This window comes from Nocardia sp. 852002-20019_SCH5090214 (assembly GCF_001665865.1).
GTDB lineage: Bacteria > Actinomycetota > Actinomycetes > Mycobacteriales > Mycobacteriaceae > Nocardia > Nocardia nova.
This window is the reverse complement of sequence record NZ_LZMK01000299.1, coordinates 1-56826: the sequence shown is the minus strand read 5'-3', so window position 1 is coordinate 56826 and position 56826 is coordinate 1. Positions and strand designations below refer to the sequence as shown.

56 protein-coding genes and 3 pseudogenes (1 of these 59 only partly in view) are annotated in these 56826 nt (G+C 66.6%); 21 read left to right on the top strand and 38 right to left on the bottom strand.

Annotated features, from left to right (window positions below; genetic code table 11):
- From A5780_RS23775 to A5780_RS23755, 5 genes are all read right to left on the bottom strand, one after another.
- A protein-coding gene (locus A5780_RS23775) for a hypothetical protein (RefSeq protein WP_064902877.1) crosses the window boundary here: on the bottom strand, positions 1-1020 show its 5' portion. Its footprint begins 69 nt before the window's first position; 1020 of the gene's 1089 nt are visible here — the first part of the coding sequence; its start codon is at positions 1018-1020; its stop codon lies beyond the left edge, outside the window.
- Between the two features lie 4 nt (positions 1021-1024).
- Positions 1025-1903 carry an ABC transporter permease gene (locus tag A5780_RS23770; RefSeq protein ID WP_082976682.1) on the bottom strand — a complete coding sequence of 293 codons (879 nt, stop codon included), beginning with the start codon at positions 1901-1903 and terminating at the stop codon, positions 1025-1027.
- Positions 1900-2811, bottom strand: coding sequence for an MlaE family ABC transporter permease (locus A5780_RS23765; protein WP_369829546.1), 912 nt, complete (start codon positions 2809-2811; stop codon positions 1900-1902). Before A5780_RS23765 ends, A5780_RS23770 begins: the two co-directional genes overlap by 4 nt.
- A gap of 102 nt (positions 2812-2913) precedes the next feature.
- Positions 2914-3111 carry a hypothetical protein gene (locus A5780_RS23760; protein ID WP_064909646.1) on the bottom strand — a complete coding sequence of 66 codons (198 nt, stop codon included), beginning with the start codon at positions 3109-3111 and terminating at the stop codon, positions 2914-2916.
- Positions 3112-3346: 235 nt separating this feature from the next.
- Entirely contained in the window at positions 3347-4354 is a 1008-nt protein-coding gene (locus A5780_RS23755) for an ABC transporter ATP-binding protein (protein WP_064909645.1), read from the bottom strand.
- A 687-nt stretch (positions 4355-5041) separates the two neighbouring features.
- On the opposite strand from A5780_RS23755, the gene A5780_RS42100 reads away from it, so the two are divergent.
- Positions 5042-5692, top strand: coding sequence for a lytic transglycosylase domain-containing protein (locus tag A5780_RS42100; protein ID WP_231983066.1), 651 nt, complete (start codon positions 5042-5044; stop codon positions 5690-5692).
- 26 nt (positions 5693-5718) lie between these two features.
- On the opposite strand, the gene A5780_RS23745 is transcribed toward A5780_RS42100, so the two are convergent.
- On the bottom strand, positions 5719-6714 hold the full coding sequence (locus A5780_RS23745) for a GNAT family N-acetyltransferase (protein ID WP_064909643.1): 996 nt from the start codon (positions 6712-6714) through the stop codon (positions 5719-5721).
- Between the two features lie 143 nt (positions 6715-6857).
- Between A5780_RS23745 and A5780_RS23740 the strand changes: the two genes are divergently transcribed.
- On the top strand, positions 6858-8027 hold the full coding sequence (locus A5780_RS23740; protein ID WP_064909642.1) for an aromatic ring-hydroxylating dioxygenase subunit alpha: 1170 nt from the start codon (positions 6858-6860) through the stop codon (positions 8025-8027).
- 42 nt (positions 8028-8069) lie between these two features.
- Positions 8070-9221, top strand: coding sequence for an acyl-CoA dehydrogenase family protein (locus A5780_RS23735; protein ID WP_064909641.1), 1152 nt, complete (start codon positions 8070-8072; stop codon positions 9219-9221).
- A 47-nt stretch (positions 9222-9268) separates the two neighbouring features.
- On the opposite strand, the gene A5780_RS23730 is transcribed toward A5780_RS23735, so the two are convergent.
- Positions 9269-10897, bottom strand: a complete 1629-nt coding sequence (locus tag A5780_RS23730; protein ID WP_064909640.1) for an FAD-dependent oxidoreductase — start codon at positions 10895-10897, stop codon at positions 9269-9271.
- Positions 10898-11043: 146 nt separating this feature from the next.
- Between A5780_RS23730 and A5780_RS23725 the strand changes: the two genes are divergently transcribed.
- Positions 11044-12213 (top strand): thiolase family protein, encoded by a 1170-nt coding sequence (locus A5780_RS23725; RefSeq protein ID WP_064909639.1) that lies wholly within the window; start codon positions 11044-11046, stop codon positions 12211-12213.
- A gap of 68 nt (positions 12214-12281) precedes the next feature.
- On the opposite strand, the gene A5780_RS23720 is transcribed toward A5780_RS23725, so the two are convergent.
- Complete coding sequence (locus A5780_RS23720; protein WP_146098578.1) at positions 12282-12584, bottom strand: hypothetical protein; 303 nt, start codon at positions 12582-12584, stop codon at positions 12282-12284.
- Positions 12585-12670: 86 nt separating this feature from the next.
- Positions 12671-14194 (bottom strand): aldehyde dehydrogenase family protein, encoded by a 1524-nt coding sequence (locus A5780_RS23715; protein WP_082976681.1) that lies wholly within the window; start codon positions 14192-14194, stop codon positions 12671-12673.
- A gap of 354 nt (positions 14195-14548) precedes the next feature.
- On the opposite strand from A5780_RS23715, the gene A5780_RS23710 reads away from it, so the two are divergent.
- From A5780_RS23710 to A5780_RS39365, 5 genes and pseudogenes are all read left to right on the top strand, one after another.
- Positions 14549-15415: an SDR family NAD(P)-dependent oxidoreductase gene (locus tag A5780_RS23710; protein WP_064902839.1), complete on the top strand. Its 867-nt coding sequence runs from the start codon at positions 14549-14551 to the stop codon at positions 15413-15415.
- Position 15416: 1 nt separating this feature from the next.
- Positions 15417-15653 (top strand): ferredoxin, encoded by a 237-nt coding sequence (locus tag A5780_RS23705; RefSeq protein ID WP_064902840.1) that lies wholly within the window; start codon positions 15417-15419, stop codon positions 15651-15653.
- Entirely contained in the window at positions 15650-16885 is a 1236-nt protein-coding gene (locus A5780_RS23700; RefSeq protein ID WP_064909637.1) for a cytochrome P450, read from the top strand. Before A5780_RS23705 ends, A5780_RS23700 begins: the two co-directional genes overlap by 4 nt.
- Positions 16886-17198: 313 nt before the next feature.
- The gene (locus A5780_RS23695) at positions 17199-17813 is read left to right on the top strand and encodes a TetR/AcrR family transcriptional regulator (protein WP_064902842.1); all 615 of its coding nucleotides are present in this window, start codon (positions 17199-17201) and stop codon (positions 17811-17813) included.
- 442 nt (positions 17814-18255) lie between these two features.
- Positions 18256-18861, top strand: a pseudogene (locus tag A5780_RS39365) (spirocyclase AveC family protein).
- 111 nt (positions 18862-18972) lie between these two features.
- On the opposite strand, the gene A5780_RS23685 reads toward A5780_RS39365, so the two are convergent.
- Both A5780_RS23685 and A5780_RS23680 read right to left on the bottom strand, forming a co-directional pair.
- On the bottom strand, positions 18973-20616 hold the full coding sequence (locus A5780_RS23685; RefSeq protein WP_064909636.1) for an acyl-CoA synthetase: 1644 nt from the start codon (positions 20614-20616) through the stop codon (positions 18973-18975).
- A gap of 53 nt (positions 20617-20669) precedes the next feature.
- Positions 20670-21521, bottom strand: coding sequence for an SDR family NAD(P)-dependent oxidoreductase (locus A5780_RS23680; RefSeq protein ID WP_082976680.1), 852 nt, complete (start codon positions 21519-21521; stop codon positions 20670-20672).
- Between the two features lie 112 nt (positions 21522-21633).
- Here A5780_RS23680 and A5780_RS23675 point away from each other — a divergent pair, with 112 nt between their 5' ends.
- Positions 21634-22644, top strand: coding sequence for an AraC family transcriptional regulator (locus A5780_RS23675; protein ID WP_197521843.1), 1011 nt, complete (start codon positions 21634-21636; stop codon positions 22642-22644).
- 69 nt (positions 22645-22713) lie between these two features.
- Here A5780_RS23675 and A5780_RS43200 read toward each other — a convergent pair whose 3' ends face one another.
- Positions 22714-23223 carry an amidohydrolase family protein gene (locus tag A5780_RS43200; RefSeq protein WP_369829547.1) on the bottom strand — a complete coding sequence of 170 codons (510 nt, stop codon included), beginning with the start codon at positions 23221-23223 and terminating at the stop codon, positions 22714-22716.
- A gap of 166 nt (positions 23224-23389) precedes the next feature.
- Between A5780_RS43200 and A5780_RS39355 the strand changes: the two genes are divergently transcribed.
- Together A5780_RS39355 and A5780_RS41240 are read left to right on the top strand one after the other, a co-directional pair.
- A complete protein-coding gene (locus A5780_RS39355; protein ID WP_369829545.1) occupies positions 23390-24235 on the top strand; it encodes a hypothetical protein in 846 nt (281 codons plus the stop codon).
- Positions 24236-24250: 15 nt separating this feature from the next.
- A pseudogene (locus tag A5780_RS41240) lies at positions 24251-24625 on the top strand (enoyl-CoA hydratase/isomerase family protein); the annotation flags it as partial.
- A 39-nt stretch (positions 24626-24664) separates the two neighbouring features.
- Here A5780_RS41240 and A5780_RS23660 read toward each other — a convergent pair.
- The 16 genes and pseudogenes from A5780_RS23660 to A5780_RS23585 all read right to left on the bottom strand — a co-directional run bounded on the left by A5780_RS23660 (position 24665) and on the right by A5780_RS23585 (position 39253).
- Positions 24665-25657 (bottom strand): oxygenase MpaB family protein, encoded by a 993-nt coding sequence (locus A5780_RS23660; RefSeq protein WP_082976676.1) that lies wholly within the window; start codon positions 25655-25657, stop codon positions 24665-24667.
- 128 nt (positions 25658-25785) lie between these two features.
- Positions 25786-26406, bottom strand: a complete 621-nt coding sequence (locus A5780_RS23655) for a TetR/AcrR family transcriptional regulator (protein ID WP_064909633.1) — start codon at positions 26404-26406, stop codon at positions 25786-25788.
- Positions 26407-26480: 74 nt separating this feature from the next.
- Positions 26481-27224 (bottom strand): hypothetical protein, encoded by a 744-nt coding sequence (locus tag A5780_RS23650; RefSeq protein WP_064909632.1) that lies wholly within the window; start codon positions 27222-27224, stop codon positions 26481-26483.
- Positions 27225-27240: 16 nt separating this feature from the next.
- Complete coding sequence (locus tag A5780_RS23645) at positions 27241-28191, bottom strand: MlaD family protein (RefSeq protein ID WP_064909631.1); 951 nt, start codon at positions 28189-28191, stop codon at positions 27241-27243.
- The gene (locus tag A5780_RS23640) at positions 28188-29216 is read right to left on the bottom strand and encodes an MlaD family protein (protein ID WP_064909630.1); all 1029 of its coding nucleotides are present in this window, start codon (positions 29214-29216) and stop codon (positions 28188-28190) included. The genes A5780_RS23645 and A5780_RS23640 overlap by 4 nt, the downstream gene beginning before the upstream one ends.
- Positions 29213-30319: an MlaD family protein gene (locus tag A5780_RS23635; RefSeq protein WP_146101003.1), complete on the bottom strand. Its 1107-nt coding sequence runs from the start codon at positions 30317-30319 to the stop codon at positions 29213-29215. The genes A5780_RS23640 and A5780_RS23635 overlap by 4 nt, the downstream gene beginning before the upstream one ends.
- Positions 30319-31353: an MlaD family protein gene (locus tag A5780_RS23630; protein WP_064909629.1), complete on the bottom strand. Its 1035-nt coding sequence runs from the start codon at positions 31351-31353 to the stop codon at positions 30319-30321. Before A5780_RS23630 ends, A5780_RS23635 begins: the two co-directional genes overlap by 1 nt.
- On the bottom strand, positions 31350-32369 hold the full coding sequence (locus A5780_RS23625) for an MlaD family protein (RefSeq protein ID WP_064909628.1): 1020 nt from the start codon (positions 32367-32369) through the stop codon (positions 31350-31352). Before A5780_RS23625 ends, A5780_RS23630 begins: the two co-directional genes overlap by 4 nt.
- Complete coding sequence (locus tag A5780_RS23620) at positions 32366-33388, bottom strand: MlaD family protein (RefSeq protein WP_064909627.1); 1023 nt, start codon at positions 33386-33388, stop codon at positions 32366-32368. Before A5780_RS23620 ends, A5780_RS23625 begins: the two co-directional genes overlap by 4 nt.
- 7 nt (positions 33389-33395) lie before the next feature.
- Entirely contained in the window at positions 33396-34280 is an 885-nt protein-coding gene (locus A5780_RS23615) for an ABC transporter permease (RefSeq protein WP_064909626.1), read from the bottom strand.
- Positions 34280-35182 (bottom strand): ABC transporter permease, encoded by a 903-nt coding sequence (locus A5780_RS23610; protein WP_082976675.1) that lies wholly within the window; start codon positions 35180-35182, stop codon positions 34280-34282. The genes A5780_RS23615 and A5780_RS23610 overlap by 1 nt, the downstream gene beginning before the upstream one ends.
- A gap of 266 nt (positions 35183-35448) precedes the next feature.
- Positions 35449-36081: a TetR/AcrR family transcriptional regulator gene (locus A5780_RS23605; protein ID WP_064909625.1), complete on the bottom strand. Its 633-nt coding sequence runs from the start codon at positions 36079-36081 to the stop codon at positions 35449-35451.
- A gap of 151 nt (positions 36082-36232) precedes the next feature.
- Positions 36233-36691: a FadR/GntR family transcriptional regulator gene (locus tag A5780_RS23600; protein WP_064909624.1), complete on the bottom strand. Its 459-nt coding sequence runs from the start codon at positions 36689-36691 to the stop codon at positions 36233-36235.
- A 122-nt stretch (positions 36692-36813) separates the two neighbouring features.
- Positions 36814-37256: pseudogene (locus tag A5780_RS23595) on the bottom strand (NAD-dependent epimerase); the annotation flags it as partial.
- Positions 37257-37380: 124 nt separating this feature from the next.
- Positions 37381-38295 (bottom strand): alpha/beta fold hydrolase, encoded by a 915-nt coding sequence (locus A5780_RS23590; protein WP_181068645.1) that lies wholly within the window; start codon positions 38293-38295, stop codon positions 37381-37383.
- A 64-nt stretch (positions 38296-38359) separates the two neighbouring features.
- Positions 38360-39253, bottom strand: a complete 894-nt coding sequence (locus A5780_RS23585) for an oxygenase MpaB family protein (protein WP_064902861.1) — start codon at positions 39251-39253, stop codon at positions 38360-38362.
- 44 nt (positions 39254-39297) lie between these two features.
- Between A5780_RS23585 and A5780_RS23580 the strand changes: the two genes are divergently transcribed.
- Positions 39298-39945: a TetR/AcrR family transcriptional regulator gene (locus tag A5780_RS23580; RefSeq protein ID WP_064902862.1), complete on the top strand. Its 648-nt coding sequence runs from the start codon at positions 39298-39300 to the stop codon at positions 39943-39945.
- 163 nt (positions 39946-40108) lie between these two features.
- Positions 40109-41035, top strand: a complete 927-nt coding sequence (locus tag A5780_RS23575; protein WP_231983065.1) for a triacylglycerol lipase — start codon at positions 40109-40111, stop codon at positions 41033-41035.
- 303 nt (positions 41036-41338) lie between these two features.
- Here the strand turns inward: A5780_RS23575 and A5780_RS40190 are convergent, their stop codons facing one another.
- Entirely contained in the window at positions 41339-42193 is an 855-nt protein-coding gene (locus tag A5780_RS40190; protein WP_156769623.1) for a hypothetical protein, read from the bottom strand.
- A gap of 95 nt (positions 42194-42288) precedes the next feature.
- The gene (locus A5780_RS23565) at positions 42289-42576 is read right to left on the bottom strand and encodes a hypothetical protein (protein ID WP_064902864.1); all 288 of its coding nucleotides are present in this window, start codon (positions 42574-42576) and stop codon (positions 42289-42291) included.
- A gap of 88 nt (positions 42577-42664) precedes the next feature.
- Between A5780_RS23565 and A5780_RS23560 the strand changes: the two genes are divergently transcribed.
- Positions 42665-42970, top strand: coding sequence for a hypothetical protein (locus A5780_RS23560; protein ID WP_064909619.1), 306 nt, complete (start codon positions 42665-42667; stop codon positions 42968-42970).
- Between the two features lie 123 nt (positions 42971-43093).
- On the opposite strand, the gene A5780_RS23555 is transcribed toward A5780_RS23560, so the two are convergent.
- From A5780_RS23555 to A5780_RS23545, 3 genes are all read right to left on the bottom strand, one after another.
- Positions 43094-44638 (bottom strand): AMP-binding protein, encoded by a 1545-nt coding sequence (locus A5780_RS23555; RefSeq protein ID WP_064909618.1) that lies wholly within the window; start codon positions 44636-44638, stop codon positions 43094-43096.
- A gap of 8 nt (positions 44639-44646) precedes the next feature.
- Positions 44647-45774 carry a DUF5938 domain-containing protein gene (locus tag A5780_RS23550; protein ID WP_063013452.1) on the bottom strand — a complete coding sequence of 376 codons (1128 nt, stop codon included), beginning with the start codon at positions 45772-45774 and terminating at the stop codon, positions 44647-44649.
- 63 nt (positions 45775-45837) lie between these two features.
- On the bottom strand, positions 45838-46641 hold the full coding sequence (locus A5780_RS23545) for an SDR family NAD(P)-dependent oxidoreductase (protein ID WP_064909617.1): 804 nt from the start codon (positions 46639-46641) through the stop codon (positions 45838-45840).
- Positions 46642-46868: 227 nt separating this feature from the next.
- Between A5780_RS23545 and A5780_RS23540 the strand changes: the two genes are divergently transcribed.
- Positions 46869-47537: a TetR/AcrR family transcriptional regulator gene (locus A5780_RS23540; protein WP_063013575.1), complete on the top strand. Its 669-nt coding sequence runs from the start codon at positions 46869-46871 to the stop codon at positions 47535-47537.
- Positions 47538-47643: 106 nt separating this feature from the next.
- Here the strand turns inward: A5780_RS23540 and A5780_RS23535 are convergent, their stop codons facing one another.
- Positions 47644-48537, bottom strand: a complete 894-nt coding sequence (locus A5780_RS23535; RefSeq protein ID WP_064909616.1) for an alpha/beta fold hydrolase — start codon at positions 48535-48537, stop codon at positions 47644-47646.
- A 177-nt stretch (positions 48538-48714) separates the two neighbouring features.
- Between A5780_RS23535 and A5780_RS23530 the strand changes: the two genes are divergently transcribed.
- On the top strand, positions 48715-49020 hold the full coding sequence (locus tag A5780_RS23530; protein ID WP_063013448.1) for a hypothetical protein: 306 nt from the start codon (positions 48715-48717) through the stop codon (positions 49018-49020).
- Between the two features lie 79 nt (positions 49021-49099).
- Here A5780_RS23530 and A5780_RS23525 read toward each other — a convergent pair whose 3' ends face one another.
- Positions 49100-49450 (bottom strand): helix-turn-helix domain-containing protein, encoded by a 351-nt coding sequence (locus A5780_RS23525; RefSeq protein ID WP_064909672.1) that lies wholly within the window; start codon positions 49448-49450, stop codon positions 49100-49102.
- Positions 49451-49593: 143 nt separating this feature from the next.
- On the opposite strand from A5780_RS23525, the gene A5780_RS23520 reads away from it, so the two are divergent.
- Positions 49594-50457, top strand: a complete 864-nt coding sequence (locus A5780_RS23520) for an NAD(P)-dependent oxidoreductase (RefSeq protein ID WP_064902870.1) — start codon at positions 49594-49596, stop codon at positions 50455-50457.
- 21 nt (positions 50458-50478) lie between these two features.
- Here A5780_RS23520 and A5780_RS23515 read toward each other — a convergent pair whose 3' ends face one another.
- Together A5780_RS23515 and A5780_RS23510 are read right to left on the bottom strand one after the other, a co-directional pair.
- Positions 50479-50949 (bottom strand): hypothetical protein, encoded by a 471-nt coding sequence (locus A5780_RS23515; protein WP_146102285.1) that lies wholly within the window; start codon positions 50947-50949, stop codon positions 50479-50481.
- A 96-nt stretch (positions 50950-51045) separates the two neighbouring features.
- Positions 51046-51990, bottom strand: coding sequence for a LuxR C-terminal-related transcriptional regulator (locus A5780_RS23510; protein WP_064909615.1), 945 nt, complete (start codon positions 51988-51990; stop codon positions 51046-51048).
- A gap of 128 nt (positions 51991-52118) precedes the next feature.
- On the opposite strand from A5780_RS23510, the gene A5780_RS23505 reads away from it, so the two are divergent.
- Both A5780_RS23505 and A5780_RS23500 read left to right on the top strand, forming a co-directional pair.
- Entirely contained in the window at positions 52119-53558 is a 1440-nt protein-coding gene (locus A5780_RS23505; protein ID WP_064909614.1) for an amidase, read from the top strand.
- 48 nt (positions 53559-53606) lie between these two features.
- Positions 53607-54845 (top strand): triacylglycerol lipase, encoded by a 1239-nt coding sequence (locus A5780_RS23500; protein WP_064909613.1) that lies wholly within the window; start codon positions 53607-53609, stop codon positions 54843-54845.
- 18 nt (positions 54846-54863) lie between these two features.
- On the opposite strand, the gene A5780_RS23495 is transcribed toward A5780_RS23500, so the two are convergent.
- The gene (locus tag A5780_RS23495) at positions 54864-55337 is read right to left on the bottom strand and encodes a hypothetical protein (protein ID WP_064902875.1); all 474 of its coding nucleotides are present in this window, start codon (positions 55335-55337) and stop codon (positions 54864-54866) included.
- A 287-nt stretch (positions 55338-55624) separates the two neighbouring features.
- Between A5780_RS23495 and pstS the strand changes: the two genes are divergently transcribed.
- Complete coding sequence (pstS, locus tag A5780_RS23490; protein WP_030518087.1) at positions 55625-56746, top strand: phosphate ABC transporter substrate-binding protein PstS; 1122 nt, start codon at positions 55625-55627, stop codon at positions 56744-56746.
- Positions 56747-56826 lie beyond the last annotated feature (80 nt).

Sequence of the window (56826 nt, the reverse complement as noted above, 5' to 3'; positions counted from 1 at the left end):
CAGGTCATCGACGATGATTCTCAGGTTGAGCGTCTTCTTGCCGTCGCTACCGGTGAACGCGGCGTTGTAGCGGTCGATGAGCGTCGTCAACTCGCCCGGCACCGCGCCGCCGCCCAGAATGTGCGGAACGACATCGGTCATCGCCTGCACGAGCTGGGTGACCGGCGTCAGTTCCGAACCGTGCGACGCGAGCAGGTGACCTGCCTTGCCGAACAGGCTGTTGGCGGCCAGGCCGAGGCCTTCGTCGGTTTTGTCCATGAAGTCGTCGTCGACACCGACCGAGCCGTCCGGCCGACGATTGTATTTGCTGTCGTAGACGTTGTAGAGCGCGTCGACCGCTTGAGTGCTGAACGCCGGCATCACCGCGAGAATGTCGTCCGCATAACGCATCAGCTCGGTGGGCATCGCCTGCTGGGTGGCCGCCACCCGATCGGCGAACACGATTCCGGATTGAATCAGCGGGGTCAGTCCGTCGGTATAGCGAATCACCTTGTTCAGCGTGGTGACCATCGACTGGGTCAAGGTGCCGTCGATCGCCAGCGAACCCTTCTCCAGCATCGTCGACATGGTGAAGTCACCGGTCGGCGTCTTGTTCAATGTGCTGCCCGCGACCAGCCGGTTGCCCTCCGGATGGGCGATGAGATCCACCGCGGTGATGCCGAAGTAGTTCTGCGGCCGGAAATCGAGCTCGAAGTCATCGGTGAGGCGGGAGGAAATGCCTTCCTGCAGTTGCAAACTCATGCGCACCGTGCCCGGTGTGGTCTTTTCCAGACGCGTGATCTCGCCGATCTCCGCGCCGTGCAAAATCACCTTCGTTCCGGTGCCGACGCCCGGACCGACGTACGGTACGTCGACGTTCAGCGCGAGACCTGCCGGCTTGTGCACGCGCGGATACACCCACAGCACGACGACGAGCACTGCGGCGATCCCGAGGGCGACGCCGACGGCCGCCAATTCGACGAGACGCTTCTGGTGTCGGTCGGTTCCGCGCAGGAAGTCCTGATTGCGAGTCTTGGCCATCACCTTATCCTTTGAATACCAGCAGGGGGCTCAGGCCCCAGATGGCCACTGTCATAGCGAAATTCATAACGACGATCGCGACGAGGCTGGCCCGGATTGCGCGACCGGAAGCGGCGCCCACCCCGGCCGGTCCGCCGGAGGCGAAATAGCCGTAGTAGCAATGGATCAAGGTCACCACCGCGCAGAACGCCACCGCCTTGATCACCGAGGCCGTGAGATCGGGCCAGCTCAGGAATTGAGCGAAATAGTGGTCGTAGGTTCCGGGCGGTTGGTGGTGGAAGACCTTGACGATTATTCCGCCGGTGAAGAAGGCGATCACCAATGCCATCAGGTAGCCGGGCAGCACGACGAGCATCCCGCCGACGAGCCGGGTCCCGACCACGAACGGAATAGCCCGCAGTCCCATGGATTCGGTGGCGTCGATTTCTTCGGAGATGCGCATCGCGCCGATTTCCGCGGTCATTCGGCAGCCGGCCTGCGCGGCGAACCCGATTCCGGTGATGATCGGGGCGATCACGCGGATATTGCCGAACGAGCCGATAATTCCGGTCAGCGCACCGAAGCCCAGCAGATTCAAGGCCATGAAGGCCTCGATCGCGACCACGGCTCCCACCGCGACGCCGAGGAAGAACATCAGGCTGACCACGCCGCCGTCGACGATCAGCGACCCACTTCCCCAGGCCATGTTGTTCATCGTCTTGAGCGTCTGTTTGCGGTAGTGGCGAATCGTCACCGGCAGCAGGTACAGCGTCTTGCCGATGAAGATCGCCACCTGGCCGATCTCGCCGACGAAGTCGCTGATCCCACGCGCCACCGCGCGGATCGATCGGGCCGTGAGGGCGGGCAGGGTATACGAGGATTGCGATGGTGTGCTCATCGTCATGCCAACCGAGCCGGGAAGAACATCATCTGCAATTGACTGATGAGCAGGTTCGTCATGAAGATGCAGAACACGCTCAGCACGACGGATGCGTTGACGGCATTCGCCACCCCCTTGGGGCCGCCTTTCGCTTCGAGACCTCGCAGGCTCGCGATCAGCACGACGATCGCGGCGAAGACGAGCGCTTTGAGCACCGAGAAGGCGAGGTCCGTCGGCGTCGCGAACGCGCCGAACGACTGCCAGAAACTGCCCGGCACAACATGATTGACGTTCGCGGATATGATCAGTCCGGCGAATACGCCCGCGGCGATGATGATGATGCACAACACGGGCGCGATTGCGATCATGGCGAGGAAACGCGGCATCACCAGCCGTTCGACCGGATCGACGCCCATCACCCGCATGGCGTCGATTTCTTCCCGGATCGACCGGGCCCCCAGATCGGAGGCGATCGCCGAGGCTGCCGCGCCACTCATCAACAGGCCGGCCGCCATCGGCGCACCTTGGCCGACCACGCCCAGACCGCTCGCCGCGCCGGCGAGCGAATTGGCACCGACCTGATTCATGATGCCGCCGACCTGCACCGAGACTTCGGCGCCGATCGGGATGGCCATCAACAGCGCCGGCAACGCAGTGACCTTGAGCAGCAACCACATCTGTTCGACGAGCTCGTGCACGGGCATGCGCAACCGGACCGTATCCACCACCGAGTAGCGCACCACGGCGCCGGTCAGGTGTGCCGATCGACCCAGTGTCGCAAGACTGTCCAACGGCGCCTGCCGCAGATGTGCGAACAGTCGTGCGGAGCGAGACGGCGATACTGCCGGTGGGGCGCCGTCCTCGCGGGGCCGGGTCGGTCTGCCCGATGCGGGTAGGCGCGGGGCGATTATCGGTGCCTGCGTAATACTCATCGGGTGGGCACCTCCCTCCGTAGACGTCGACGCATGCGGCGATTGCGTCGCCGAGTGCGATGTGCGGTAAATAGTGTGGTGAGAGTCGCGGGAGCCGGAATTTCACCCTTCGAGAATGCGAAATTCCTTGGCGAACACGCGAAATGAAAGTTCCTGCGCGGTCCCGTGACGGACGAGCGGAATTCCGGCGCGGTGCGTTTCTCGGGACGGATGCCGGTGCGACACACGGCACAGATTCCGGACCGGAAGAACGATCGCAGAATTCCCGATCGGTTCGGCGACATTGCCTTCGAGCGTCATTGTTCGATACTCCGATTCACGAGACCGCGTTCGCCGTTCGACGGGCGAGCAGTAAGCCACGGCAACCTCCGAGATTCCGCTCGATCACGCCGTTGTGATCCAAGACCCCGAGGGTGCAGCACGTGTCGTGGCTCACAGCAAACTTACTTCGTTTTACGCTTTACGTCAATCGTCTTTTGTAAAACAGCTCGGTTTCCGATTCGTCGCTCGCTCCGCAGTCCACGGTGGCGGGGTCTCAGGCTCTCGACGGCACAGAGGACGCCGGCCCCTCCGAGAAACTGGCTTCCACCGCGGCTCGCGCGGCAGGCGGCAACGTCGGAAGAATCTCGCGCACCCGAGCTCGGCGCCTGCCGACCGCACGTCGCTCCGGCATCCCGGGGGTTGCCTGCATCTGCGGGACAATTCCCTCGATCTCCTCCACGCCACCGGAGTGGTGCCCGGCATCGACGAGCGCTTGTTCGCGAGCCTTCTGCGCCTCGTCCTTCTCCTCCGACATCCCGATCGGCCCCATCATCCGACCGTTCAGGAATTGCCGGACGACAGGCTCATCGGAGGTGAGCAGAACCTCGCGGGGACCGAACATGACCAATTCGCGACGGAAGAGCATGCCGATGTTGTCGGGCACCGTTCGGGCCAGATTGATGTTGTGCGTGACGATCAGGAACGTGGCATCGATCTGCGCGTTGATGTCGAGGAACAACTGACTGATGTAGGTGGTCCGCACCGGATCCAGACCCGAATCCGGCTCGTCGACCAGAATGACCTCCGGGTCGAGTACCAGCGCTCGGGCAAGGCCGGCACGTTTGCGCATCCCACCCGAAATCTCGCCGGGCAGTTTGCCTTCCGCGCCGAGCAGGCCGGTCAACTCGAGCTTCTCCATCACGATCCGGCGAATCTCCGACTCCGTCTTCCGGGTGTGCTCGCGCAAGGGGAAGGCGACGTTGTCGAACAAACTCATCGAGCCGAACAGCGCGCCGTCCTGGAACAGCACCCCGAACAGCTTGCGGATTTCGTACAGCTGCGACGTCGAACAGGCGGTGATGTCGGTCCCGTCGACATGGATCGATCCCCGTTCCGGCCGCAACAGGCCGATCAGCGATTTGAGGAACACCGACTTGCCGGTGCCCGAGGGGCCGAGCAGAACACTGACCTCACCGGCCGGCAACGTCAGGCTGACATCACGCCAAATAGTCTGCGCGCCAAATTGTTTGGTTATTCCGGTGGTACTTACCTCGACACCCATCTTGCCTCCTTGCCAGAGCCCGGCGCATCGATCGTGCCGCCGGGGTCGGCCGTCGGTCCCGAATGAACGGACAGCGGACGACCGCAGAGCTGTGATACAAAATACGGACAGCGTACAACGTTAGACGGATCACAGAAGCTGTGCAATGATATTGCCTGATCTCCTTCGGTGGAGGTCTTCCGCACCGAGCGAGGGGGCATCGCCGTTGCGGCGCCGGAGGCGTCGTCGTCAACGGCGGTGGCGTACAGCGAAATCCGCGAGTCCAGGAGCTTCTCCATGCGTCCACATCGGCGTGCGCATTCGACACCCGCGCATCGACACCACTCCAGGCCCACCCCGGCGCTGATTTCCGCGATCGCGGCCACCGGCATCCTGGCCGCTGCATCCTCGGCCACAGCCGGGGAAGCGACTGTTCATGGCACCCATGTCCACGTTGTCGCGGAATACGTAGGGACACAACGACATAGCGTCGCTCGCGCACCGGGTCCCATGCTTGTCCCCGCCGCGATTCCCCTCGTGCGCCCCCATGCGGCTCCGACGGTCCCGACCATCGGCCCCGGCGATCCGCCGCCGCCTGTCTTTGGCGACGCTGCGCCCGGTGCCGCGGCAACCGGTATCCCGGTCCACGTGCTGGCCGCGTACCGAAACGCCGAGTTGATACTCCGGCAGTCGGAACCGGCCTGTGGCGTGACATGGAATCTGCTGGCCGGAATAGGCCGGATCGAGTCGGGACATGCCAGGTCCGGCGACGTCGACGCCGAGGGCAGGACGAGATCCCCCATCCTCGGCCCGGCGCTCGACGGGACGCTGGCGGGAAACGAGATCATCAGAGCCGCCAACGGTTACGTACGCGCCGTCGGGCCGATGCAATTCCTTCCCAGCACCTGGCAGCGATGGGCGAGCGACGGCAACGGTGACGGAATTGCCGACCCCGACAATATCTACGACGCGACCCTGGCGGCCGGACGGTACCTCTGCGCGGGCGGCGCCGATCTCCGCGATCCGCACCAACGCCTGCACGCGGTCCTGCGATACAACCACTCCATGGCCTACGCGTCGAGCGTGCTGAACTGGTCGAGTATCTACGCCGGAGAGGTGACCGGACCGGCCGACATCACACCGGTGGAGTCCACTGCCCCTACCACCGTGCCGGCCGACGACGATCCGACACCGGCACCACCACCGGCCGACCCCTCACCTCCCGACGCCATGTGGGGACCCGGCACGTCGCCCATGCCCCTTCCGGAACCGGCACCCCCGTCACCGGCACCGATGATCCAGATCCCGGGGCTGCCCCCGATTCCGTGCGGAATCTTCTGCCCTCCCCCGGCACACTGACTCGTCCCGCGCCGCCAGGGTGACGATCACCCACCCTGGAAGGCGGGCACATCATCCCATTCACCGAGCTGATAGCAGGCGTGTGCGTCTTCCTGCTCGAACGACAACAGTCGCGACAGTCGGACCGCCGCCCGGTCGTCCGGGTCGATCCGCATGAGTACCAGTTGCGTTCCGGCAGTGGCGAGTTCACTCATCGCAGCGGTGAGCAAGGCCTCCCCCAGCCCTCCGCCACGGATTTCGGGAACCACGATGAGCGCACGCACCCACGCCGCCCGCAATTCCAGATGGCGAGTCGGCCGCGGATCGAACCAGACCACTCCCGCCGGCCGGTCACATCCGGCCGACGCGATCACCACACGACCGGCGCGGTCGGCGAATGCGGTGCGGAACTGCTCGAACCGAGCCTCGGTCAATCCTTGGCGGGCCAGGACCTCGAGCACCTGGGAGGCGACGGCACTGTCGGCCAGGTCCGCCGAGCCGTCGACGGTGACGCCACCCGGGACCGGGGCCGGCGCCAACGGCACCGCGAACGGGCCCGACAGATGCCGAACCATCGTCCACAGCCGCGCAGCCGGCTCGATTGCGAACCGCCGCGTCAGCCGTTCGGACGCGGGATGGCTGCCGTAGGCCCAGCACCGCAGCGAAGTCGCTCCACGCCCGCACCAACCGCCGGACGCGGTCACATCCGTGCCGAGTTCCTCCACCAACAGCGTCGACACGCCACGCGAGCGATAGTCGGGATGAACCGCGTATTTCACGCTGCCCTGCCCCAGCGCATCGATCGACAGGTTCAGATACGCCACCATCACCAGTGGCGCGTCCGCACGAGCGCTCAACCCTCGCCGCGCCTTGATCGGCAGATGCCACACCGACCGCGTCTCGTCCGAAGCCGCCTGCACATCCCACGGGTCGACCACCGAGAATCCGGCCTCTTCGTCGTATCGCGCGGCAGCTTCGACCAAGGCCACCGCCTCGGCCCGGTCCTGTTCGCCGAGCCGTCGACACCAGGTGTAGTCGATCATATTCCAGCCCTCCTCGCTGTGCGCCGGTTTACACCTAAACCTACATGAGTTAGATTTAAGTTGGTATATGAACAGCTCAGGACCATTCGCCAAATGCCCGGAACACCTCTTCGGGCGAAGCTGCCGAACATTGGAGACACGCCATGACCGAGGTCGGGGCACCCCGCGAGGAACGCATCCGCCGCGCTTTGACGCACCTACGCAACGACACCACCGACGAGTTCGGGCACGTCACCTGGTTCGAGCCACACGAGTTCACCGACCCGGCCGTTGCACAGCACGAACGTGATCTGATCTTCGGCCGAGTTCCGTCGATCGTCGCGCACGGTTCCGAAATCCCCCGTGCCGGTGACTTTTTCACCCTCCAGATGCCGCGCAACAACATCATCGTCGTCCGCCAGCGCGACGGCGGCGTAAAGGCACTGGTCAATCTGTGCCGGCACCGCGGAGCCTTGCTGGAGAAGGAGGAGAAGGGCCGATGCCGGCTGTTCTCCTGCCCGTATCACCGCTGGTCCTACGATATGGACGGCAGCCTGCGAACGATTACGCGGGACAACACATTCGGCGAACCGGAGCGTGCCACGCTCGGCCTGATCGAACTGCCCACCGAGGAGCGCCACGGCTTCATCTGGGTGGTGGACGACGCCGACGCCGAGATCGACGTGGCCGCCTGGCTGGGACCGGAGATGGACGCGGTGCTCGCTTCCTACGACCTCGGCTCCAAGGTCTGCGTCCAGGCCGAGGGATTCGACGAGCCGGTCAACTGGAAGATCATGCAGGACGCCTTCCTCGACGGCTATCACATCCAGTACGCGCATCCCAACACCGCGGCCAAGCACATCCATACCAATGTGATGGCCTTCGACGATTTCGGCCGCCACTGCCGATTCATCGCCCCGCGCAAATCCATCGACCGCTGGATCGAAGAGGACCCCGGCGATCGTAGCCTTGCCAACGACGTCACCGAAACGCACTTCCTGCTGCCCAACAGCACCCTGCTGCGCCAGCCCGACCACTTCCAACTGCTGACCTTCCGGCCGCATCCCACCGAACCGCAACGTAGCCGGATGGAAATGCGGCTGATCGTGCCACCGGTCGAACAGACCGAGATGAGCGAGGAGAAGTGGACGCGGCTGTGGGGCAAGAACTGGCAGATCCTGCTCGATGTGCTGCATGCCGAGGACTTCCCCCTGCTGCGGGATTCCCAGCGTGGCATGACCAGCGCGAGTGCGGGACGAATGGTCCTGGGCCGGAACGAGGTCGCCAACCAAGTCTTCCGTCGCGAGACGCAGAAGCTGCTGTCGCAGAGATGACCACGGCGCCGGGCCACACCGGCCCGGCACAGGAGGATTGCAGTGAAAACAGATCTGTTCGAGTCCGATCACGAACTCTTCGGGCAAACCGTGCGCGCCTTCGTGGAACGGCATGTCACCCCGAAGATGGAGAAGTGGGACGCCGACCGCCTCATCGACCGCGACACCTGGCGAGCAGCCGGCGGACAGGGCTTGCTCGGACTGGCGGTTCCCGAGGAATTCGGCGGCGCGGGTGAAACCGACTACCGATTCCGGGTCGTGATCCAGACCGAAATCGCCCGCGTCGGCGCCTCCGCGCTGCAGTCGGGCTTTTCCACCAACGACGACATCGTCTTGAATTATCTACTGCGCCATGCGAACTCCGAGCAGCGCAGCAGGTGGCTGCCCGGTTTCGTCACCGGGGAGACGATCGGCGCCATCGCGATGACCGAGCCCGGCGCGGGCAGTGACCTGCGCTCGGCGCAGACCACGGCGGTCCGCGAGGGCGACGAGTGGGTGATCAACGGATCGAAGACATTCATCACCAGCGGAATGCTGGCCGATCTGGTGATCGTCTTCGCGGTCACCGATCGCGATGCGGGCTCACGCGGTTTCAGCCTGTTCGTCGTCGAGGACGGCACGCCCGGTTTCACTCGCGGCCGCAAGCTCGACAAGGTCGGGCTGCACGCTCAGGACACCGCGGAACTGTTCTTCGACAACGTGCGGGTGCCGGCGGCCAATCTGCTCGGCGATGTCGGTGGCGGTTTCGGCTACCTGATGCAGAGCCTGCCGCTGGAGCGACTCGGAATCGGTATCGCCGCACAGGTTTCCGCGGAGGCCGTGCTCGATTGGACCCTCGATTACGTCAAGCAACGCCGCGCTTTCGGTCAGCGGATCGGCGAATTCCAAGGCCTCGGTTTCACCTTGGCCGAACTACAGACCGCCACGGAAGTGTCGCGGGCCTATATCGATCGCTGTGTGCGCGAGTACAACGACGGCACCCTGAGCGCCGTCGACGCGGCGAAAGCGAAACTCTGGGCCACCGAACTGCAGGGCAAGGTGATCGACGCCGGTGTTCAACTGCACGGCGGATACGGGTACATGATGGAGTACCCCGTTGCCAAGGCCTACATCGATGCGCGGATCCAGCGGATCTACGGCGGAACCAACGAAATCATGAAGGAGATCATTCATCGCGATCTCCTGCGCTCGTGATGGTATGGCCGGCGCGGTCGCCCCGCGCCGGCCGTTCTCCCCGGCCTCTACACTCCGGCGGCCGAGAGCATGTCGGCGATCTCGACGAATTTCACGCGGGGGCGGCCGCCTTCGCGACCCGCACGACGCTCGGCCGCATCGATCGCCTTCCATCCGCCGGCACCGACGCGACTCGGGCGGCGCCCGTCGAGCAACGCCGTGAGGTCCGCGCGCGATCGCCGTGGCGACTCGAGCCGACCGGCGGCGAAATCCTCCACCAGCGCGTGCACCGTGTCCTGCGAGCAATACCGGTTCGTGCCGATCACGCCCGACGGGCCACGCTTGATCCAACCCGCCACATAGGCACCCGGTATCGGATCGCCGCCCTCGCATTCGACGACCCGGCCGCCACGATGGGGAATCGTTCCGTCGGAGTCACGGAAAGGCAAGCCCGGCACCGCGATCCCGCGATAGCCGACGGCTCCGAACACCGCACCGCAAGCGATCAGTTCACGGTTGTCCTCCGCCGGCACCGCATCCCCGGTGCGTACGAATTCCACGGCGTCGACAGCCCGCTCTCCCCGGAAACCGATCGGCGACAGGAAATATCGGAACACGACCCTGCGGTTGTTCGCATCAGCGACGCGTTCCGCCAACTGCCGGGCCACCTGCGCCTTCAGCCGAACCACGGGATCGGCGGCGTCCGGGACGACCGAGCCGGAGTCGTCACAGCGGACGTCCACCGCGCCGACCTGTCCGAGCCCGAGCAGTTCGGGAGTGGTGAAGGCCGCGTGTTCGGGGCCCCGGCGTCCGACGACGACAACTTCACGAATCCGGCTCTGCGCCAAGACTTCCAGCGCGTGATCGGCGATATCGGTGCGCGCCAGCTCGGCAACGTCGGTGACCAGAATGCGGGCCACGTCCAGGGCTACGTTGCCGTTGCCGATGACCACCGCCCGCTCGCCGGACAGATCGAAGTCACGATGCGCGTGATCGGGATGGCCGTTGTACCAACCGACGAACTCGGTGGCGGTGTGCACACCGGCGAGCTGCGCGCCCGGCACATCGAGGGTGCGGCCCTGCGACGCACCGGTCGCGTAGATCACCGCATGGTGGTGCTCCAGCAGTTCCTGCGCGCTGATGTGGGTACCGACCTCGACGTTCAATTCGAGGGTCAGCTGCTTGCGGCTCAACGTCCGAAGAAAGGAACTCGCAACCTGTTTCGTGTGCTGATGGTCGGGGGCAACCCCGTAGCGCACCAGCCCCAGCGGGGTGGGCAACCGTTCGAACATGGTGATCTCGACATCGACATCGCGACGCGACAACAATTCCTCGGCCGCGTAGCACGCCGACGGCCCCGACCCCACGATCGCCACACGCAGCGGACCACGGTCGGTCACCCGGAGCTGGGGCCGCTCTTCCTCGAACGGCACCGGGATTCGAGGTTGGGTGAAGTAGGCGGCGTTGACCTCCCGATACGGTTCCGTCGCCGCGGTCAGATCCCCTTCGGGCACTATCGCGTCCACGGGGCACTCGTCGATGCAGGCACCGCAATCGATGCAGCTGACCGGGTCGATGTGGAGCAACTCCGCGCGCCCGAAGTCGGGCTCGCCGGGGCGCGGGCGGATGCAGTCGACAGGACAGACCGACACGCAACCGGCGTCGTTGCAGCAGGGCTGTGTGATGACGTGCGCCATCTCTCCTCCGGATCCACGGCTACTCGACCCGGCTCCGACGGGTAGGACGCCGTACAGCTGACGTTATTTGTATTTTGTTATACGCTGAGTGACGGGCGCCACGCAATAGCCCGCGCGAGCTCGGCGCTCGAAGAAAGGAATCACCTATGACCACCGCAGTGATCGTGGATGCGATCCGCACCCCCTCCGGCAAGGGAAAACCGGGCGGACAGCTCTCGAATCTGCATCCCACCGAACTGTTGTCGGCCGTACTGCGCGGCCTGATCGATCGCACCGAACTCGACCCGGCACTCGTCGACGACGTCATCGGCGGCTGTGTCGGCCAGGCCGGTGAACAAGCACTCAACATCACGCGCAGCGCCGTACTGGGAGCCGGCTTCCCGGAGGCCGTGCCCGCCACGACGATCGACCGCCAGTGCGGGTCCAGCCAGCAGGCTGCCCACTTCGCCGCCCAAGGCGTCATGGCGGGCGCCTACGACATCGTCATCGCCTGTGGAGTCGAATCGATGAGCCGGGTGCCGATGGGCACGGCGCCGCTGGGCAAGGACGCCTTCGGCCCCGGCGTGGCCGCCCGCTATCCGGATGGGCTTGTGGGCCAGGGTATTTCGGCCGAGCTGATCTCGTCTCGGTGGAAGCTCGACCGCGCCACTCTGGACGAGTTCGCCGCGCGCTCGCACGCGCGCGCCGCGGCCGCCGACTTCACCAGCGAGATTCTGCCGGTCGCCATCGGGCCCGACTCCTGGGCGAGCGCGGACGAAACCGTGCGACCGTCGACCGATGTGGAAGGTCTGGGCCGGCTGAAACCCTCCTTCTACGACGAACGCGTCGCCGAGCGGTTTCCGGAAATCGACTGGCGCATCACGCCCGGGAATTCCTCGCCCCTGACCGACGGCGCGTCGGCCGTGCTGATCATGAGCGAAGACAAGGCTGCAGCCTTGGGTTTGAGGCCTCGCGCGCGTTTCCACAGCTTCGCCGTCACCGGCAGCGACCCGATGTTGATGCTCACCGGCGTGGTGCCGGCCACGCAGAAAGTCCTCGACAAGGCCGGCCTGTCGCTCGAGGATATCGACACCTACGAGGTCAACGAGGCGTTCGCGCCGGTTCCGCTGGTGTGGCAGTACGAATTCGGCGCCGATCCCGAACGTCTGAATCCGCGCGGCGGGGCGATCGCTCTGGGTCACCCGCTCGGCGGTTCGGGAACCCGCCTGCTCACCACGATGCTGAACCACCTCGAACAGACCGGCGGTCGCTACGGACTGCAGACGATGTGTGAAGGCGGCGGAATGGCCAACGCGACCATCATCGAACGCCTGTAAGCCTTCTTTCGGAGGCGAATACATCAGCGCCCGAACCGATTCCCATCGGTTCGGGCGCTGATGCGGGACTACGGCAACCACAACCGAGCGCACGGCAGCGGCGGCAGATCCGGATGCACCCGGTCGTCGATGACGACCGTGGAGTCGGGGTGCGTGCGCATCCGGGCGGCGAACGTCTCCGCTATCTCGCGCGTGCACTGGTACTCCGCGGCGACTCCCGACCGCGCGAACTGCACACGGACCCGGCACCGGCGCGAATCGAGCACATATCGGCCCAGCGCCACGAGATACCGCAGGGCGGCGGCCCGCCGGATGCACGGCGTACCCGACCAGTGCGCGTGCCGCTGCATGATCCGATGTGCTGTCTCCACCGTCAACTGCGCCGGCACAGTTGCGCAATCAGTCTGTCCGGCAGTGCGTTTCGGGAACCACGGCCGCTGCGGGACCGCTGCCGCCGTCATCGCCGTCTCGGCGTACGGCCGAGCCTGCGCCGCCAGTCGTGCGCGCCGAGGAACCGCACGACCTTGGCCATCTGCCTGGCCCGGTCCGCCCGGACAGGAAACCAGTTCGGCTCCGATTTCAGCGCGATTCGTTCCTCGACGACCGATTGCTGACGGCAGTACTTCAACATTCCGTTCGGACCACCGAAGCGCGAGCCCACGCCCGACTGCTTCCAGCCGCCCATCGGCACGGGCAACTGGAAGGTGGCGACAATCGCGTTGTTGATCGAGACGGAGCCCGCCTCGATTCGCCGGGAAAGCCGCTCGGCGCGGTGACGGTCGCGGGTCCACAGACTCGAGCTCAGCCCGAAATCGGAATCGTTCGCCAGGGCGATCGCCTCGTCCTCGTCACGAACCTTCATGATCGGCAAGGTCGGACCGAAGGTTTCCTCGCGCATACATGCCATGGAATGGTCGACATCGACCAGGACGGTGGGCTCGACGAAATGGCTCCCCTCCTCTTTTCGTTTGCCGCCCAGAAGAATTCGCGCGCCTTTGGCGACGGCATCCGCAATATGCCGCTCCACGATATCCACCTGCGCGGCGGTCACCATGGCGCCGATCTCGCAGCTATAGGCGCCCGGCTCGTCCATCCCAGTCCGCAAGGGCCGTACCTTCGCCGCCACCTTCTCGACGAATTCGTCGTACACGGCGGCCTCGACATACACCCGCTCCACGGAGACGCACGCTTGGCCGGCGTTCATCATCGAGCCCCATACCGCGGCACCGGCGGCGCGCTCGAGATCGGCGTCGGCCAGCACGATCATGGCGTCTTTGCCGCCCAACTCCAGACTGCAGGGAATCAGCCGCTCGCCGGCGCGGGCCGCGATGGCACGTCCCGTGCGCACCGATCCGGTGAACATCACCATATCGACCGCGTCGACCACCGCGGCACCGGTCGCACCGCCACCGTTGACCGCCGCCAGCACCTCGGGGGCGCCGATCTCTTCCCGCCACCCTCGCACCGCCTCGGTCCAGGCGAGCGGCGTGACCTCGGACGGCTTGGACAACACCGCCGCACCGGCCATCAACGCGCCCACCGCATCCATCATCGGACCGGCCAGCGGCCCGTTCCACGGCGTGATCAGGCCGACCAGCTGGTGTGGCCGGGCGCGAACGCGCAGCCTCCGCGCAGCGTTGGCCACCCCGGCCGGACGAACTTTGCGGTCGGCCAGAAACCGTTCGCCGTTGTCGACGAAGTAGTTGATGACATCGAGGACGACGGCAAGTTCCACCGCCGCGTCGGACCAGGATTTTCCCGCCTCCAATTGCACGAGCCGCAACAGCCGCTGCTCGTTGTCGAGGATCCAATCCAGCCAGCGCAGTAGGTGGCGGCCACGAGCTCGCGGCCCGATCGCCTCCCACGCCGGTTGCGCGGCACGCAGCGCGTCCGCCACCGCGGCGACCTCATCCGGTCCGGCCGCTGTGACCGCACCGACCGTCCGACCGTCGGCCGGGCAGCGAATCTCGATTCGCTTCACCGAATCAGCCTGCGGCCCAGGGGATCCGGGTTGCTGCACAGTGGTGTTCACAGATCATCGCCTCCACGGAGGTCCGGCGGCTGCCTCGCAGCCGGCTTCGGGCACCATCGCTCGACGCCGACTTCAGGCTAGTTACAAAATACAGATAACGTCAATCGTAGTTCAGTCGATTCGCTGACAAATTACGATTGACGTCAGTCGTCAAATGACGTAGCTTCGAGTGTGAGGCACAGCACTCTGCATCGCATCGGACGGGCAGATCACACGGAGTCGCAAGTCACCGGATCCGCTGCGCCTTCGTCCGCACCGGTGCCCTCCCACCGGCCGCATTCTTCTGGAAATCGGAGTCCCACCATGAAGCTCGAAGGCAAAGTCGCCGTCATCACCGGAGCCGGATCCGGCTTCGGCCGCCAGTGTTCCCAGTTGTTCGCGTCCGAGGGCGCCGGTATCGCAGTGGTCGACATCGACCCCGAGCGCGCTGCCGGAACGGTCGAGCTCGTCGAGCAACAGGGCGGCAAGGCCGTCGCCATCACCGCCGATGTCAGCGTCGAAGAGCAGGTGAAATCCGCAGTCGCGGCGGCGGTGGACCACTTCGGCAAGCTGGACATCATGTTCGCCAACGCGGGCGTCGTATCCCGCGGCGGCGTGCCGTCGGTGGCCGGTGGTGAGGAGGTCGAATTCCAGGACCTGACCGACGCCGACTGGCAGCACGTGCTGGGAGTCAACTTGAGCGGAGTCGTCTACTCCGCCAAGGCCGCCGTGCCGTACCTGCGTGACAACGGCGGCGGCACGATTCTCGCGACCTCGTCGGCGGCATCGCTGGTCGCCTACCACAACATCGCGATGTATTCGGCCACCAAGGCCGGTGTCAACGGCCTGGTGCGTGGACTCAGCCTCGACCTCGGCAAGTACGGCATTCGAGTGAATGCCATCTGCCCCACGCACGGTATGTCACCGAACTTCCTCATGCCGCCCGGATCTCCCGTGGTCGGTCAGTCCTACGAACAGGTCGCTGGGCCGTGGGATCCGACGATCTCGCCGATCCCGCTCAAGCTCAACCGGCCGCCGTCGTTGCTCGACAACGCGAAGGTCGCACTGTTCCTCGCCTCCGACGATTCGCAGTACCTCTCCGGACTCGTTCTGCCGTCGACCGACGGCGGCACCCTCGCCCGCGTCGGCATGTGGTTCGCCGAAGACAAAGGCTCGCCCGGAGATCTGTGAGATGACCGATTCGCCCGTTCACCTGGTCGTCGATCGCGCGGCCTGCGCCGGCCACGGACTGTGTTACGGAACCGCGCCGGAGCTACTCGAGTCCGACGACGTGGGAAATCCGGTCGTGCTGGCTGACCCGGTCCCCAATTCACATCTCGACGCCGCACATCGCGCAGCCGCAGCCTGCCCCGAACGTGCGCTCACTTTGACCAGCGCCCTTCCCCTATCCGAGGAAAAGCCACTATGACCACCACCACCGCAGAAGTGTCCGACGAGCTGGTCGTCGATTTCGACATCTACGACCAGTCGCTCGCATTCCCCGAAGACACCGTCCAGGACCGGGCCGCGGAACTCGCAGGCAAAGGGCCGGTCGTGTACTCCACCGCCCACGGCGGCCACTGGATCGTCACCCGGTACAAAGAAATTCACGAGGTCCTTCGCGATCCCGAGACGTTCTCGAGCTACCCCAACAACCTGGTGACGACGACCGCCGGATTCGGGAAATTCATTCCGATCGAACTCGATCCCCCGGAGCACACCGGTTACCGGCTGGCGCTGCAGCCGCTGTTCAGTCCCAACCGCATGAAGGCGCTCGAAGACGACATTCGGGCGGTGATCAACGAACTCATCGACGGATTCGCCGGCACCGGAACCTCGGAATTCATCGCCGACTTCGCCCACGAACTGCCCACCCGTATCTTCCTGGCACTCATGGACTGGCCGCTGGCGGACGGGCCGATGTTCACCCACGCCACCGATGTCCTCCTCACCGGAATCCCCGGCGCCACCGAAGAGGAGTCCAACCAGGCACGCGGCGAAGCGGCGTTCGAGATGCTGGCCTATTTCCAGAACATCATCGACGACCGCCGCGCCAACCCTCGCGACGACGTGACCACGCAGATCATCCACACCGAGGTCGCGCTCGAGGACGGCACCCGACTGCTCACCGATGAAGAACTCAATCGGATGTTCTTCCTGCTGCTCATCGCCGGCCTGCACACCGTGCAGGGCTCACTGGCCTGGAGCATCATTCACCTGTCCCACAACGAGGAACAACGTGAGCAGATCATCGCGGACGAGAGCCTGATCCCGTCCGCGGTGGAGGAGATCCTGCGCATCGAAGCCGCGGTCGTCCCCGGCCGCCGCGCGACACGTACCACCGAACTGGGCGGAGTCACGATCGCCGAAGGCGATCAGCTGATCTTGATGCTGTGCTCGGCCAATCGCGATTCCGACGAATTCGACGATCCGAACGAACTGCTGCTCGATCGGACGCCGAACCGCCACCTTTCCTTCGGCGCCGGCGCGCATCGCTGCCTGGGCTCACATCTGGCCCGAATCGAACTCCGGCTCGCGCTCGAGGAAATTCACCGCCGCATTCCGGATTACCGGCTCGTCGAGAGCGACCCTCCGGTAATGCACGCAAGCCAGGTCCGAGGCTGCGCCCGGCTCCCCATCACCTTCACCCCCGAAAAGTAGCCGTGTCCGGTGGGGCGGGGCACTCTCGCCCCACCGGCACCTACGACAACTCTCCGGACCGACATTCCACAGCGGATAATGTGAGAGTGCTCACCGAGCCGCCCCCGGGACGCGCCTGGGCCGACAACCCTTCCGGCCTGCTCATGGCCGGTCCAGACACATTCAGCCACAACGGTTTTCGAGGTCGACTCGCACCGCGAAGGCCGTGAACGCCCAATGCGACGTCGAACAGACAACAAATAACGAGTATCGTCCATGGTGTCGTCAAATCTGCATACGGACGCAGGGAATCCATGGAGGGCAGGAAAAGAGAATGGCTCGACGTAACAGCAACGTCCTGAGCGGGGACGTCGAAGAGGCGCGCGGGCAGATCCTCGAAGCCGCAGAATCGACCTTCCAGCATTTCGGCGTCGCGAAGACGACGATGGACGACATTGCGAAAGCCGCCGGAGTATCACGGCCCACGATCTACCGCTATTTCCGCGATCGCGACACACTCATCGCGGAACTCATCCGACTCCGCTCTCGGAAACTGTTCGTGAAGGGAACCAAATACGTTCTCGAGCGCGAACATTTCCGCGATCAAATCGTCGACGGGTTGATCTTCCTCGTCGATCGCGGCCGGAAGGATCCGCTCATCCGGCTGATCGTCAGCCCGGAACACATGGATCTCGCCGCCGCCGTCGTAGGCACCTCCCGGCTTGCCAGCAATCTGACCCTCGAAATGTGGGGGCCGATCCTCGATCGCGCCCGCGAACGCGGCGAGATGCGAGCAGACCTGTCCAACGAGGACGCCTGCGAATGGCTCGCCCTGGTTCAACTGATCCTCGTCGGCCGCTTGGACTTCGAGGACCCGGAGGACCCGTCCCACCGCCGCCTGCTGGAACGATTCCTGCTTCCCGCGTTCCTCCCGCCAGGTGAGGCATAGGTCGGAGGTGAACGACGAAGGCACCGCAATCAGCCACTCGAGGCCCAGAAACCGGCTTCCACCAGGAACTTCTATCCAACTCGCCGAGCATGAAACTCATTATCGGGCGGAGTTTGTAGATTGCCTGGTGAGAGGCGGTTTCGGGATCTGGATGTGGCAGCGCTCCCGTCTCTCACCGGAATCGCCATCGAAACTTTTCGGATACCCCTGGGGTTACGCCATTCGGGTGGAAGATGTCGTCGATCGCGGAAACCGTGCGTCTTGGTCGAGTTGGCTGTAAGCGCGAGCCTCGCCCGGTGATGCGGCTCATGTCCGAAACCAGGAGCGTCTGTTAATCGCTGGAAGGCAGCGGTTTGGCTTCCTTCACCCGGAGCGGGATCCGACCATCCGCGAGGGTGCCGGCACCGGCCTTGGTCACAAGAATTTCGAAACTTGAATCTGCTTGCGTTGTATATCTTTTCCCGATTTTGTTGCCGGTGTCGAGTCCGTCGGCGATCGGCTGACGGGTCGCTGCGGCATCGGTCACCGGGACCATCTGCAGGCCACCGCAAGTCAATTCGATCGGCTCGGCCGCCGGCGCCTACCGCGGATCAACCGTGCCGGACTCATCGCCTTCGTCATGATTCTGATGTTCGCCCAGGACGTCATCGGTGAGTTGATCACCCTGGTGCAGGGCGTGGACCGCTATCTGTAGGTCGGTGGCGGCATCTCCTTGTGGCCGGGCACGGACTATCAGTTCCCGCTCTACGAGGGACTCGGCTGGGGCTGCGGCATGGTGGGATTGAGCGCCGTCATTTATTGCTTCCGCAACTCTGGCGGCGAGATGATCACCGATCGCGGCCTCGATCGACTGAAGATCCGACGTGGGCGCACCCTTGTGCGCGTGCTCGCGCTGGGCGCGGTCTTCAATCTGGCGATGCTCGTGTTCATGGTGGGTTTCGGCGCGATCAACCAGCATGCCGACACCACACAGCCGACAGTGCCGAGCTACCTGCAGAACGGCATGTGCGGGCTGGGCGGCAACCCTCCATGCGTCAGGGACTGGTAATCGACCACAGCGACTTCAACCGCTGCGACGCCTGAGCCGGACGGCCGATCGGTGCCGACGCCTCACCGCGATCGGCCGACCCGGTCGCGGTGAGGCGGCAGGCACCCGCGCTCAGTCCATCTCCTCCAGCACTCGGCGCAGGACCTTGCCGGTGGCATTGCGCGGCAGTTCGTCCAGGACGACCACATCGCGGGGAACCTTGTAGCGCGCCAGGTTCGCCTTCACGTACGCCTTGATCTCCGCGTCGTCCACGGTGGCGCCGGGCGCTGGAACGATGTAGGCGCGCAAGCGTTTTCCGAACTCCTCGTCGGCCACGCCGATGACCGACACGTCGTCGATGTCGGGCCGCGCCGCGAGCAGGTTCTCGATCTCCAGCGGGTAGACGTTCTCTCCGCCGGAGACGATCATGTCGTCGTCGCGGCCGTCGATGTGCAGCAGCCCGTGCTCGTCGATCCGGCCCATATCGCCGGTGGACATGTACCCGTCGATGAACTGCTTGTGGCGGCCGTCGGTATACCCCTCGAACGGCGCACCACTGCGCACGAACACCCGACCGGAGACGTTGCGGGCGCTCACCCGGTGCCCTTCGTCGTCGAACAACGCGATTTTGCTCGTCACCGGCGGGCGACCGACCGTGCCCGGAGCGAGGCGCAATTCGTGCGGCTGCGCCACCGTCGCCACCGCGACCTCGGTCGAACCGTAAAGGTTGTAGAGCACGTCGCCGAAGGTGTCCTGCACCCGGGTCGCCAGCTCCGGGGACAGCGCCGAGCCCGCCACCGCGACGGTTTTCAGCGTCGACAGGTCGTAACGCTCGATGATCTCCGGGCCCAGCGCCACCAGGCGATGCAGCATGGTCGGCACCGCGACCAGCATCTCGGCGCGGTACTCGCTCACCGCGCGCAACGTGGCCTCGGCATCGAAACGGCGCAACAGCACCGTCTTGTTGCCCAGCGCGGTGGCGACCGTCCACGTCCCGAAGCCGGTCGAATGGAAGATCGGCGACACGATCACCACGCTGCCTTTGCGCGGGAACGGAATACGGTCCGCGATCATCGCACTCGCCAGCGGCGACACCTTGGTGCGCGGTGCTCCCTTGGGCAGGCCCGTGGTGCCGCTGGTGAGGATGATGAAACCACCCGGCTGCGCCGGTGCCGGTGGCATCCGGCGGTCGCCCGCGTCGATCAGCTCGTCCACGGTACGCGCCCCCGCCGGTACCGCGTGCCCCTCGTCAACCCAGGTGAGAATCCGCGGCAGCGTCGGCGGCAGCGCGTCGAGCAGGTCGCCGAACTCGCTGTCGTGCAACATGGCTCGCACGTTCTCCCGCGCGGCGACCTCGGCGAACTGCGGCTTGGCGAATCCGGTGTTCATCATGGCCAGCCGCAGACCGGCGCGACCGGCCGCGCTGATCGCCAGCACCAGCCCGCGATGGTCGCGCGCCAGGACACCGACCACCGAACCGGCCGTAAGCCCCTGCGCCAGTAACGCATTGGCCAGTGCGTTGGACTGCGCGTCGAGTTCACCATAGGTCAGCACGCCGCGCTCGTCGGCGATCGCGGGCCGGTGCGGATGGTAGCGGGCCCCCGCCATGATCAGCGCCGCCGGCGGACCGTAGATCCGGTTCTCCCGGGCCATACGCACCACCCGGTCCGGACGCGTCAGATCAACCACGCCGCACTGATGCAGCCGGGCCACGGCGCGCAGCGTCTCGGCCGCGTCACCGAGCCCGGTCACCAGGCTCTCCAGATTCCGTGCCATGTATGAATTCCTCCTTGCGACAAGACGTTGCGTCGGGTGCGGCGACGTGCTCGTCAGATCCGGCCCGCACGTTCGAGGTAGCGCGCGCGCTCCGACATATCGGCCTTGGAGACGGTGTCATGACTGCCGAACAGCCGGCCGAATCGGTTACGCAGCCCTTCCGGCATCGCGGTGAGCACCGCGATGGCGATCCCGCCGATGCGCGGGACCACGCGCAACCCGCCGCGCCGGCGAGCCAAGGCGTCGACGACCGCGCGGGCCACATCCTCCGGCTCGACGAAACCGATCACCTTCGTGATCCGGTTGGGCGAGAGGCCGGCGATCAGCTCCGTATTGACGAATGCCGGGCAGATGGTGCTCACCCGCACATCGAATGCCGCCAACTCCTGATGCAACGCCGAACCGAGACCGACGACACCGAATTTGCTCGCCGAATACGTTGCGACATCCGGCGTTCCGACCAACCCGAGGATGGAGGCCACGTTCACGATATGGCCGCTGCGGCGGTCGGCGAAACGCTTCCCGGCCAGCTTCGACCCGATGATCACCCCGCGCAGATTGATATCGAGCTGCCGGTCGGCCATTTCCATCGGCTCGTCGAGGAACGGGCCGGTCGGCATGATGCCCGCGTTGTTGACCAGGCCGTCGAGACCCCCGAGCTCCGTCTCGGCACGATTCAGGAAATTCTCGAACGATTCCGGATCGCGCACGTCGAGCGGGACGCCGATCACCGTGGCGCCGGTCGCGGCAGTGAGTTCCGCGGCCGTCGCGGCCAGCGTGCCGGCGTCGATATCGCCGATCACCACCCGCGCTCCCGCCTCGGCCAGTGCGGCCGCAGTGGCCCGCCCGATGCCTCGCGCACCACCGGTGACCGCTACCCGCTGGCCTCCCAGACGCATGGTCATATGCACTCCTCCTCTGTCTTTGTCTCAGAGGCTAGGAAGTGGACGGCGCCCAATCCATGACGTAAGCGGTCAAGACTTGTACTTTTCGGCCAATCTGCCCCAGGATGATCCCATGGCGGTCCACATGAACATGCCACGGTCGAGCACCAGTGCCGCGATCCTGGTTCAGCTCGGCCTCACCCACGGCCTGACGATCGAGCAATGCCTCGACGGCTCCGGCATCACCCTGTCCGTGCTCGACGACGCGAACGGCGAGGTTCGCGCCGCACAGGAACTTCGAGTGGTCCAGAATCTGGTCATCCGCCTGAGCCACATTCCTGGGCTGGGCCTGTCCGCCGGACAGCGGTATCACCTTGCCACACACGGCATCTGGGCCTTCGCGGTGATGACGAGCCGAACCGTGCGCGAAGCGCTGCGGATCGGTATCGAGCATATGGACATCGCGTATTCGTTCGCCCGCTGGCGCGTCCAGGAAACCGCCGACGGCGCCACGGTGACACTGGACTACTCCGCGGCGCCGCCCGAGCTGCGGCAGTTCCTGCTCGAGCGCGACCTGGCCGAACTCATCACCCTCGATCGCGAACTGCTCGGTGCGGCGGTGCCACCGACCACGGTCGAACTCGCCTGCCCTATCCCGGCGTACGCCCCGCTGTTCACCGAACTGCTCGGAGTCGCCCCGCAGTTCGACGCACCGGCGACCCGGCTCACCGTCACCCGGGAAATCCTGGAACTGCCCATGCCCCAGGCGAATCCACACGCCGCCGCGCTCGCCGAGCAGCAGGCCGCCGACATCATGCAGCGCCGGCGCCGACGCGAGGGCACCGCGGCCCGCGTCCGCGCCGGCCTGCTGACCCGCGGCGTCACCGCTGCCCAGGAAGAAATCGCCGCCGACCTCCGCATGAGTGTGCGCACCCTACGCCGGCGCCTCGACGCCGAAGGCACCTCCTACCGTGGCCTGGTCGCCGAGACCCGCCACCTCCTCGCCGAGGAACTCCTCACCCTCGGCACCACCGTCGACGAGGTCGCCCGCCGTCTCGGCTACGCCGACGCTTCCGCCTTCACCCACGCCTTCATCCGGTGGACCGGCACCACTCCCGGCCGCTTCGCTCGCTCCCTGCGGTGAACCCGATCCCGCCCTTCGGCCGGGCGCTGCGCCCGGATATGCGCGAAATCTCCCCTCGGCGAGCGTGATTCACCACAGCTGCCCGTGCACGACGGTCGCGCGGACATGGTCGGCCGACGGCGCGCACAGTGCGCGGTCGAGCGGCACCCGCAGGACGACGAGATCCGCCGGCGCGCCGACGCGGACGCGACGCGGTGCGCCTCCGGGACAGGCGGGGGAACCGAGATAGCCGCGCAGGGCGGCGGCGGCCGCCACCCGCTCGTCGCTGTTCACCACCGTGCCGGTCGCGGTCGTGCGGTTCACCGCGGCCTCGACAATCGCCCACGGGTCGATCGGACCGTAGGGCGCGTCGCTCGACAGCGCCAACGGCACCGACGCGTCGAGGAGGGACCGGCACCGATACAGGTCCGGCAGATCGACCGGGTCCACGTGACGGACATAGTCGTCGCCGCGCGCGCAGAAACCCCGGCTGCGTGACCACCCGCAAGCCGTGACGGCGGACGTCGGCGATGGAGTTGAGAATCCACAGCGCCCCGCTGCGGTGCTGGATACGAACCGGACGGTCGCCGTGTAACGCATCGAGGGCGGTCGCGTCCACATCCCCTGCGACACTGTCGAAGTAGCCGACGCCGCGCACCCACCCGTGTTCGTCACCGGTGGCGGTCGCGAGTGCGGCGGCCAACGCCCGGCGGTCGCGGACGGCGGGCGGGCCGCACCGCACCGATGCGGCGTCGGCGGCGGTAGCGTGCAGGTGGAGGTGGAGGTGGTGATCGTGCAGTCCCGGTATCACCGCCCCGCCGCCGACGTCGATCGCCTCCACGGCATCCGAGGCCGGCAGGTCGATCCCGATCCGCGTGATCCGTGTGCCGTGCACGCGGAGATCGAGACCGCCGACACCGCCGATTTCCGCGTTGCGGACGACGATCACGCTCATCCCGGAATTCGCAGTGAGCGCAGGACGCGGGCGGTGTCGTCCCCGGGTTCCGCCGCAGGTCCGCACGGGCGGCGCGCCTGCGGTTCACGCACCGGTATCGCACCTCGCTCCGAGCGGATCGAACGCGCGGCCGCGGCGATCGCCGATTCGTCGCGCATCGCGGTCGGCGTGCTGCACCGGCCGCCGTCGCCGAAGCTCGAACCACTGCTGCGCGCCACCACATTCACACTCTGCGACGTGCCCACCGATCACATCGCGGTGGTCGAAGGGGCTGACGTCTACACCGCCCTGCGGCGCGTCGAACAAGCCGTGCGATACAGCCCGTGTGCGAGTGTCGCACTGGCCCGCCTGCTCCGCGGGACGTCGCACCCGGATACCGGGGCCGGCCTCGCCGCCGAGGCGGCGGTCTACTCGATGTTGCTGAGCGGCAAGGAGTTCGCGTGCTGGCTGACGAAGCGGGGGCGTCCTCGATCCGTCCGATGGCCGGACCGGCCGCTCGTGCGTATCCACCGATCGGACCACGCCCTCTCGATCGTGCTGGACCACCCCGAACGGCGCAACGCCCTCAGCTCCCGGCTGCGCGAGGAACTGCTCGAGGCGTTGCGCATAGCCGATGTCGACCCCACCGTCGAACGGGTCGACATCCGTGGGGCCTGACCCGTCTTCTGCAGCGGCGGAGACCTCGACGAATTCGGCGCCGCCACGGATTTCGTCGCGGCTTACCTGGTCCGCCTGGAGCGCGCACCCTGGCGCGTGCTGGACCGGCATCGAGACCGGATATCCGTTCATGTCCAGGGAGCCTGCGTCGGGGCAGGTATCGAGATGGCGGCCTTCGCAACACACGTGAGCGCCGATGCGGGGACCGTCTTCCGCTTGCCCGAGATCGAAATGGGTTTGCTCCCGGGCGCCGGCGGAACCGTCAGCGTCCCACGACGCATCGGACGGTGGCGAGCGGCCTGGATGATGCTGACCGGCGAGCAGATCGACGCCACCACCGCGCTGCGATGGCGCCTGATCGACGCGATCGGCCCGAATCCCTGCCTGTGATCGGTGGCACGCCCGGCCCGGCGGGCGTTGCGGCGCAGGTCATCTGCCAGCCGCGACCCTCGCCGCGGGCGCCGACGCCGGCCGCGAATCGGCTCCGGCCGCCACGCGGGCATAGGACTGATGGACCTCTCGGATCTTGCCGTCACGCATCGCCCGCACCAGCAAGCGCACCGCCCCCCGCATCACCGCCTTCCTCGGCCACGAGTACTGCGGCGTGTTCATCAGCCGCTGCGCCCACATCGGGTGCAGATCCTGCACGACCCAGAAGAGCAGCCCGTAGAGCGGGCGCAGATGGACGGGATATCGCCACGGCGCCAGCGGATTCAGATGTTCCACCGTCGGCATGGTGACACCGAGAACCGGCAGCGAGTCCTCCAGCACCTTGTGCACTCCCGCTTTCGTCGTCGGCACGTTGGCCGCGCCAAGCTCGACGCCCATGCGCGCGTATTCGCGGAAGAACTCCTCGAGCCGCTCGCCGTGCATCGGCCGCGGGTGGTAGCGCTCGTGGGCGGCGGCCAGGGCCCACGCCATTGTGCAATAGTTCCAGCACAGCAGATCCGGATCGCTGGCGCGGTACGGGTGACCGTCGGGCCGCACGCCCTCGACACGGTCGTGCATCCCGCGCACGACACGCGAAACCCGTTCCGCCACCGAACTCGGACCGAACGCGACACCGAGGAAGAACGACAGGGTGTGGCCGCCGCGCGAGGCCAGCGCATCGGCATCGAACCGCCCGGTCGGCACGCCGTCGATCCGCTCCAGGGCGCGGGTGTGCTCGTAACCCATCCACGCCATATCCGGGTGCAGCGTCTCGATCATGGCCGCCGCGGCGAGACCGATCTGGACAGTCGGCAAATGCTCGTGCAGATACCAGACCGCACTGCCCGGCCCGAACCAACCATGGTCCCCGGCGGGCTCCGAGAATTGCACATTCTTGAAGAAGCGATCGCGTGTCGGCTGGAACATGTAATCGACGAGCCGATCGTAAACGGTTGGCGTCCCGACACTTTCGGAAACAGATTCGGTAACCATCGAAAAAGCGTAACGCGAGTGATAAATCGCATACCAGTCGCATTTTCGGACCGCGATACGACCGTGAAATACCAGCTCACAAGGGTGAAGTCCGTTACGACGGCGCGCCGTCGGCGAAGGGCGCCGCATTATCTTCGCCTCCCGGTGAAAGTAATCAGCAACCGCGTGAGTTCGTCGACGAACTGTTCACGAGGAATGGCCGGGCGGTCGAGGACGTAGCGAATGATGATCTGCTGGAAGGCGTGGAAGGCCATCCACGCCATAGCGAAAGCGCGGCCGGGGTCTCCGGCGCGGGTGACCGCGGCGAGATATCCGGCGATGAGGTCACCGGCCCGTTGCTCGACGATCTTCAACTCGGTCGAGCCGCCCAGGCGTGGCATCTGTTCCACCAGGACACGGACGAGTTCTCGATTCTGCTCGGTGAGGTCGAGGGCGGCGGCCACCGCGGCACGCACTTGTTGTTCCGGCGCCCCCGCACCACCCGCGGTCAGCGCACTCAGCAAGCCACCGGCGATCTCGCCGATCATCCGCTCCACCGTCATCGCAACGATGGCGTCCTTGTTGGGAAAATATTGGTAGAGACTGCCGGAGCTGATACCGGCGTCCGCGGCGATCCGGTGGGTCGACACACCGTCGTAGCCGCCCGCGATCAGCAGGCGGGCACACGAATCGAGTATCCGCTCGACCATCCGTCGCGATCGTTCCTGCCGGGGAATCTTCCTCGGCACCTGCCGCGCGGTTCCCGACATCGCGTACCTCCATGATTCTGGGCCGTTCGGGTCGCCGCACGGACCCCGTCGACCGCACGACCGGCACTACCGGATCAACGGCCACCATGGGGCTCGGGTGCGGGTGCGGGTGCAGGCTTGCTCGCCCCGCCCGGCAGTCCGGCTCCCACGCCGCCGACATCGGTGATCGTCCAGTTCGACGCCCGGTCCATCGTCACCGTGTAGGTCGCCGTGGCCGCGACCCCGTCCGGAGCCTGTTTGCTCTTGGACGTCATGTCGACGAACACCTGCACGACGAATCTGTTCCCGTCACTCTGGGCGACCTTGGCGGCCAGCAGTCGCGCGGTCGCGGTGTATTCCATTTCCGTCAGCCACGGCCCCACGACGTCCACGGCGGCATCGAGTTTCGGCGCGAGCTGTCCGGAGACGCCGTGGGTCAGCGCGGCACGCCATCCGGCCAGATCGTGGAAATCGACCTTCGATACGTTCAGGGCGTATGTCGAGGCCGTGTGTTCGGCGGCCGCCTCGGTGTCCAGACGGCTCTGCAGGGCAGCCAACCGGTCCGCCGAATCGTCGGTGGCCCACAGCGCCACGAATGTCACCGCGACGACGAGCGCGGCGACAGCGACGGCTGCGACCGCGCGCACCGACCACCACCACCGCTGCGGGGCCGAACCTGGCGCGCTCTTCTCGGCCGGACCAGGCGCCGGGGCCGACGATGCCGAGTCTTCAGGTTTCTCGGCCGGCCGGTCGGCGTGATTGGTCCCGGCAGGCGTGACGCTCGCGTCCGCGGCCTTGTCGGCTTCCGAAACATCCTGTGCGGTATCGGTATTCGTCATGGGTCGTGTTCTCTCCTCATCGGGGGACGGTGACGGTGAATCGGACACTGTCGCCCGGCAGCGTCGCGATCGCCTGTTCGAGCAACGTGCCGATATCGATCGAGCCGAGCAACGGCCCGGTCGCCCTGGTGGCCGGCCGTAAGGCCACTCCGATGGCGCCGATCTCGGGGGCCAGCTGCGCCAGGAATTCGGCCAGCTCGCCCTCCTGATGACGCCACGAGCCCAGAATCTCGTTGCCCCGCAGCACCGACGATCCTTGGAACAGATACTTGTAGGAGATACCGAGGTTCTCGCCGAACTCGTCGAGCATCGGCGGTGCGGCGGTCATCGCGGGCCGGGCCCAATCCACATCGCGCATCATCCGCACCAGATCACGCAAGACCACCTCGAGCGAGCCCTCGTGCGCGGACAGGGTAGTCAGCAGCAACTCGGCGCCGCGGCGCGCCGCCGGCATGGTGGCTTCCAAACCCGTTACCGACTGGGAGAACGCGTCGACGAGCCGGCGGACGGATTCGGTGTCGGTCTGATCAAGCAGACCCGAGACGGTCGCGAGCAGATCGGGGACCGAGGTCGGCAATGTCACCGTCTCGGTCAGATGTGCGCCGTCTGCGAGCCACGGGCCCGCGTTCGACTCCGGGAGAAACGCGAAAACCGGCTCCCCCAGCGCCGACAGATTCTCGACCCGCATCGTGCTGTGCACGGGGATCCGGTATTTCGCGTCGTAGGAGATCCGCATGCGGACCGTGCCAGGCACATTGCGCACCTCGTCCACCCGTCCGATGTTCACGCCCCGGTAGACCACCTGGGAGCCGGCCCGCAGCCCCGCCGCGTCGTGGAGCTCGACCGTGGCGTGATGGCGGCGGTGCGTCGGATCGATGCGCAGCACGCCGGCGACGAGATACCACGAGCCCAGAATCATGACGCCGACCAGCGCCAGGGCCGACAGCCATGCGGGTATGCGGGTCACGGCATCGCTCCGATCATGCGCAGGAGTACCAGGGCGTCCTTCGTCGAATCTCCGGGCGAGCCGACGATGCTGACCTGACGGAGGTCGACTCCCGGGCCGAGCAGGAACGGGATCAGCTTGTCCCTGACCAGCCCCACCATCGCCGCGGCGTTACCCGCCAATTGCGTTGCGCTGGGCGAGGGTTCACGAATCAGCGGCACGATCTTCGCGAGGTTCTCGTTGATGTGCGGTAGCCGTGGTATCAGCCACTGCAGACCGGTGACCAGGGTGTTGGCGTCGATGACGGTGTTGAGCACGGCCTCCATGAAGTACGGCACCCGGTCCAGGCGCCGACGCGCGGTATCGGAGAAGGTGAAACCGATCTGATCGCGTGCGTCGTGCAGGCGCTGTGACAGATCGTCGGTCGCCTTCACGATCCGGTCTATCTGATCGAGGTTCCCGGCGGCATCGCTGACGTCCTTCGCCGCGGCGGAGGCCAGCGCGCGGGTCTGCGCGGGATCGTCGGGAAGCACGTCGTTGAGCCGGGCGATCGAATCCTGCAGCCGGATCACGCTGCCGCCGTTGACGAAAGTCGCGATCCGCTCGAGCATCTGCTCGACCTGCGGACCGGGATCGGTCTGCGCCAGCGGAATCGTATCCCCGTCGCGCAACGGCGCGGCGCCGTCGCTGTCGGGCGGCAGCAAGGCGATGTAGATATCGCCCAGCATGGTCGTCAGCCGCAGTTCGGCGCGGGTGCCGGCGGGAACGACGACCGAATCCCGCACATCGATGTGCGCGACCGCGCTGTGCGGTTCCAGGCTGATCGACTTCAAGGTGCCGACCGAGATCCCGCCGCTGCGCACGTCCGCACCCGCCGGCAGGCTCAACAGCGAGGTGAACTCGAGATTCAGCCGATAGGTCGGGCCGTGCACACCGGCCCCGGGCAGGGCGTGATCGCTGGGGTCGAAACCGCACCCGCACAACACGATCAGGGTCGTGACTCCGATACCGATCGCACGGCGCAGGCGAGTGAGAGTGGTGGTCACGGCGTTGCTCCGATCGTCGACAGCACCAGTTCGGGCAGCGGTATCGATACCGATCGGCCGGACCGCACGGTGCACGCGTTCGGGCCGAGCTGTGCGAGGGCGGCGCACAGCTGCGCGGGGTCCGGGGTGGCCACCTCGGTTCGCGGCGGACGGATGTCGACCGCGAGCGTGCCGGGCTGTGCCGCGATGGTGGTCTGCAGCATCTGCACGATGCCGGGAATCTTGGCGAGCAGATCGGCGGACTGTTCGGTGCGGGTACGCACCATCGTCGCCACCGGAAGGGTGGAACGCAGCACGTTCATCAGATACGGGAAATGTTCGTGGAACAGCCGATTCAGCGGATCCACTGCGTGAGAGAGTTTCTCGACGAGAATCTTCGCGACGATGAGCATGTCCTGGATCGCGTGCAGGCCCGGCGCGAAGGTCTGCAACGTGGTCTTGACGTCGTCCCAGTTGGCGGTGACGAAGGTGGTCAGTTCGGCGGAGTTGTCGAGCAGTTCGCCGAGCCGGGCCATGAAAGTGTCCGGTGCGGCCAACAGATCGGCGAGCGAACGCAGTTCGCGATTCACGACGGGCCCCATCCCGGCGAATTCGCCGCCGGCACTGCGCAATGCCGATTCCAGGGGCGCTGTACCGTCGGGCCCGCGCTCGGTCATCGTGCGGACCAGGCCGGAGAACGAGGCGAGAGCGTCGGACACCGTCACCGGGGTGCGGGTTCGCACCGTATCGATACAGGTGTCCGACGGCAGCGCGGGCCCGGGACCGGGATCGGCGTTGACCAGTTCCACGCGCCGGTCGGTCAGGATCGACGAATTGGTGATCACGGCTCCGGTGCCCGCCGGGAGCGTGCGCCGGTCGGTCGTCATATCCACCCGGACCCGGGCGCCGTCCGGCTCGATGGCTCGCACGGTCCCGACCGCTATCCCCCTGATGGTCACCGGGGAACCGGGATACAGACCGAACGAATCCTTGAAAAGCGCACACACATGCTGGGTATCGGCTTCGTTCAGCGTTCGTGCCGTCGTGACGCCGGCGGCGGTCACCAGCACCACCGCCGCTGCGGCCGTCGCGAGCGCTCGTTTCCGGGTGAGATGTAGTGCCATCAGCACTGCTTTCCCGGGACCGGAAGACAGACGTCGAGTCGCGGGGTCGTCAACCCGCTCTGATCGATCAGTGCCTGCCCGTCGGGACCCGCGATCTTCGCGAGGCCGGTCAGCGTCGCGGTCATGGAGGACATCATCGAATCGACGGACTTCAGCAACTCCGCCCCGCGGTCACCCGCCTGTTCGAGCGGCGGCAGCAGTGGTTCCACCTTTTCGGCGTAGGGGCCGCCGAGGAAGTCGAACAGCAGGCCGCTCAGGTTCGCGACACCGTCGGCGAAGACCTGGAGATCGTTACGGGCCGCGACGATCTGGGGCCCCAGCATCGCGTATCCGCGAATGATCTCGACGGCCAGATCCTTGTTGTCGTCGGCCGTACGCAGGTACTCGTCGGAAAGTGCGAGCAGATTCTCGATCTGAGTCTTCTGCTTCGACAGCACGGTGGCCACCGATTCCAGATCTTCGACCGTGGATCGGACCGCTCCCGGTGACTCCGTCAGGACTGCGGCCGCTTTGTCCAGTGCGGTGCGTAGCGCATTGGGGTCGAGACGGGTCACCACGGCGTCGGACTTTTCGTAGAGGTTGCCGAGCAGGAACGGCAATGTCGCCCGTTCGGCCGGAATGCTGCCGGTCAGCGGTTTGCTTCCCTCGGGGTGAACGGCCAGATAGAAGCCCCCGATGGGCGTCAGCATCCGGATCGACACGGAGGTGAGATCCCCGAGCCGGTAACGCGATCGGACGGTGAACGTCACATCGACGTGATGATCGGCGAGGGTCATGGATCGGACACTTCCGACAGGTACACCTGCGATGCGGACATCGTCGCCGGCCACGAGACCACCCGACTCCGGCAGTTCCAGGTGGTAGCTGGAGGTCCCCGGCGGGCGCAGGTACAACGCCAGCACGATTCCGGCGATCACAGCGAACACGGCGAGTCCGCCGAGCGCCCAGCGCATTTGGCCGCGCGGGCCGACGTCTTCGGCTCCGAAGTCGAATGCGGGAAGGCGGCGCGGCAGACTCAGGCGACGCAGACTCATCGGCCACCTCCCTTACAGACGACGAGCTGCCGGCCTTCGACGAGGACATCGGCGGTGACAGGCAATGACACCGTGCCGTTGCTGCACTGCCGACTCGGGTCGGTTCCGGGAATGAGGGCGTTGAGCCCGGCGAAGACTCCGGGCAGAACCGACAGCGTCCGCAGTGCGGTACCCGGGTCGGGAATCACTTCCGAAACACGCCGGGTGAATTCGTCGTTGCGGTCGCTCGCGCCGAGACCCAGCTGCGACAGGGAATCGACGAGCTGCGAGACCTCCGACATTTCCAGTGCGCCGTTCTTGACCAGAGCGGCAAGTTCGCTCATCCGGGCCACCATCGGGGCGAAGATGGAGTGGAAGACCTGCAGAATGTTCTCCAGATTCTGGGACCGGCCCTGCAAGCGATCCGACAGGGATTCGAGATTGTCGAGGATGGTGCTCATCAGCGCGCTGCGATCGCCGGCGCACCTCGCCAGTGTGGCGATATCGCGCATGACCGGAGTGACGCTGTTCTCGGTGCCGTCGATCAGAGCCGCGACGTTGGTGGCCAACCGGTTGTAAACGGCGGGATCGGCGTCGCGCAGCAGCGGTTCGAGCCCGTTGAACAAGGTGGTGATGTCGAACGAATCCACCGTGTGGGTGAATAGTTCGTGCGGATCGAGCAGCGGCGCCTTCTCGTCGCTGCGCTGCAGTTCCATATAGCGCTGCCCGGTCAGATTCTGGAATTTGATCGCGACCCGGTCGGGCGCGCGCAGCCGGTATTCGTCACGCACCGTGAATTCGACGATCGCGCGCCCCTGGTCCGACACCTCGATACCGGTCACCTTGCCGATCTGCACGCCGCGCAGCCGCACGTCGGCATTCGGCTTCAGTCCGAAGACATCCCCGAACTGGGCGCGATACGCCGTGGTGGATCCGCCGACCGGTCGTTGAATGGCCTGGACGATGAGGACGATGATCACGACGACGACACCCGCGAGCAGGGCGAGTCGGGCGGCGGCCTGGCGTGGTGTCTTCATCGCGCACCTCCGCCGGTGGCGTCGAGCGGAACCCGGAACGCCGGAAAGGTTCGCACGAGTGCGTCGACTCCGAGCACCACCTTGTCGCCCTCTCGATGCAGAGCCCCGTCGAGGCCGCCGATCAGCCGCGAAACCTGTTCGGGCGTTACGTTTTTCAGGGACCGATTCAGCGGGATGAGCAGATCCAGCAGCATGTCGACCGTCTCCGAGGTCGAGCCGAGGGCGCCGACCACCTGGCCGGACAGTGCCATCACCAGATTCGATACCTCGGTGATGGTGGCGCTCGCCTGCCGAGCGCGGAAGTCGTCGTCCAGTTCCTCCACCGCCGCGAGCGAGTGCAGGATGTTCAGTGCCGAGGGGGTGAACGCCGCCATACCCTCGGACACGTCGGCAAGGTGTGGAAGCAGTTCGCTCAGGGACATGTCGCGGGCTCGTGCCGAGGCTCGCACGACCAGCAGCGCCGAGGCGAGCATCGGCGCCATCTCCTCGGTGAGTTGGGCGGCATTGTCTATCGACGTCGACAGCTGATCGGTCACGACATCCAACAGCAGCCGGCCCGAATTCCGCATCACGGTGGTGACCGTGTAGTCCCCGACATCACCGAGTTGCAGCACGGCGTTCGGACGGATGGGCCGGCCGCCGGGCATGGGGATCAGTTCGAATGCTGTCGACCCGAAGAGGTTCGAGGAAACGAAGCGGGTATTCATCGAGGTGGACAGTTCCCGCAGGGGGTCGGCGTCGACGCTGACGGTGACCCGCTGCCGGTGCGGCCCCCGCGCCTGCACCCCGACCACCGACCCGATCGACATACCCCGCAAGCGCACCGTGGTATCGGTGGACACTCCGTCGCCGAGGTCGGCTGCCTCGACCGAGAATTGGATCTGCCCAGCGCGATCGGGCTGGGTGACCCGCCACGCCAGGACGAGAATCAGCGCGACGACCACGATGACGACGACGCCCCGGAGTCGCAGACCCCATCGGCCCGGTCCATGCACCGAGAACTGTGCTGCTCTGCTCATCGTCTGCTCACCCCGCGAAACTGATGGTCGCGTCGAAGCCCCACATGCACAGGGTCAGCATCATGTCGGTGGTCACGATCATCACCAGGCTGGCGCGGATCGCCCGGCCGGAGGCGATTCCGACTCCTTCCGGTCCGCCGGTGGCATGGAACCCCTCGTAGGCATGGACGAGGGTGACGACGAGGACGAACACCACGACCTTGATCAGTGAATAGATCAGGTCGATCGGCTCGGTGAACATGTGGAAGTAGTGCTCGTAGGCGCCCGCGGCCTGTCCCTCCACGAGGGTGACGGTCGCGCCGGTGGTCGCGAAGCCCAGGGCCAGCGCGATGAGATACGACGGGACGACCGCGCCCACGGCGGCGATCAGCCGGGTGGAGACAACGTACGGGATCGGCCGGATAGCCTGGGCTTCGAGGGCGTCGATCTCCTCGGAGATGCGCATCGCGCCCACCTCGGCGGTGATCCGGCATCCGGCCTGCGCGGCGAAACCGATGGCGGCGATCAGCGGGGCGAGCTCCCGAGGATTGGCGAGCGCCGACATTGCGCCGGCGAGCGGCCCCATACCGAGCATGTCGAGAGCGGAGAAGCCGACGATGCCGACCATCCCGCCCGCCACGACGCCCATGACGGCCAAAACCGGGGCAACTCCGCCGCCGATGATGACCGCGCGACCGTTACCCCACGTCAGATCGGTGAATATCGCGACGGTCTGGCGGCGGTTCATCCGCAACGCGTGACCGATGCCCGCAACTGCCGACATCACGAAGTGCAGGTGATGGCCGAAGGATTCGAGAGGATCCCACAGGCGCTCGGAATATCGTAGCCAGCGCAGTAACCACGGGCGGTATCGAGCCGGCGTATCTACGGTGCCGGCGGGGAGCTGGGACATCACAGAAACCTCATGGGTACGAACATCAGGACGATCTGGGTGATGACGAGGTTCACGACCATGCAGGCGAGGATGCCGAGAACCACGGCGGCGTTGACACTGTCGGCGACCCCTTTCGGGCCGCCCTCGGCCTCGAGCCCGCGGTGGCTGGAGATCACCGCCACCACATAGCCGAACACCGCCGCCTTGCCGAGACAGACCAGGAGGTCGGTGACCGAGGCGAAGCTGCCGAAGGACAGCCAGTAAGAACCGGGCGCCACTCCCTGGCCCAGCGCGGCGACCGCGAAGCTCGCGACGATGCTCATCAGGATGATCAGCACCGACAGCATGGGCGCCACCACGACCATGGCCAGGATTCGCGGGGCGACCAGACGCCGATGCGGGTCGACGCCCATCGTCCGCAGGGCATCGATTTCCTCGCGGATGGTGCGGGAAGCCAGATCTGCCGCGATCGCCGAGCCCCCGGCGCCGCCGACCAGCAGCGCGGCGGCCAGCGGGGCAATCTGCTGCATCACGCCCATGCCGCCGACCGCGCCGGCCATCGAGTTGGCCCCGACATTGTCGGTCATACTGCCGACCTGCACGGCGATGACCACGCCGAGCGGAAGCGCGACCAGCACCGCCGGAAGGGCGGACACCGAGACGAAGAACCAGCCCTGAACCACCGTGTCCCGCAAGGGAAACCGGCCGCGGCAGATATCGGCGACGGTGAACGCGGAGGCGCGGAATCCGAGCCGGAAAAGTCTGCCGAGGGTGCGGGTGGCGTCGGCCGTCCGGGCGGTGAAACGTGCGCCCGCGCGGACGGGCGGCTGGTCACGCGGTTCGGCCCCGCTCGAGTGATGGTCCTGGTCGCGCCCCGGCGGGTGGGCCGGAACGGGGTCCGTCGCGGGTGACGGGGTCATCGGGTGGGTTCCTTCGTACGAAGCATCGAGGGCATGCTGAACCGGCGCCGAATGCCGGGCTGTGCCGGCGGTTCGATCGCTGGTGACGGACGGCTCGCGTTCAGGCCGAGTGGGACTCGCTTCTTCCCGAGCGAGACAGTTGTGCATTGACCCTCAGCGCAGGCCGAGGCCGGTGGCGGGACGTGATGTCGTTCATGGTCGGATGCTCCTCGACGTTGAAGGCGATTCTCGTGGGGGCGCGGTGCCAGCGGCGTTCCGGCTCGGTATCAGCCGCCTTCCGGCACCGGCGCAACGGTCAGAAAGGACAGCATGGTTCGCGCGAACCGGCGCACTCCGTCCTCGGTGGCGGTGGCCGTGCCCAGGGCGGGAGTGAGCCACACGCTGCCGAAGAAACGGACGATCATCTCGGCGGCCACCTCGGTGTCGAAGACGACCCCGGCGCGCCGGGCGGTGAGGTCGAGCTCGTTACCGACCGACGTGATCAGCATGTCCGCGATCTGCGGGTCGTTCAGCAACGGCAGTCCGGCCTTGTCGTCGACGAGCCGTCGTGCCACGGGATGAGTGCGCACGACCCGAATCGCCTCCACTATCCATTCGACCGCCCGGTCGAGCGGATCCTCGATCGCGTCGATCGCCGCGTGGAACGCCTCGACGATGTGACCGAGTTCCCAGGCGAAGGCCCGCTGGACGAGTTCCTCTTTGGTCGCGAAGCGACGGAAGACGGTGGCACGTCCGACTCCGGCCGACGCGGCCACATCGGCGACGGTCATGCGTTCCAGACCGTGATGGCTCAGGCACCCGATCGTGGCTTCGAGGATGGCGGCGTCGGTCGCGTCCACCTCGACGGGCTGGCCGACGAGGGCGCCCATCAGCAGCGAACGAACCGGCGTGAGACTCATAGTTCAGGAACAGTATCACCGCTGCGATGAGACAGGGAAAGAATGCCTTTATCACTCTCAAATCGGTTCTTTGCAGCACGCGAATCGGACAAAAACGGCCGATGAATCCGTCGGCTACGCCGCCCGCAGATTCACCGGCCGAGGCCGCATATCAGCCGAAGAGATCGATTACCGGAGTATTCTCCGCATCGCTGGAGAAGAAGTAGGTCGCGGCGACTTCCATATGTTTGCGCCAATGCTTTTCGACGGCATCACCGTCACCGGCCTCGATGAGCTTTATGGTCTTGGCGAAGGAACGCAAGGTCTTCCCGAAGCGTTCGGGCATATTCCCTTTCCTGCCCAGCTCCTTCGCCAGTGACTGCTGGACATGGGTGTCGACGATATCGGCGAGGACCGCGCCCTGGACGGCCAGCGTCTTGTTCCCGCACCGCTGCATGATCAGCTCGTGGAAGCGATAACTCGCCGAGGACCAGGTGGATACGTCGGGAATCGCCTCGAAGCCGGCCTCGACGATCGCACGCAATCGGTCGAGCACCGTCTGCAGATCGGCGAGATCTTGTTCGGTCCGCCGCTCGGCGAGCATCCGGGCACAGACCGGTTCGGTCACCATCCGCGCCTCGTAGACATCCCGAATCGTGGTGCCCTGCAACTGGAGTAGCAAACCGACGTGACGCGCGGCCACCATGGGATCGGGTTCGAGTACACGCGCGCCGCCACGGGAACCACGGCGCACGACGTGCCGTACGCGATCGACGGCGCGTTCCGACCGAAGATCCGCAAGGCCCGCAGCGCCTTCTCGATGTCTCCCGCCAGCAGTGCACGAATGGCCCGACGCGGGACCAACGGGGTGGTGGTCGTCGAATTGCTTCCGAACACTACAACTTTCGCCTCATCCGCACCCGCCAGCGCCGAGCGCCAACCATCGAGCAGTTCGACAACGCCGAAGTAGTTCACCTCGAAGATCAGCCGCGGCCGGTCCGTCCCCGGCGACGGCCCGACCCCCGCCGCGAGGATCGCGCCGTCGAGGCGCCCGTCCACCTCCGCGAGCACACCGTCGATCGCGGCGCGGCGCCCGGCCGCTGTCGGCAAATCGGCGAGCACTTGTGCGTCCTTCAATCGACGCCGACCACCGTATGGCCCCGCTCGCGCAACTGCTCCGCCGCCGCCCGGCCCATTCCGGACGCCGCCCCCGTCACCACTTACACACCCACCGCATTACCTGCTCCATTGTCCCGAGGCTCGATCGCAGACTCGACCCGACGGCGGCCGGCCCGCACGTCACCGGTGCCGGACAGTGATTTATCCGACGACCCACTCGTCGAGTCCATCACGTCGCGGCGCAACGGATTCGCCCGGGTAGGCGGCGAGTTCACGCAATGCCGCGGTGATCTCGTCGGCACACTCGAGCGGCCCGCAATGTCCGGTGTCGAATTCGCGGAGTTCGATCAGCCGGGGCAGCGCCGAGGCGATCACCCGCGACCGGGCGGGCGGGGCGATCTTGTCCCTACTGCCGGCGATGACCAGGGTGGGGACGGTGAGCGAGCTCGGATCGAGCACGGTTACGAGATTCACCAGCATGGCTCCGTAGCCACCTCGGCCGCGCGCGGATGTGGCGGCGATCATGCGATCCAGCTCGCGTCCGACGCGCTGCGCGGCGACCGGCGCGAGCGCGATGTAGGACAGCAAGCGCCGGCGCACCGGCATCCGGCGCGGCAGCGGAAGCCCGGCCAGCGGCACAACCGTGCGCGCCACGCGGAGGCGGGCGCCGAGTAGCCGTTGCGGGCCACGCAGGAACATCACGTTGTCGAGGATCTCGCCGGGCGTGGTGTTCACCAGGGCGACCGCGCGGGTACGGATGGCGACCTCGTCCGGATACCGGTTCGCCCAAGCCATGACGGCGATACCACCGAGGGAGTGTCCGGCGAGCACAGCGGGACGGTCGGCCGGGACGGTGGCGGACAGCACCGCATGTAGATCGTCGGCGAGGTGATCGAGGGTGTAGCGGCCACGACGCGGCGATTCGCTGCGACCGTGCCCGCGATGGTCGAAGGCCACCACTCGATACTCGCCGGACAACGCCGCGATCTGGTTACGCCAGAAGCCCAGCGCGCACAGCACGCCGTGCGCGAGCACGATCGTGGGCGCGCCCGCGGGGCCGTGGATCTCCACATGTATCCGAGCGCCGTCGGCGCTGCGGACCTGCCGCTCCTCCACTCGGCCGGGAGCGGAGACGGCAGGCGCGGACCGATGTCGCGAGTCCGCGGGCCGGCCCGCCCGACTACGCCGCGACCGCACGGTGTGCCTGTCGCGCGCGCCGCACGGCGCGTCGCGCCTGCGGGACCTGCCGGACGATCCGCGGCAGCCGCGGTAGGACGGTGCGCGAGAGTGCGGCCAAGGCGCCGAACGTGATTCGCCGGCCGCCCGTCCACCGCACCCCGAGCAGATCGCGCAGTTCGGGCGTCAGCAGGCCGGCGGTGATCAGTGTCAGCACCCGGCCCGCGATCGGACGCACGGTGTAGTTCCAGACCATCGCGTGGCGCAGCACCGGGATCATCGGCGGCGGTTTCGGGCTACCGACCACGGCCAGCACCCGGTCGGTGATGTCGGACCGTTCCAGCGTCGTGGCCGTCATCCGGTCGAACCAAGCGCAGAACGCGGCCCAGTCGGGAGGCATATCCTGCGCACGTACGCCGTAAAGCCTGCCGACCCGGCGCATTTCCAGGTAGAACTGTTCGACCTCGCCGGGCCGCCACCCGCGCCCCAGCACTTTCTGCTGGGTGTACACGCCGTGCACCAGGCTGGCGTGCACCCAGTGGAAGGCCTCCGGATTCAGCGAACTCCAGCGCGAACCATCGGGGTTGCGCCCCTTGATGTTCCGATGCAGATCGCGCAGTTTCCGGGCGGTGGCCAAGGCATCGTCCTGCCCGTAGACGACGCCCATGATCATGTCCAGCGTCCGTTCGGCGCGACCGTACGGATCGGACTCGAACACCGAGAATTCCCGGACCCCGGTGGCGACCACCGGATGGGCGACGTCGATCAGCAGACGGCGCGAGGCGCCCAGCACGAACGTCATTTCGCCGAACACCGACCATGCCACCGAGTCCGGCCCCAAGGGCACGAGCTCCTCGTCCGCTGCCGGCCGCTCCAGCGCAGCCTCCGCCTCACTCATGAGACTATTGGTAGCACGAAAGTCTCAGGTGGGACAATGGGCGAATGCCTCGCTCCTCCGTTCCGCTGACAAGCCTGTTCGGCCGCGCGATCGGAAAGGCTGTCAGCCATGCCCCTGTCGGCCCCGAGGTCGCGCGGGTGTACGAGGCGGCACTGCGGGCACTCGCCGAACGCGGCACTCAGGCGGCGACGATGGACGATGTCGCGGCCCGCTCCGGAATGAGCCGCGCCACCCTGTTCCGGCGATTCGGCGGGCGCGACGCGCTTTTCGAGGAGGCCGTCGCGCACACGCTGCACGGCTTCCTCGCGCAGATCACCTCGACATTCCTCACCGTCACCGATCCCACCGAGCGGATCGCCGAAGCTTTCGTCGCCTGTCTGCGCCTGCGCCGGCAACTTGTCGCGAACGACACCGGCACGCCGCACAGCGCCGAACTGCTCACCATGCTCACCGCCGGCGATCCGTCCCCGATGGAGATCGGGCACCGTTTCATCGTCGCCCGCATCCACGCCGGCCAGGCCGAGGGCACCCTGCCGCCCGGCGATCCCGACCTGCGGGCCGACGCGATCATCCGGCTCACGATGGGGTATCTCCTGCTGCCGCCCGCCGGCCACGACCTCGACGACGATGACGTGGCTCGCGACCTCGCCCGGCGCGTGATCGCCCCCATCGTCACCACCCCGATGCCCTGACCGGGCTCATTCAGCCTTTCCATCGAAAGCCACCACGGCGCGTGCGCCCCGCACGTAACATTCTGGCTCCGCACGTTGCCAGATGCGGCTTCAGCACGTGGACAAGACTTTTCGGAGGATCAGAGGGATGCGGACGCTCGTCAGAGGGTTATGGACAACGGTGGTGGCGCTACTGGCAGCGGCGGCGATGGCACCGAATGCGGGGGCGGAACCCTCCTATCCGGTGCAGTGGGATTTCCGGGCCGCCATCCCGACAATGCTCGATCAGACACTCGACGCACACTGGCATCCGGCAGGTGCCAACGACCCGAACTGCCGACTCACCCCGCAGCACCCGAACCCCGTGGTCCTGCTCAACGCCACCGCCACCACCCAGTGGGCATACAACGCCGGGGCGCCGTATCTCGCCGATAACGGCTACTGCGTCTACACCTTCAATTACGGCAACATCACGCCGCTCCCATCCTCGCCGGTGCAGGGACTGGCCGACATCCGTAGTTCGGCCGAGGAGGTCGCACGCCAGGTCGACCGCATCCTGAACCAGACCGGAGCACACAAGGTCGACCTGGTCGGATGGTCACAGGGCGGCGGACTGCTCCCGCACTACTACATCGACTTCCTCGGCGGAGACACCAAGGTCGACAAGATGATCGGCCTCGCACCCGGCAATCACGGTTCGACCGGCGACATGCTCACCTACGTCCGCTATTTCATCCCGCCGTTCGGCGAGATGGCGTACCAGATCTTCGCCGCCCTCCTGCCCGCCTTCGCACAGCAGACCCAGTATTCGGATCTGGTCCAGCAGGTATACGGCAACGGCGATACCCGGCCGGGCCCGCACTACACGACGATCGTCTCCAAATACGACGAGATCGCCACCCCCTACACCAACGGCTTCCTCGACGGACCGAATGTCACGAATATCCTTCTGCAGGACGGCTGCCCGCAGGATCTGTCCGAGCACCTCGCCATCGCCTACAGCGAACGCGCCTGGCGCTACGTGAAAAACGCCCTCACCCCCGCCGAAGCCGAACCCGTGCCCTGCATGCAGGTCGACCCGTTCTACCCCGGAATGAGCGCGGGTCGCTGAGCATCCACGGGTAGCACCCGAATCGGCGCCGCCTCGTCATCGACCGTCCGGTGCCCGGCATCGTCATGTCAGCCGAGGCGGCGCCACAGCCCGTACATGGATTACCGGGCAGCGCAACGCAACTCGAGGCGAACCGGGTCCACACACCCCCTGATGGCGCGACACGACCGAACCACGCCTCCAGCGGCGATCAACGTGGTCGACGAGTGCCCCGCGCCCGGCGACCGACAGTCGGCAGGCATCTGCCCCGCCGTCGAAGAAGCGAATTGCGGAGGTGGAACGGGCCGATGAGATATTGCGTACTCAGTACGTTCTGGCCGACGACAGGCGTGCGAGCTGATTCCGGAAGCTTTCCCGAAGGGCAGTCTCCGTGAACTCCGAGCGGACTGCGGGATCTCTGGCTACTCGGGTCTCCCAATGGAGACGAGCATCGTTCTTGGAGATCTTCTTCGCTCCATGCCCGGGAAGGGCCCGGTACGCGCCGGGTCGAGGGACGGGGCGGTGCATGAATGCCCAGCCGCCAGTCCAATCGATCCGCAGCTGCAGGCGCGCACTCGGATAGAAGTCGAGCAGCCACCCCCGTCCCGTCAGCAGTGATCGCTCGCGGGACGGGACCTGCCGCGCGCGGCAGGTTGCCGCAATTTCAGGCGCGAGGCGGTCGAGAGCAATGATCACGTCGTGCCATGCCACAGGCACATCGGTCTCCGACGCAGACTTGTTCGATTGCGGCTCTGTTTTCGGTGTCTGCCAGGGAAGCCGCTGTCCGATCCCCACGGATGAAAACGCTCGCACGACTACCGCCATTTCTGCAACCGACGACACCGCGGAAACCAGGGGCGAACCGCTCTGTCCGGTCGATCGCGGTATCGGTGATGTCGCGCGTAGCCACACATACGAGAGCCCAGCCGGGCGTCGGCCGATAGTCCTGCCTGAACCGCCACCGGTGCGTACGTGAGATGTAAACGAGGCCGCGGGGTAGCCGAGCGGCGAGCGGAAGGAGTTCGACGCGAGTACATGGCGATGGCGCAGCAGCTGAGAGACCTTCTCGACGACCCGGGGCGTGGTCGCCATCGACACCACCGGATCACCCTGCGGCGACATCACAACGGTCGCGGTCGTGTGCGTCGGCATGCAGAACGTCGCATCGGTGACGCTCACCTGCACCCTGGTAAGCACATGGCCACGGGAGACGAATCGCTCACGCGGCCGTCACCGACGTGCGCATTTTCGCGGCGCAGGCTCGCCGCGCGAGGTCAGTCGTTGCGGAATTGTTCTGCCCGCTGATGCAGGCGCTCGGCGAAGGTGTCCGTCCACGCCGTGCTCCCGGAATCCTCACCGGAATCCGTGCGGCTGCGCCGCGGCGGCGGACCGGCGGGATCGGGACGCAGATCGCGGCGCGAGCGGGCGTGCAGCGTGACCAGCCGCACCGCCCAATCGAGATAGTCGGGCACGCTCATGCCCGCCTGATCGGCGGCCTCGCACAACGCGTCCCAGTCGGTGTCGTCCAGCGCCACCGATACTGTGATCTCCCTGCTCGCCATACCCGTCCACGGTAGACCTGCCGGGAAGACCCCGACGCGACACGAGCCGCACAGTATTCGCGACAGGTGTTGCGGCTAAGTTGCCGATATGGTTCTCGCGCTCGACCCACCCGTGGTCGCCTCCGCGACCGACACCGGCCTGATCCTCGACATCGTCGGCATCACCATCGCCGACCCCCTCGGCCGCGGCGAGCCCCAACTGCGACTACGCGACGGGACCACGATCATCCTGCCCGTATCACTCCGCGACTGGGCGATGACGATGCTCGTCACCCACCATCACCGCGCCGACGCCGAAGTCCCGGTTTTCCCCTGCCGCATCGAGTTCGGCGTCCGCGATGGCCACATGTATGCTCGCCCACTATCCGTCGACGAACACCACGACGTGCCGTAGTCACCACATGGTCGAAGGTCACTGCCTACGAGCTCGGGTTCGGGCCACGGCCGTTGAGCCATTGCACGTCGGGCCCGCGATGCGTACCTCACACCCCCAGTACGTCGGCCGTGTCGAATGGGCTCACGGTGTCCGCATCTCCAGCATCTTCGCGCGGACCTCGTTTTTGAGGATCTTGCCCACCTTCGAGCGAGGCAGCTCATTCCAGATCTCGATGTCCTTGGGCGCCTTCACACTTCCGATCCGTTGCTTGACGAAGGCGATGATGTCGTCGCCTGCGGTGTCGTGGCCGGCGCGGAGTTCGATTGCGGCGGTGACGCGTTCGCCCCACTTGGCATCGGGGAGACCGACCACCGCCGAATCCTTGACCGCGGGATGTGCCGACAGGGCCTGCTCCACTTCCGCCGAATAGACGTTGAACCCGCCGGTGATGATCATGTCCTTCGCACGGTCGACCACGAACAGGAAGCCGTCGTCGTCCAGATAACCGATATCACCCGTGTGATGCCATCCGAAGGCGCTGACCTCCGCTGTCGCCGTGGGGTTTTCGTGATAGCCGTCCATCACCAGCGGTCCGCGGACGACGATCTCGCCGCGCTCTCCGCGCGGAAGCAGTGTGCCCACCGCGTCCATGATGGCGACGGTGGTCAACGGCGTCGGCCGGCCCGCCGACGTGAGACGCTCGGTCGCCACCGATCCGTCCGGGCGGAAGTGGTCGGCCGGTGCCAGCGTGGAGATCATGTTCGGGGCCTCGGTCTGCCCGAACAGCTGACCGAGAACGGGTCCGATCCGATGCAGGGCCTCTTCGAGCCGGGTCGGCGACATGGGAGCCGCGCCGTACCACAGGCAGCGCAGTGATCCGAGGTCGCGGCTGTCGAGGTCGGGATGGTCGAGGACGCCGTAGACAACGGTCGGCGGGAGGAAGGCGTGGGTAATGCGATGCCGCTCGATCGACGCGAGGAATTCGCCGATGTCGGGCGCCGGCATGATCACGACTTCGCCGCCGAGGCTCAGGATCGGAAAGGTCAGCACGCCGGCGGAATGCGTCAACGGCGCGAGCGCGAGGTAGCGCGGCCGGTCGCCGAACGGGTAGCTCATCAACGTCAGCGCCGTCGAGGTCATCATGTTGTCCTCGGTGAGCCGCACACCCTTCGGCCGCCCCGTGGTGCCACCGGTGCCGGCCAGCATGCACAGGCCGCCCTCCGGCCGGCGCGTCTCGTCGGGTTGCGCGAGATGCTCGGCGAGCCAGTCGTCGTAGCGCATCGCCCACTCGAATTCGCCGTCGAGACAGACGAGCCATTCCAGGCGGGGCAGGTGGCCGCGGATCCGGTCGACGAGCCCGGCGAACTTCTCCTGGAAGAACAGCAGCCGGCATCCGAACAGGTCGAACAGCTGGCGGTTCTCGTCGGCCTCGTTGCGGGGATTGACCGGGCACCACACCGCGCCCGCCCGCGATATGCCGAATACGCAGGTGAGTGCGAGGGGGTCGTTGGCCGACAGCACCGCCACCCGGTCGCCCGCCTCGATCCCGGTGTGCTGCAGCGCACCCGCGATGCGGACGGATCGATCCTGGACCTCGCCGTAGCTGGCGGTCACGCCGCCGGTCGTGAGGCAGGGTTCCCCACGACCGAGCGACGCACCTTTGTCGAGATAATCTGCGAGACGCATCGTGGACCTCAGCGGTGCACGCTGACGATGGGATCGAGCACGAGCCCGAACGCGCGTAGCGTCCCGAGCAGTTCCCGGTGCCCGAAAGCCTGGCAGCTGGAAGCGAATCCGACGCGCCGCGGTGGGCCCTGCAGCAGTTCGGCGGCGGCGTGCGCGTTGAGCAGGGCCGTCTGCTTGTAGTTGCAGTTGCCGTGGATCACGCAGTGTGCGCGCCCGAGCGGACCGGAGGCGTACACCGAGTCCAAAGAGGTGTTGATCCGGGGGTTCTCCCGCGGCGGCATCTCGCTGCGAATCGCTGCCGACTGCTCGTCGATGATCCGGTACTTCTCCTCCTCCGACTTACCTTCCATCTGCTGCAACGCCGCGGCCACCAACACCGGAACACCCTGCATCAGTGGACGATTGAACACCCCACCCAGCGCGCGGGCGTTGGCGACGCGTGGATCGTTCTTGAACCACACCGGGTGTGAGGTGCCGCCCCAGGGCAGCGCCAGGCCGAGTTCGTGCTGTCCCGGCACGCTGACGGTGTAGAGCCCCTCCTCGGGAGGCCATTCGACGTACTCGTTCTGTTCCAGGTAGTACGCCTTGGCGAAGGCCGCGTTGGTGAGGATGGTGTTGGTCGAGGCCACGGTGGGATGGCCCTTCCAGAACACCTGGATGTCGAGGGTGTCGAGGCCGGGATTCTCCAGGCAGATGTTCGCGGCGATCTCACCGATCGAGTACATCTGCGCCAAGCCGGGCGTGAGAAGCAGTCCGCGCGAGGCGAAGTCGGCGCTGTACCGGTCTTGCGCGTCGATCATCCAGTTCTGCTCACCGTTGGTGTCGGTGTAGTGGGCGCCGATCTCCAGGCAGGCTTGCACTGCTTCGTGGCCGTAGCGAGCGAAGGGACCGACGGTGTTGAGCACGACATCCGCGCCTCGGAATGCCTCGGCCAGTGCAGCGGTGGTGTGCTCGACCTCGACGATCTCGTGGTCGACGGTGTCGATGCCCGGCACGGCCTCGACGGCGGCCTTGACGCGACCGTGGTCGCGACCGGCGGCGAGGAACGGAATGTTGTACTCGCGCAAATACTCACAGATAAGACGACCGGTGTAACCGGAGGCACCGTAGACGACGACGCGCTTGTCGGTGGGCATGGCTGAACTCCTCTGAAGGTGGGGGGTGTCGGTGAAAGCTGTTGCGACGGTCGAAGATCCGGGCTACATCCCCATGCCTCCGTCGACGGGGAGGCCCGCTCCGGTGATGAATTTCGCCGCGTCCGAGACGAGGAATACGACGGCGTCGGCCATATCGTCGACCTGGCCGAGGCGGCCGAGCGGCGTCAGCTCGGCGACGGCTTGCGCGGCGGCCTCGGGAGAGCGGAAGAGCCCGAGTTCGGCGCAGTCGACGGCGAGTTTGTTGCCCATGGCGGTCGGGGTCAGCGCCGGGTAGATGCAGTTGACCCGCACCCCGTAGCCGAGTTTGCCGGATTCGGCCGCGGCGACCCTGGTGAGGCGGTCGATGCCGGATTTTGTCGCCGAGTACATGCTGATGCCCGGGAACGCGATCGTCGCCGCCACCGACGCGATGTTGACCACCGCTCCCCCGTTGCCCGCCACACCGCCGGGGCGCATGGCGCGAAAGGCGTGCTTGATACCGAGGGCGGTGCCCAGCAGGTTGATCTCCATCATCTTCGATGTCGCTACGGGGTCGAGATCGACCAGCAGGTTCGTGACCTCGACGCCCGCGTTGTTCACGACGATGTCCAGTCCGCCCAGCGCCTGCACCGTGGTGGTGGTCGCGGCCTCCCACGCGGCGTCGTCGGTGACGTCGAACGCGATGAATTCGGCTTTCGCCCCTGCCTTCCGCAGCGCCTCGACGGCTTGCCGGCCGCCCTCGACGTCGATGTCGCCGATCGCCACCGAGGCGCCCGCCGCCGCGAGCGCTCGAGCCATGCCGGCCCCCAGGCCCTGTGCCCCGCCGGTCACCAGTGCGGTGCGTCCGGCCAGGTTGTAGCTCGTCATATCGATACCTCTTCGTCGAGATCCGCAAGCGTCGCGAACTTGCGAGCGTGATGTGGGAGACAGTCATCAGTCGATGTGTCGCAGGCCACAGTAAACAGAAATCTTGACACTCGTCAAGACTTTTCTTGACAGACGTCAAGACTTCCTTGGACACTCGTCAAAAGGACGCCGCACGGGCACCGCTACACTCACAGGACAGATATGACGTGACCCGGACAGGACTCAACGTGACGCAGGTCGCCGACCCCAAAGCCCGCGTGGAAGAACGCGCCCGCGACAAGTTCCAGGCGCGGCGCAACGAGCTGGCCAGGGCCACTCTGCACACGCTGGCCGAACTCGGTTACGCGCGCACGAGCCTGCGCGAGATTGCACAGAACTCCGAGTACTCGCACGGCGTACTCCACTACTACTTCACCGACAAACTCGACCTGATCGCCCACGCCGTACGCCAATACGAGGCCGTCTGCGTCACCCGCTACGACGAGGTCTGCGCGGCGGCCGAGAGTGCCGAGCAGCTGCGTACCGAGTTCGCCGCGACCTTCTTCGGGACCCTCCAGGCCGACGCGGCGATACACCGGCTCTGGTACGACCTGCGCAACCAGAGCCTGTTCGACGACTCGTTCCGCGCCGACGTCCTCGACATCGAGGCCCGCCGGGAGGAGATGATCTGGCGGGTCGTCTCACGCTACTGCGAACTTTCCGGCACGGAACCGGCGCTGACGCCCGCCACCGTCTACGTCACCATCGACGGGATCTTTCAGCGCACACTGCTGCACCACATCGCCGGCCGCGCAGCCGAAATCGACCGAGCCCGCGACCAGCTCGACGCGGTGTTCGCCCTACTGAGCGCACCGACCGGCCGAAACCGGAACGACGCGCCCTCACCACCGAAGTGAGACGGAACCGGCAATCCCACACTCCCCCGATCTCCGAATGAAGTAGCGCTCTGCGAGCCGAAAGGTTCTCGGTCCGTTGCGCTTTCGAGGGCGTGGGGGCCGGTTGTCATGGTTGGGCGAAGAACTCGCGGAGAGAGGGGGCGACGGCGGTGGGGTTGCCGCCGCCGTTGGTCTGGCTGGGGTCGGCGGGTGAGCCGTGGTCCAGGCCGGGCAGCGTCACGCGCCGGTTGTGCGGGAGGGTGGCGGCGAGGTCGTCGAGGGCGGGCATGAGGAAGCGCGGGCCCTTCTTCGTACCGGACATCAACAGCACGTCCTGGTCGATGTTCGCGAAAGTGGTTAGGCTGCCTGCCATTTGGCCCAGAATGACGCAATCCCAGCGCAGAGTGGGGGCGAGCGCGCGCATGGTCACGTCGCCGGGGCCGGATTTCTTGTCCTCGGCGGACATGGCCTTGTCGGTGAGGGCGGCGAGCAGGCCGCGGGGCATGACACGCATCGCCGCGGGGGCCAGATCGAAGCCGTACATGCAGGTGATCAGGGCCGCGCCGACCTTACCGGCGGCCATTTCCCGGTCGAAGCGGGGCAGCCAGTCGGTGTAGCGGGTCTCGTCGGCGCGTAGCAGGGCGGGCTCATAGAGGGCGATCTTGCGGATCTGCGGCAGAGTGCGGGCCGCCTCCAGGACGATCAGGCCACTGGAGCTGATGCCGAAGACCATGTCGGCGCCGGATTCCTGCACGACGGCGGCGAGATCGGCGACCTCCGTGCGGATTCCGTGGTCGGGCCGATGTGGCCCCGAGGCGCCGCGGCCACGACGGTCGGGCAGGTAGACGGTGAATTCGTCGGCCAGGGCCAGGGCGAGGCCGGTCAGGCTGCGCCCGGACTGGTTGCTGCCGTGCAGCAGGACCAGCGCCGGTCCGCGTCCGACGCGCAGATAGCCGATACGGGTGCCGTCCTCGGAGCGGACGGCACCGGGGGTCAATTCGGTGGCGAGCGAAGCGTTCATATCTCGAATAGTGTCACAGAGACTAGTGTCTTTGCAACTAGTTTTACTAGTTTCTTCGAAACTAGTTTCCTGGGCGCTTTCCATGTCGTGGATTCAGCAGACGTACCAGGAAAAACCCGGCGCCGACACGAGCCGCACACCGTGATCGCGGACGGGTGTCGCGACTAAGTTGCCGATATGGCTCTCGCGCTCGACCCACCCGTGGTCGCCTCCGCGACCGACACCGGCCTGATCCTCGACATCGTCAGCATCACCATCGCCGACCCCCTCGGCCGCGGCGAACCCCACCTGCGACTACGCGACGGCACCACGATCGCACTGCCTGTACCGCTGCGCGACTGGGCGATGACGATGCTCGTCACCCACCACCACCGCGCCGGCGACGAAGTCCCGATCTTCCCTTGCCGCATCGAGTTCGGCGTCCGCGACGGCCACATGTACGCCCGACCCCTATCCCCCGCCGAGAACCACGACGCGCAGTAGCGGGATCGACGCCACCCACGGTCCGCTCGCCGCCACGGCGGCAGCGTTGCGCGGCGGCTCGTCGCTGACCAGGGCCCGTTCAGCCGTGGATTCGCGATGCGCCGATACGGTCGATACGAGCACGCCCCCACGCTCCGAGCGGTTCCAGGGCGGCGTTCAGCGCCGAACCCAGTTCGGTGAGTTCGCATTCCACGCGCGGCGGAACCTCCGGGAAGACGTTGCGGGCGATGATGTCGTCTTCCTCGAGTTCGCGCAGATGCTGGATGAGCATCTTCTCCGAGACACCGGGCAGCCCCCGGCGGAGTTCCCCGAAGCGGCGGACGCCGTGTGCTTCCAGCTCCCAGAGGATGAGCGGTTTCCACTTGCCGCCGAGCACGTCCATGGCGGCGTCGATGCCGCAGAAGTATGGTCCGGATCTCTTCGCGCCCATCGGCACCCTCGCTACCTGGTCACACACCTGCTGGTAAGTATCCGACCGAATAGTAGGTACTTGTCGAATGAACGGCCTTGCCGCAGGGTTGATTCCAGCGCGCTGACCACAACGTTTCCCAGTTTCCAAGGAGTTGATCCGCAATGGCGGAACAGACGACAGTGACGGTTCTCGGGCTCGGCGCGATGGGCCGCGCACTGGCCGCGGCGTTCGTGCGAGGCGGCCACCCGACAACGGTGTGGAACCGGACCGCGGGCAAGGATGCCGACCTGATCGCCTCGGGCGCCACCCGCGCATCCTCGATCATCGACGCGGTGCGGGCGAGCGATGTCATCGTGACCGTGCTGCTCGACCATGCCTCGGTCCATGCCACGCTGGACCCGGTTGCCGGACAGCTACGGGGGCGGCAGCTGATCAATCTCACCAGTACCGCACCCGAAGAGGCCCGGGAGCTGGGCCGCTGGGCCGCCGCTCACGGCATCGACCATCTCGACGGCGGCATCATGGCGGTCCCGCAGATGATCGGCGGGCCGGGCTCGTCGGTTCTCTACAGCGGATCCCGCGCGGTATTCGACGCGCATCGCGTAGCTCTCGAATTGCTCGGCACCGCGGAGTATTTCGGCGCGGACGCCGGTCTCGCCTCGCTGTACGACTTCGCCCTGCTGGCCGGGATGTACACGATGTTCACCGGATTCCTGCATGGTGCGGCCATGGTCGCCTCGGCCGGGCAGTCGGTCGCGGCGTTCTCCGATCGCGCCGCCGCATGGGCCAGTGCCATGTCGCAATCGCTGCCCGAGTACGGACGGATCATCGAATCCGGGGATTACACCACCGATCGGCAACATCTGGCCTTCCAGAAGGCGGCGCTGGACGCGATCGTGCGCGCCAGCCGCGATGCCGGCGTCGCCCTCGATATGGTCGCGCCGGTCAAGAATCTGATCGACCGCCAGGTCGCCGATGGGCACGGGGCACTGGCGTTCGCGCGAACCTTCGAAGAACTGCGATGAAATGGCTCGCCGGCGAGCTACTCACTGCGTTCGCGCCGGCGACAGGCGCGCGATCTGGTTCCGGAAGCTTTCCCGAAGAGCGGCTTCTGTGAAATCCGAACGGGCGGCGGGATCTCTGGCGACTCTGCTCTCCCAATGGAGACGAGCATCGTTCTTGGAGATCCTCTTCGCTCCATGCCCGGGAAGGGCCCGGTACGCGCCGGGTTGAGGGACGGGGCGGTGCATGAATGCCCAGCCGCCGGTCCAATCGATCCGCAACTGCAGGCGCGCACCGGGATAGAAGTCGAGGAGCCACCCTCGTCCGGTCAGCAGTGATCGCTCGAGGGACGGGACCTGCCGCGCGCGGCAGGTCGCCGCGATTTCAGGCGCGAGGCGGTCCAGGGCGACGATCACGTCCTGCCATGTCACAGGCGCGTCCGTCTCCGGCGCAGACTTGTTCGATTCCGGCTCTGCTTCCGGTGTCTGCCAGCGAATCCGCTGTCCGATCCCCACGGATGAACAGGTTCGCACGACTACCACCTTCCTGCAAGCGAGCAGGTTCGAAGTGGGGGCCATGGAATAGGCCGGAGGCAAATCGCCTGTTGATGGTCACGCGGAACGGCACAGCCCGAGGCGTGTCGCGTAGACGGCCGCGGCGGTCCGGTTGGACGATCCCGTGCGGCGCAGGATCGCCTCCACGTGGGTGGCGACCGTCGATGCGCCGATCCGCAGGGTGCGGGCGATCTCGGTGTTGGCCGCACCGTGCGAAAGCAGTTCCAGCACTTCGAGTTCCCGCAGCGTCAGTCCCGCCGGCGGCGGCACGGGGCGGTGCCGGACGAGGGTGCCACCGCGGACCGCGTCCAGGCGGACCTCGTGCACTTGCGCGCCGTGGATCACCGTCACCGCCGCAGGCCGGTCACGACCGATCAGGGCGGCGGCCAGGTCCGTGCGGGCGCCCGCGGTCAACGGGCGTGGGGTGCCGTCGCGATCGATGAGCAGGGCCTCCTCGCCCGCGCCGATCGCGATGGCGCCGCCGTTCGTCGGGCGCAGCGGATCGACCGCGGCGGCGAGCGCATCGGAGACCAGGGTGGTCAGCGGCAGGGTGTGCTCGTCGAGCGGGGTGTAGGTACTCAGGTTCAGCAAGCCGAGGTAGCGGCCGTGCGGGGAGTACAGGCAGTGGCTGAGCCCGTCGCGAAAGCCGTTGCGCCGGATGACGTCGAAGACGACGCCGCGCCGTCGCCGCCCGTCCACGTCGTGCAGCAGTACCGGGAGTCTGGTCTCGCGCAGTTCGTCGTACAGCTCCATGGCCGGCATGGCGTCGTTGATCAGGTCCAACGTCGGGGTGCTGTAGCCGAAATTGGTGTAGGTGGTGTGCTCGCCGGTCACCGGGTCCGGGATCGACAGCGCGGCATGGTCGTAGGGCACCACGCGGCGCAGCGCGAACAGCAGACGGCCGGCCTGCTGTTTGAGGGGTTCGCCCCCGGGTGATCCGGCCGCCGCGTCCCGGAGTTCGAGCGCGGCGGCGAGACGCGCACGCACCGCCGACTCGCTCATGCGGTCATGGTAGGTGCGCGGCTAGCGACTTGTCCGCGATTGCGCCTCCGCAATTCTGCCGATACGCGCCGTGATGTTCGCTCCTACCCTTCGCCCATCCTGCCCGCGAAGCACGAGGAGAAAATCGCATGGATGTCGCCGAATACGCCGCACACGACGCCACCGGCCTGGCGGAGCTGATCCGCGACGGTCAGGTCAGCGCGGCCGAGGTCTGGACGGCCGCCGCGACCGCCCTGGACGCGGTCGAGCCCGAACTGGCCGCCGTGGCGGGCGAGCGCTTCGACAAACCGCTCGACTACGACGAGTCCGGTCCGTTCGCCGGTGTGCCGTTCGCGCTCAAGGACCTCATCGCACACGCGGGCGGGGTGCCGAGCCGCAGCGGCAGCAGACTGTTCGGTGCGGGTGTCGCCCACCCGGAGGACACCCATCTGGTGGCGCGGTTCCGCCGCGCGGGCTTGGCGATCGGCGCGATCACCCGCAGCCCGGAGTTCGGGTTCAATGCCACCACCGAAGCCCTCGCCTACGGCGGACCGAGCCGCAACCCCTGGGCCACCGACCGCAGCCCCGGCGGTTCCAGCGGCGCCTCGGCGGCGCTGGTCGCCGGCGGCGCGCTGCCGATGGCGCACGCCAACGACGGCGGCGGTTCGATCCGCATCCCCGCCGCCGCGTGCGGTGTGGTCGGCCTCAAGCCGAGCCGAGGGCGGACCACACCCGGCCCGGACTTCGCCGACCCGCTGCTGGGGCTCGGCATCGAATTCGCCGTCACCCGCACCGTGCGCGACAGCGCGCGGCTGCTCGACGCGGTGCACGGCGCCGAGCCCGGCGATCGCTATCTGCTGCCCGGCCCGGTGCGCAGCTACGCCGAGCACGCCGCCGCCGGTTCGCGCCCACTGCGAATCGCCGTCACCGCGACCCCGATGGACGGTGGTCGCGCCGTCGACCCGGAATGCGTGGCCGCGGTAAAGCACGTAGCCGAGCGATTGGCCGAGATGGGGCACATCGTCGAGGAGGCCGCGCCGGAACTCGATGTGGCGGCCTTCGACAAGGCCAACCTCGACGCGTGGTGCAGTTTCCTCGCCGACGCCGTCCTGGGTGCCTCGGCGCAGCTGGGCGTGCAGGCGAGCCGGGAGCACCTGGAGGCGACCACGCTGGCGTGCGTCGAATACGGAAAGACGCTGTCCGCCTTCGACATCTACGCCGCCGACCGGGTGTTCAACCAGACCACCCGCGCGGTCGCGGGCTTCCTCACCCGCTACGACGTGCTGCTGACGCCCACGACCAGCGCGCCACCGATCCCGCTGGGTCACCTCGACGCCGACGACGCCTCGCTGAGCGCCCGCGAGTGGTACGACCGCATCTTCGACTACGGCAGCTTCACCGCGCTGTTCAACGTCACCGGTATGCCCGCCATCTCGCTGCCGCTGGCCGAATCCGCGGCGGGGTTGCCGATCGGCATCCAGTTCGCCGGCCGCCACGGCGACGAGGCCACGCTGCTGGCGCTGGCCGGGGATCTCGAGCGCGCCATGCCGTGGGCGGACCGCCGTCCGGCCGTGCACGCGGGGCGGTAGCAATCACGGCAGCTGACCAATTTCAGTGGACAGTCATACACTGAATGGGTGAGCGATCGGCAGGAGGAGATCGAGGCGCTCGCCCGATTGGCCGGCGATGAACTAGGCGGTGCCGTCGATGGGATCGCCGCGGTACATCGCGCCGTCTCCGATCACGTTTTCGCTGCCGTGCGGCTGGGGGTCGGCCCGGCCGCACGTCCGGCGCAGGTGGTACACGACACCATCGCCGACAACGTGTACCGGATCGTCAGCGGTTCCGCGGTGGCGGCGGGCACGCTCGCCGGACATGCCGCGACGTTCTCCGAGGTGCCCACCCCGTCGCGCACGGTTTTCGGCTCCGGCTTGCTCGCGGCCCTGCAGGGGTTGATCGGCGACACTCTCGCCCAGCAGCGGCCGATTCTGGCCGCGCCCATGGCATTTCGGTCCGACGGCGACCCGGTGGAGCCGGAACGGCTCGTGGAGCACATCACGAACCCGAGCAGTCGAGTCGTGATCTTCCTGCACGGTCTCGCGGAAACCGAACACGCGTGGCGTCTCGGCGGCAGACCGACCTACGCCGAACGACTCGAGGCCGATCTCGGCTGCACATCCCTTCAGGTGCGATACAACAGCGGTCTGCACATTTCCGAGAACGCCCAGCAACTGAACGACCTGTTACAGCGCCTCGCCGAGCACTGGCCGGTCGAGATCGAACAGTTGTCGCTGGTCGGCCATTCGATGGGCGGGCTCATCGCCCGCAGCGCGTGTTTCGACGCCGCCGAGCAGCGACGTTCCTGGGTACGGCACGTGCGCCAGCTGGTCTGCCTCGGGTCACCTCATCTGGGAGCACCGCTCGAGCAAATCGTCCATTACCTCTCCGCAGCACTGGTCCGCGTCCCGGAGACCCGCCCCTTCGGACGGCTCCTACGCCGCCGCAGTGCGGGCATCCGCGATCTGCGCGATGGTTCACTCGTCGATCAAGACTGGGACGGTGTGGACGCGGATGCGTTGCGCCGCAAAGCGATCCGCGAGATCCCACTCCTCGAGGGCGCCGATCACTACTTCGTCACCGCGACCATAACTCGCAGCCCGCGAAATCCCCTGGGCCACTTGATCGGGGACGGTCTGGTGCTGACCACGAGCGGTTCGGGCCGGAATCGCGCCCGCCGGATAGGTTTCGACGACGACAACGGTCTGCACCTACCCGGCGCGAATCATTTCACGCTACTCAATCACGAGGCAGTCTATGAGGCATTGACCCACTGGCTGCGCGGCGAGCGCGAACAGAAGTCGCTTCGTCCAGGCTGACTTCGCCCGTTCGACCGATCACGCGTCATGTCCCACATCGGGATTCGGCTCCCGTTGTTCGGACACGATCCAGCGACCGGTTGCCGGAACCGCGCACAGGATGAGGATCAGCAGGCTCACCGCGATCGGCATGTACAAGAAGGCGAAGCCTCTGTTGACAAGTTGCACCACGCTCCCGACCAGCGCCGCCCCCGACGCGAGGATCAACAGGACTCGGCCCGTCCTCATGTACATCAGCAGCAGGAATCCTCCGACAATCCAGGCCAGTCCGATGACAGCGGCGACGATGCCCATGGCGAGCAGGTCCGAGGATGGGCTGATCTCGGTCGGCGCTTCGCGGGCCTGGTCCTCGATTCCGGCGATCGTGTAGAGAACCCACAGGATTCCGGCGATGCCGGCGAGCAGGCCTACTATCAGCGCTGTGATGGCTGCCGCGATGGCCGTCGCACCATGCGGCGCAAACGACTCCGGGTTTGCCTGCGGATCTCTCACACCACCGCCCCCTCATCGTTTCGGGTGAGACTACCTCGCGGTGCCGAGAGCCACGTGCCGTCGTGCACCTCGATGTCGCCGCGCCAGGATTTCGGCTCGACCGCCGTGACCGCACGTCAGTGCGAGTTCACCGAGCGTTTGCCCGCCGCTGAGCCGGTGTGCATCCGGCTGCCCTAGTTTCTGGCAAGGGTGGCCCGGCTGCCGCCCGGCGTGCACGTTCCGCAGGAACGGCAGAGATATGCCGCACCGGGGACAACCGGTTGCGGCCGAGCAGGTCCGGAGGATCAGTGAACGTGAAGAAGAGCAGCGCGCTCCTCGGCGTCGTCGCCGCGGCGGGCGTCCTCGCGCTGAGCGCGTGCGGCAGCGACGACAATTCCGCGGCGCCCGGCGGCGCGGCGATCAGCAAGGTCAGCGTCGATTGCGGCGGCAAGAAGGCGCTGAAGGCCAGCGGCTCGTCTGCCCAGAAGAACGCGATGGACCGTTTCGTCACAGCCTATCAGACGAACTGCCCGGACCACAACCTCGACTACACCTCCAGTGGATCCGGTGCCGGTCTCAACGACTTCTTCGGCGGCCAGACCGATTTCGCCGGCTCGGACTCCCCGCTCGACGCGGCCAAGGGCGAGTACGACAAGGCGCAGGCCCGGTGTGGTTCGCCCGCGTGGAACCTGCCGACCGTGTACGGCCCCATCGCGATCACCTTCAACGTGCCCGGCGTCGACCACCTCGCCCTCGACGGGCCGACGGCGGCCAAGATCTTCAACGGCCAGATCACCAAGTGGAACGACCCGGCGATCGCGGCGCTCAACACCGCGAGCACACTCCCGGATCTGCCCGTTCACGTCGTATTCCGCAGCGACGAGTCGGGCACCAGCGACAACTTCCAGCACTACCTCGACGCGGCGTCGAAGGGCGCTTGGGGCAAGGGCGCGGGTAAGAGCTTCGCCGGTGGTGTCGGCGAGGGCGCCAAGGGCAACGAGGGCACGTCGGCGGCGATCGGTCGTACTCCCGGCTCGATCACCTACAACGAGTGGTCGTTCGCCAAGGCGCAGAACCTGCACATGGCGAGCATCGTCACCGACGCCGCGGGCGGCAAGCCGGTCGATCTGAGCGTCGACTCGGCACAGAAGGCGGTCGCCGGCGTCAAGGTCAAGGGTCAGGGCAACGATCTGGTGCTCGACACCAGCTCCTTCTACAACCCGACCGACCCGGGCGCCTACCCGATCATGCTGGCCACCTACGAGGTGGTGTGCTCGAAGTACTCCGACGCGAGCACCGCCACCGCGGTCAAGGCCTTCCTCACCTCGGCCACCGACAACGGCCAGACCGGTTTGGACACAAGCGGTTACATTCCGATCCCGGATTCGTTCAAGACCAAACTCGGCACGGCGATCAACGCCATCTCCTGACCGTCTTCCGCAAGACGAGTGTGCCCGTGGTCCCGGCCGGGACCACGGGCACACTCGTCTTGCGGTGGGGCGCGAAGCCT

What these genes read in the sequence shown, in the direction of transcription:
- A5780_RS23770 (WP_082976682.1), bottom strand. Translation starts at nt 1,903, where the DNA reads ATGACGATGAGCACACCATCGCAATCCTCGTATACCCTGCCCGCCCTC.
- A5780_RS23765 (WP_369829546.1), bottom strand. Translation starts at nt 2,811, where the DNA reads ATGAGTATTACGCAGGCACCGATAATCGCCCCGCGCCTACCCGCATCG.
- A5780_RS23760 (WP_064909646.1), bottom strand. Translation starts at nt 3,111, where the DNA reads ATGACGCTCGAAGGCAATGTCGCCGAACCGATCGGGAATTCTGCGATC.
- A5780_RS23755 (WP_064909645.1), bottom strand. Translation starts at nt 4,354, where the DNA reads ATGGGTGTCGAGGTAAGTACCACCGGAATAACCAAACAATTTGGCGCG.
- A5780_RS23745 (WP_064909643.1), bottom strand. Translation starts at nt 6,714, where the DNA reads ATGATCGACTACACCTGGTGTCGACGGCTCGGCGAACAGGACCGGGCC.
- A5780_RS23740 (WP_064909642.1), top strand. Translation starts at nt 6,858, where the DNA reads ATGACCGAGGTCGGGGCACCCCGCGAGGAACGCATCCGCCGCGCTTTG.
- A5780_RS23730 (WP_064909640.1), bottom strand. Translation starts at nt 10,897, where the DNA reads ATGGCGCACGTCATCACACAGCCCTGCTGCAACGACGCCGGTTGCGTG.
- A5780_RS23725 (WP_064909639.1), top strand. Translation starts at nt 11,044, where the DNA reads ATGACCACCGCAGTGATCGTGGATGCGATCCGCACCCCCTCCGGCAAG.
- A5780_RS23710 (WP_064902839.1), top strand. Translation starts at nt 14,549, where the DNA reads ATGAAGCTCGAAGGCAAAGTCGCCGTCATCACCGGAGCCGGATCCGGC.
- A5780_RS23705 (WP_064902840.1), top strand. Translation starts at nt 15,417, where the DNA reads ATGACCGATTCGCCCGTTCACCTGGTCGTCGATCGCGCGGCCTGCGCC.
- A5780_RS23700 (WP_064909637.1), top strand. Translation starts at nt 15,650, where the DNA reads ATGACCACCACCACCGCAGAAGTGTCCGACGAGCTGGTCGTCGATTTC.
- A5780_RS23695 (WP_064902842.1), top strand. Translation starts at nt 17,199, where the DNA reads ATGGCTCGACGTAACAGCAACGTCCTGAGCGGGGACGTCGAAGAGGCG.
- A5780_RS23685 (WP_064909636.1), bottom strand. Translation starts at nt 20,616, where the DNA reads ATGGCACGGAATCTGGAGAGCCTGGTGACCGGGCTCGGTGACGCGGCC.
- A5780_RS23680 (WP_082976680.1), bottom strand. Translation starts at nt 21,521, where the DNA reads ATGACCATGCGTCTGGGAGGCCAGCGGGTAGCGGTCACCGGTGGTGCG.
- A5780_RS23675 (WP_197521843.1), top strand. Translation starts at nt 21,634, where the DNA reads ATGGCGGTCCACATGAACATGCCACGGTCGAGCACCAGTGCCGCGATC.
- A5780_RS43200 (WP_369829547.1), bottom strand. Translation starts at nt 23,223, where the DNA reads ATGCGTTACACGGCGACCGTCCGGTTCGTATCCAGCACCGCAGCGGGG.
- A5780_RS23660 (WP_082976676.1), bottom strand. Translation starts at nt 25,657, where the DNA reads ATGGTTACCGAATCTGTTTCCGAAAGTGTCGGGACGCCAACCGTTTAC.
- A5780_RS23655 (WP_064909633.1), bottom strand. Translation starts at nt 26,406, where the DNA reads ATGTCGGGAACCGCGCGGCAGGTGCCGAGGAAGATTCCCCGGCAGGAA.
- A5780_RS23650 (WP_064909632.1), bottom strand. Translation starts at nt 27,224, where the DNA reads ATGACGAATACCGATACCGCACAGGATGTTTCGGAAGCCGACAAGGCC.
- A5780_RS23635 (WP_146101003.1), bottom strand. Translation starts at nt 30,319, where the DNA reads ATGGCACTACATCTCACCCGGAAACGAGCGCTCGCGACGGCCGCAGCG.
- A5780_RS23630 (WP_064909629.1), bottom strand. Translation starts at nt 31,353, where the DNA reads ATGAGTCTGCGTCGCCTGAGTCTGCCGCGCCGCCTTCCCGCATTCGAC.
- A5780_RS23625 (WP_064909628.1), bottom strand. Translation starts at nt 32,369, where the DNA reads ATGAAGACACCACGCCAGGCCGCCGCCCGACTCGCCCTGCTCGCGGGT.
- A5780_RS23620 (WP_064909627.1), bottom strand. Translation starts at nt 33,388, where the DNA reads ATGAGCAGAGCAGCACAGTTCTCGGTGCATGGACCGGGCCGATGGGGT.
- A5780_RS23615 (WP_064909626.1), bottom strand. Translation starts at nt 34,280, where the DNA reads ATGTCCCAGCTCCCCGCCGGCACCGTAGATACGCCGGCTCGATACCGC.
- A5780_RS23610 (WP_082976675.1), bottom strand. Translation starts at nt 35,182, where the DNA reads ATGACCCCGTCACCCGCGACGGACCCCGTTCCGGCCCACCCGCCGGGG.
- A5780_RS23605 (WP_064909625.1), bottom strand. Translation starts at nt 36,081, where the DNA reads ATGAGTCTCACGCCGGTTCGTTCGCTGCTGATGGGCGCCCTCGTCGGC.
- A5780_RS23600 (WP_064909624.1), bottom strand. Translation starts at nt 36,691, where the DNA reads ATGGTGACCGAACCGGTCTGTGCCCGGATGCTCGCCGAGCGGCGGACC.
- A5780_RS23585 (WP_064902861.1), bottom strand. Translation starts at nt 39,253, where the DNA reads ATGAGTGAGGCGGAGGCTGCGCTGGAGCGGCCGGCAGCGGACGAGGAG.
- A5780_RS23580 (WP_064902862.1), top strand. Translation starts at nt 39,298, where the DNA reads ATGCCTCGCTCCTCCGTTCCGCTGACAAGCCTGTTCGGCCGCGCGATC.
- A5780_RS23565 (WP_064902864.1), bottom strand. Translation starts at nt 42,576, where the DNA reads ATGGCGAGCAGGGAGATCACAGTATCGGTGGCGCTGGACGACACCGAC.
- A5780_RS23560 (WP_064909619.1), top strand. Translation starts at nt 42,665, where the DNA reads ATGGTTCTCGCGCTCGACCCACCCGTGGTCGCCTCCGCGACCGACACC.
- A5780_RS23555 (WP_064909618.1), bottom strand. Translation starts at nt 44,638, where the DNA reads ATGCGTCTCGCAGATTATCTCGACAAAGGTGCGTCGCTCGGTCGTGGG.
- A5780_RS23550 (WP_063013452.1), bottom strand. Translation starts at nt 45,774, where the DNA reads ATGCCCACCGACAAGCGCGTCGTCGTCTACGGTGCCTCCGGTTACACC.
- A5780_RS23545 (WP_064909617.1), bottom strand. Translation starts at nt 46,641, where the DNA reads ATGACGAGCTACAACCTGGCCGGACGCACCGCACTGGTGACCGGCGGG.
- A5780_RS23535 (WP_064909616.1), bottom strand. Translation starts at nt 48,537, where the DNA reads ATGAACGCTTCGCTCGCCACCGAATTGACCCCCGGTGCCGTCCGCTCC.
- A5780_RS23530 (WP_063013448.1), top strand. Translation starts at nt 48,715, where the DNA reads ATGGCTCTCGCGCTCGACCCACCCGTGGTCGCCTCCGCGACCGACACC.
- A5780_RS23525 (WP_064909672.1), bottom strand. Translation starts at nt 49,450, where the DNA reads ATGGGCGCGAAGAGATCCGGACCATACTTCTGCGGCATCGACGCCGCC.
- A5780_RS23520 (WP_064902870.1), top strand. Translation starts at nt 49,594, where the DNA reads ATGGCGGAACAGACGACAGTGACGGTTCTCGGGCTCGGCGCGATGGGC.
- A5780_RS23510 (WP_064909615.1), bottom strand. Translation starts at nt 51,990, where the DNA reads ATGAGCGAGTCGGCGGTGCGTGCGCGTCTCGCCGCCGCGCTCGAACTC.
- A5780_RS23505 (WP_064909614.1), top strand. Translation starts at nt 52,119, where the DNA reads ATGGATGTCGCCGAATACGCCGCACACGACGCCACCGGCCTGGCGGAG.